53 protein-coding genes (2 of these 53 running past the window's edge) are annotated in these 57,671 nt (G+C 61.0%); 27 read left to right on the top strand and 26 right to left on the bottom strand.

What is annotated here, in order from left to right:
• Window positions 1-1,199, bottom strand: partial view of a DUF4329 domain-containing protein gene (locus KVG85_RS17380; protein ID WP_217864478.1) — the start only. 3,670 nt of this gene lie to the left of the window's left edge; only the first 1,199 of its 4,869 coding nucleotides appear in the window; it begins with the start codon at window positions 1,197-1,199; the stop codon falls past the left edge of the window.
• Window positions 1,200-1,500: 301 nt separating this feature from the next.
• On the opposite strand from KVG85_RS17380, the gene urtA reads away from it, so the two are divergent.
• From urtA to ureC, 11 genes are all read left to right on the top strand, one after another.
• Window positions 1,501-2,766 carry an urea ABC transporter substrate-binding protein gene (gene urtA, locus KVG85_RS17385; RefSeq protein WP_056787644.1) on the top strand — a complete coding sequence of 422 codons (1,266 nt, stop codon included), beginning with the start codon at window positions 1,501-1,503 and terminating at the stop codon, window positions 2,764-2,766.
• A 328-nt stretch (window positions 2,767-3,094) separates the two neighbouring features.
• Entirely contained in the window at window positions 3,095-4,597 is a 1,503-nt protein-coding gene (gene urtB, locus KVG85_RS17390; RefSeq protein WP_217864479.1) for an urea ABC transporter permease subunit UrtB, read from the top strand.
• Window positions 4,597-5,676, top strand: coding sequence for an urea ABC transporter permease subunit UrtC (urtC, locus tag KVG85_RS17395; RefSeq protein ID WP_056787639.1), 1,080 nt, complete (start codon window positions 4,597-4,599; stop codon window positions 5,674-5,676). Before urtB ends, urtC begins: the two co-directional genes overlap by 1 nt.
• Complete coding sequence (gene urtD / locus KVG85_RS17400; protein ID WP_437182188.1) at window positions 5,673-6,542, top strand: urea ABC transporter ATP-binding protein UrtD; 870 nt, start codon at window positions 5,673-5,675, stop codon at window positions 6,540-6,542. The genes urtC and urtD overlap by 4 nt, the downstream gene beginning before the upstream one ends.
• A 114-nt stretch (window positions 6,543-6,656) precedes the next feature.
• The gene (urtE, locus tag KVG85_RS17405; protein WP_056787636.1) at window positions 6,657-7,355 is read left to right on the top strand and encodes an urea ABC transporter ATP-binding subunit UrtE; all 699 of its coding nucleotides are present in this window, start codon (window positions 6,657-6,659) and stop codon (window positions 7,353-7,355) included.
• Between the two features lie 44 nt (window positions 7,356-7,399).
• Window positions 7,400-8,239, top strand: coding sequence for an urease accessory protein UreD (locus KVG85_RS17410; protein WP_217864480.1), 840 nt, complete (start codon window positions 7,400-7,402; stop codon window positions 8,237-8,239).
• 225 nt (window positions 8,240-8,464) lie between these two features.
• The gene (gene ureA, locus KVG85_RS17415; RefSeq protein ID WP_003221215.1) at window positions 8,465-8,767 is read left to right on the top strand and encodes an urease subunit gamma; all 303 of its coding nucleotides are present in this window, start codon (window positions 8,465-8,467) and stop codon (window positions 8,765-8,767) included.
• 9 nt (window positions 8,768-8,776) lie between these two features.
• The gene (locus KVG85_RS17420; protein WP_217864481.1) at window positions 8,777-9,310 is read left to right on the top strand and encodes a GNAT family N-acetyltransferase; all 534 of its coding nucleotides are present in this window, start codon (window positions 8,777-8,779) and stop codon (window positions 9,308-9,310) included.
• Window positions 9,311-9,315: 5 nt separating this feature from the next.
• Entirely contained in the window at window positions 9,316-9,852 is a 537-nt protein-coding gene (locus KVG85_RS17425; RefSeq protein WP_073471741.1) for a GNAT family N-acetyltransferase, read from the top strand.
• Window positions 9,849-10,154 (top strand): urease subunit beta, encoded by a 306-nt coding sequence (locus KVG85_RS17430; protein WP_095180936.1) that lies wholly within the window; start codon window positions 9,849-9,851, stop codon window positions 10,152-10,154. The genes KVG85_RS17425 and KVG85_RS17430 overlap by 4 nt, the downstream gene beginning before the upstream one ends.
• A 139-nt stretch (window positions 10,155-10,293) precedes the next feature.
• Window positions 10,294-11,994, top strand: a complete 1,701-nt coding sequence (gene ureC, locus KVG85_RS17435; RefSeq protein WP_217864482.1) for an urease subunit alpha — start codon at window positions 10,294-10,296, stop codon at window positions 11,992-11,994.
• 60 nt (window positions 11,995-12,054) lie between these two features.
• Here the strand turns inward: ureC and KVG85_RS17440 are convergent, their stop codons facing one another.
• The 4 genes from KVG85_RS17440 to KVG85_RS17455 all read right to left on the bottom strand — a co-directional run bounded on the left by KVG85_RS17440 (window position 12,055) and on the right by KVG85_RS17455 (window position 16,753).
• Complete coding sequence (locus KVG85_RS17440) at window positions 12,055-13,455, bottom strand: SET domain-containing protein (RefSeq protein WP_225926684.1); 1,401 nt, start codon at window positions 13,453-13,455, stop codon at window positions 12,055-12,057.
• Between the two features lie 247 nt (window positions 13,456-13,702).
• Window positions 13,703-15,283 (bottom strand): hypothetical protein, encoded by a 1,581-nt coding sequence (locus KVG85_RS17445; protein WP_225926685.1) that lies wholly within the window; start codon window positions 15,281-15,283, stop codon window positions 13,703-13,705.
• Window positions 15,284-15,479: 196 nt separating this feature from the next.
• On the bottom strand, window positions 15,480-15,785 hold the full coding sequence (locus KVG85_RS17450; RefSeq protein ID WP_016771896.1) for a chaperone modulator CbpM: 306 nt from the start codon (window positions 15,783-15,785) through the stop codon (window positions 15,480-15,482).
• 23 nt (window positions 15,786-15,808) lie between these two features.
• On the bottom strand, window positions 15,809-16,753 hold the full coding sequence (locus KVG85_RS17455) for a DnaJ C-terminal domain-containing protein (protein ID WP_024011397.1): 945 nt from the start codon (window positions 16,751-16,753) through the stop codon (window positions 15,809-15,811).
• 291 nt (window positions 16,754-17,044) lie between these two features.
• Between KVG85_RS17455 and KVG85_RS17460 the strand changes: the two genes are divergently transcribed.
• Entirely contained in the window at window positions 17,045-18,313 is a 1,269-nt protein-coding gene (locus KVG85_RS17460; protein ID WP_217864483.1) for an Hsp70 family protein, read from the top strand.
• 126 nt (window positions 18,314-18,439) lie between these two features.
• Here the strand turns inward: KVG85_RS17460 and KVG85_RS17465 are convergent, their stop codons facing one another.
• The 3 genes from KVG85_RS17465 to KVG85_RS17475 all read right to left on the bottom strand — a co-directional run bounded on the left by KVG85_RS17465 (window position 18,440) and on the right by KVG85_RS17475 (window position 20,945).
• On the bottom strand, window positions 18,440-19,453 hold the full coding sequence (locus KVG85_RS17465; protein ID WP_016771899.1) for an AI-2E family transporter: 1,014 nt from the start codon (window positions 19,451-19,453) through the stop codon (window positions 18,440-18,442).
• A 328-nt stretch (window positions 19,454-19,781) separates the two neighbouring features.
• Window positions 19,782-20,087 carry a PsiF family protein gene (locus KVG85_RS17470; protein WP_217864484.1) on the bottom strand — a complete coding sequence of 102 codons (306 nt, stop codon included), beginning with the start codon at window positions 20,085-20,087 and terminating at the stop codon, window positions 19,782-19,784.
• Window positions 20,088-20,150: 63 nt separating this feature from the next.
• Window positions 20,151-20,945, bottom strand: a complete 795-nt coding sequence (locus tag KVG85_RS17475; protein ID WP_217864485.1) for an AraC family transcriptional regulator — start codon at window positions 20,943-20,945, stop codon at window positions 20,151-20,153.
• A 96-nt stretch (window positions 20,946-21,041) separates the two neighbouring features.
• On the opposite strand from KVG85_RS17475, the gene KVG85_RS17480 reads away from it, so the two are divergent.
• Complete coding sequence (locus KVG85_RS17480) at window positions 21,042-21,929, top strand: DMT family transporter (RefSeq protein ID WP_217864486.1); 888 nt, start codon at window positions 21,042-21,044, stop codon at window positions 21,927-21,929.
• Between the two features lie 88 nt (window positions 21,930-22,017).
• Here the strand turns inward: KVG85_RS17480 and KVG85_RS17485 are convergent, their stop codons facing one another.
• From KVG85_RS17485 to KVG85_RS17495, 3 genes are all read right to left on the bottom strand, one after another.
• On the bottom strand, window positions 22,018-22,896 hold the full coding sequence (locus KVG85_RS17485; RefSeq protein ID WP_217864487.1) for an esterase/lipase family protein: 879 nt from the start codon (window positions 22,894-22,896) through the stop codon (window positions 22,018-22,020).
• A gap of 90 nt (window positions 22,897-22,986) precedes the next feature.
• The gene (locus KVG85_RS17490; RefSeq protein WP_217864488.1) at window positions 22,987-23,292 is read right to left on the bottom strand and encodes a DMT family transporter; all 306 of its coding nucleotides are present in this window, start codon (window positions 23,290-23,292) and stop codon (window positions 22,987-22,989) included.
• Complete coding sequence (locus tag KVG85_RS17495; protein WP_217864489.1) at window positions 23,293-23,931, bottom strand: FMN-dependent NADH-azoreductase; 639 nt, start codon at window positions 23,929-23,931, stop codon at window positions 23,293-23,295.
• Window positions 23,932-24,039: 108 nt separating this feature from the next.
• Between KVG85_RS17495 and KVG85_RS17500 the strand changes: the two genes are divergently transcribed.
• Window positions 24,040-24,990 carry a LysR substrate-binding domain-containing protein gene (locus tag KVG85_RS17500; RefSeq protein WP_217864490.1) on the top strand — a complete coding sequence of 317 codons (951 nt, stop codon included), beginning with the start codon at window positions 24,040-24,042 and terminating at the stop codon, window positions 24,988-24,990.
• Window positions 24,991-25,089: 99 nt separating this feature from the next.
• Complete coding sequence (locus KVG85_RS17505) at window positions 25,090-25,620, top strand: ferritin-like domain-containing protein (RefSeq protein WP_133337132.1); 531 nt, start codon at window positions 25,090-25,092, stop codon at window positions 25,618-25,620.
• A 102-nt stretch (window positions 25,621-25,722) separates the two neighbouring features.
• Here the strand turns inward: KVG85_RS17505 and KVG85_RS17510 are convergent, their stop codons facing one another.
• Window positions 25,723-27,798, bottom strand: coding sequence for an AsmA family protein (locus KVG85_RS17510; protein ID WP_217864491.1), 2,076 nt, complete (start codon window positions 27,796-27,798; stop codon window positions 25,723-25,725).
• 383 nt (window positions 27,799-28,181) lie between these two features.
• On the opposite strand from KVG85_RS17510, the gene KVG85_RS17515 reads away from it, so the two are divergent.
• From KVG85_RS17515 to KVG85_RS17545, 7 genes are all read left to right on the top strand, one after another.
• On the top strand, window positions 28,182-28,688 hold the full coding sequence (locus KVG85_RS17515) for a hypothetical protein (protein WP_217864492.1): 507 nt from the start codon (window positions 28,182-28,184) through the stop codon (window positions 28,686-28,688).
• A gap of 154 nt (window positions 28,689-28,842) precedes the next feature.
• Complete coding sequence (locus KVG85_RS17520) at window positions 28,843-29,475, top strand: TetR family transcriptional regulator (protein ID WP_016771906.1); 633 nt, start codon at window positions 28,843-28,845, stop codon at window positions 29,473-29,475.
• Between the two features lie 300 nt (window positions 29,476-29,775).
• Entirely contained in the window at window positions 29,776-30,276 is a 501-nt protein-coding gene (gene ureE / locus KVG85_RS17525; RefSeq protein ID WP_016771908.1) for an urease accessory protein UreE, read from the top strand.
• Entirely contained in the window at window positions 30,273-30,947 is a 675-nt protein-coding gene (locus KVG85_RS17530; protein ID WP_217864493.1) for an urease accessory protein UreF, read from the top strand. The genes ureE and KVG85_RS17530 overlap by 4 nt, the downstream gene beginning before the upstream one ends.
• 23 nt (window positions 30,948-30,970) lie before the next feature.
• Window positions 30,971-31,585, top strand: coding sequence for an urease accessory protein UreG (gene ureG, locus KVG85_RS17535; RefSeq protein WP_016771910.1), 615 nt, complete (start codon window positions 30,971-30,973; stop codon window positions 31,583-31,585).
• Between the two features lie 27 nt (window positions 31,586-31,612).
• Complete coding sequence (locus tag KVG85_RS17540; protein ID WP_122610376.1) at window positions 31,613-32,185, top strand: HupE/UreJ family protein; 573 nt, start codon at window positions 31,613-31,615, stop codon at window positions 32,183-32,185.
• A gap of 180 nt (window positions 32,186-32,365) precedes the next feature.
• Complete coding sequence (locus KVG85_RS17545) at window positions 32,366-33,499, top strand: AGE family epimerase/isomerase (protein ID WP_217864494.1); 1,134 nt, start codon at window positions 32,366-32,368, stop codon at window positions 33,497-33,499.
• A gap of 81 nt (window positions 33,500-33,580) precedes the next feature.
• Here KVG85_RS17545 and KVG85_RS17550 read toward each other — a convergent pair whose 3' ends face one another.
• The 9 genes from KVG85_RS17550 to amaB form a co-directional block, all read right to left on the bottom strand.
• The gene (locus KVG85_RS17550) at window positions 33,581-34,486 is read right to left on the bottom strand and encodes a cation diffusion facilitator family transporter (protein ID WP_217864495.1); all 906 of its coding nucleotides are present in this window, start codon (window positions 34,484-34,486) and stop codon (window positions 33,581-33,583) included.
• A 177-nt stretch (window positions 34,487-34,663) separates the two neighbouring features.
• On the bottom strand, window positions 34,664-35,428 hold the full coding sequence (locus KVG85_RS17555; protein ID WP_016771914.1) for an SDR family oxidoreductase: 765 nt from the start codon (window positions 35,426-35,428) through the stop codon (window positions 34,664-34,666).
• Between the two features lie 836 nt (window positions 35,429-36,264).
• Entirely contained in the window at window positions 36,265-36,981 is a 717-nt protein-coding gene (locus KVG85_RS17560; RefSeq protein WP_016771915.1) for an ABC transporter ATP-binding protein, read from the bottom strand.
• A complete protein-coding gene (locus tag KVG85_RS17565; RefSeq protein ID WP_016771916.1) occupies window positions 36,978-37,850 on the bottom strand; it encodes an ABC transporter ATP-binding protein in 873 nt (290 codons plus the stop codon). The genes KVG85_RS17560 and KVG85_RS17565 overlap by 4 nt, the downstream gene beginning before the upstream one ends.
• On the bottom strand, window positions 37,847-39,148 hold the full coding sequence (gene livM, locus KVG85_RS17570) for a high-affinity branched-chain amino acid ABC transporter permease LivM (protein ID WP_016771917.1): 1,302 nt from the start codon (window positions 39,146-39,148) through the stop codon (window positions 37,847-37,849). Before livM ends, KVG85_RS17565 begins: the two co-directional genes overlap by 4 nt.
• 3 nt (window positions 39,149-39,151) lie before the next feature.
• On the bottom strand, window positions 39,152-40,066 hold the full coding sequence (locus KVG85_RS17575; RefSeq protein WP_016771918.1) for an ABC transporter permease subunit: 915 nt from the start codon (window positions 40,064-40,066) through the stop codon (window positions 39,152-39,154).
• A gap of 244 nt (window positions 40,067-40,310) precedes the next feature.
• Window positions 40,311-41,444, bottom strand: coding sequence for an ABC transporter substrate-binding protein (locus KVG85_RS17580; protein ID WP_041480713.1), 1,134 nt, complete (start codon window positions 41,442-41,444; stop codon window positions 40,311-40,313).
• A gap of 368 nt (window positions 41,445-41,812) precedes the next feature.
• On the bottom strand, window positions 41,813-43,096 hold the full coding sequence (amaA, locus tag KVG85_RS17585; RefSeq protein ID WP_217864496.1) for an L-pipecolate oxidase: 1,284 nt from the start codon (window positions 43,094-43,096) through the stop codon (window positions 41,813-41,815).
• Window positions 43,097-43,186: 90 nt separating this feature from the next.
• Window positions 43,187-44,677, bottom strand: a complete 1,491-nt coding sequence (gene amaB / locus KVG85_RS17590; protein ID WP_217864497.1) for an L-piperidine-6-carboxylate dehydrogenase — start codon at window positions 44,675-44,677, stop codon at window positions 43,187-43,189.
• Window positions 44,678-44,841: 164 nt separating this feature from the next.
• Here amaB and KVG85_RS17595 point away from each other — a divergent pair, with 164 nt between their 5' ends.
• From KVG85_RS17595 to nadE, 3 genes are all read left to right on the top strand, one after another.
• The gene (locus KVG85_RS17595; protein ID WP_129998172.1) at window positions 44,842-45,741 is read left to right on the top strand and encodes a LysR family transcriptional regulator; all 900 of its coding nucleotides are present in this window, start codon (window positions 44,842-44,844) and stop codon (window positions 45,739-45,741) included.
• Between the two features lie 214 nt (window positions 45,742-45,955).
• Entirely contained in the window at window positions 45,956-47,179 is a 1,224-nt protein-coding gene (pncB, locus tag KVG85_RS17600) for a nicotinate phosphoribosyltransferase (protein ID WP_024011382.1), read from the top strand.
• Between the two features lie 4 nt (window positions 47,180-47,183).
• Window positions 47,184-48,011 (top strand): NAD(+) synthase, encoded by an 828-nt coding sequence (nadE, locus tag KVG85_RS17605; RefSeq protein WP_217864498.1) that lies wholly within the window; start codon window positions 47,184-47,186, stop codon window positions 48,009-48,011.
• Between the two features lie 124 nt (window positions 48,012-48,135).
• Here nadE and azu read toward each other — a convergent pair whose 3' ends face one another.
• Window positions 48,136-48,579, bottom strand: a complete 444-nt coding sequence (gene azu, locus KVG85_RS17610) for an azurin (protein ID WP_024011380.1) — start codon at window positions 48,577-48,579, stop codon at window positions 48,136-48,138.
• 342 nt (window positions 48,580-48,921) lie between these two features.
• On the opposite strand from azu, the gene KVG85_RS17615 reads away from it, so the two are divergent.
• Complete coding sequence (locus KVG85_RS17615) at window positions 48,922-49,509, top strand: cytokinin riboside 5'-monophosphate phosphoribohydrolase (protein WP_217864499.1); 588 nt, start codon at window positions 48,922-48,924, stop codon at window positions 49,507-49,509.
• A gap of 68 nt (window positions 49,510-49,577) precedes the next feature.
• Entirely contained in the window at window positions 49,578-49,766 is a 189-nt protein-coding gene (locus tag KVG85_RS17620) for a hypothetical protein (protein WP_039756918.1), read from the top strand.
• 209 nt (window positions 49,767-49,975) lie between these two features.
• On the opposite strand, the gene KVG85_RS17625 is transcribed toward KVG85_RS17620, so the two are convergent.
• From KVG85_RS17625 to KVG85_RS17640, 4 genes are all read right to left on the bottom strand, one after another.
• On the bottom strand, window positions 49,976-50,866 hold the full coding sequence (locus KVG85_RS17625) for a transglutaminase family protein (protein WP_217864500.1): 891 nt from the start codon (window positions 50,864-50,866) through the stop codon (window positions 49,976-49,978).
• On the bottom strand, window positions 50,866-53,352 hold the full coding sequence (locus KVG85_RS17630; RefSeq protein ID WP_217864501.1) for a circularly permuted type 2 ATP-grasp protein: 2,487 nt from the start codon (window positions 53,350-53,352) through the stop codon (window positions 50,866-50,868). The genes KVG85_RS17625 and KVG85_RS17630 overlap by 1 nt, the downstream gene beginning before the upstream one ends.
• Window positions 53,353-53,440: 88 nt before the next feature.
• Window positions 53,441-56,716 (bottom strand): transglutaminase family protein, encoded by a 3,276-nt coding sequence (locus tag KVG85_RS17635; protein WP_217864502.1) that lies wholly within the window; start codon window positions 56,714-56,716, stop codon window positions 53,441-53,443.
• 456 nt (window positions 56,717-57,172) lie between these two features.
• Window positions 57,173-57,671: the end of a YgiQ family radical SAM protein gene (locus KVG85_RS17640; RefSeq protein WP_073471692.1), read on the bottom strand. Its footprint extends 1,805 nt past the window's final position; only the last 499 of its 2,304 coding nucleotides appear in the window; the start codon falls outside the window, past its right edge — the gene reads right to left on this strand; it ends in the stop codon at window positions 57,173-57,175.

Consider the following 57,671-nt stretch of genomic DNA (forward strand, 5'->3'; position numbering starts at 1 on the left):
TGCACGCCGTTGTCACTCACCGTGCCGTCCGACTGCGTAACGCTCAGTGCCGCTTCGATCGAATCGCCGCTGAAGCGGTACTTCAACATCGCATGATCCTGCGCCCGCATGTACAGCGACAACGCACGCCCTGCTTGCGCCAGATGTTGGCTGCGGGCATTCGCTTCGATAGCGAGGGCGATCTCTCGGGGCGTGAAGAAGTTCTCGTAGAGCCACGGCTGAGCAGACGGAAACTGTGCAGGGTCGGGCCGCGAGGCGAAGTAAAAGCCCTCCAGCAAATACCCCTTGGGCAGCTGCAATTGCCCTTGGGCATCAACCGGAAATATTCGCTCAGGATCCCAAGCGGCAAGGCCGGCCGGGCGCGCATGGGTGGCGACATACTCCTTGCCGGTCAGTTTTTTCAAGATCAGGCCTGTCGTCTGCGCGCCTCTTGATTTCAAGGCGGCCAGCACGGCGCGTTCGGCATTGACGCATACACGGGTCATCAGCGGCAGTTCGGTGACCACACCCGTGGAGAACGACGCGCCGGCCTTCCAGTCTGCAGGTACGCGCCCCACCGAGTAGCCCCAGTCGGCATTCGAAACAATGACTTTGAGCTCACCCACGGTCGCCAGCTTGTTGATCACCGCCATCACGTCATAGGCCCCAGCCGGATGGCCCGACGGCCCGCCGGACTGCTGCCAGAGGAAGTAGTCGCGCTCCTCGGGCGAGCCGCTCGAGACGTATTTGAGCAAGCTGCCATCCGGACCTGAAAGGTAAGCGCTGCGGAAAAAATCCCGCGCCGACACATCGCCAATGAAGTCGCCGCCTGAATAGAAACTCATGAACAGCCGGAGCAGCGTTTCATCCTGACGCCGATTGCCATTGCGGAACTCGGCATGGATCGGCGGATGGCTGTGAACGCTGGCGACGCACCGGTAGCCCAGCGGATGAAGCATGCCGCCAAGGACATCGGTCTGCACAATTGTGCCGAAGTCAAAACCCGTGGCTTGCCCGGCGATGGGTGAAGTGGCGAGCAACTTCCCGTCCGGACGCAGCAGGATCACGCTGCCGTACTCTTTGTCCGGGTTCAATGGAATCCGCGTGTGCACCCAATAGGCGGCGTCTTCTTCAGTCAGAAAAGCCGGGCTCAGTGGGGGCAGCTTGAACGTTGCTGGAGAACTGGCGGTACGACCGGATCGGCCTGAGACATGACTCATAAAAACCTGCGCTGAGAATCGGGATGAGCAACTGAGTGTGGCCCGTCGGTTTTCTCAAGCTGTGGTAGATGTTTATCGCTTTTGTATCCGCATCTGAGTGCCAGCTTGCGCCCCAATCTGGCGCAGCTCGACGCACCATCGCCCAACTGCCGTCCCCTCCTGGTGCACGCATTCAGCGCGCAAGCCCTCTGGCACGACATTTTCTTGCCTGAACGCGACCGGGCACAGCCTTTGCAAAACACACTTTCAGTCGTTCGCATCTGCCAACCAGAAAAAATCGAATGTTCATGGAGATCGCACAATGAAGCGTCGCAGTTTGATCAAGGCTTTCACACTCACGGCATCCATTGCCGCGATGGGCATGACCTGGACTGTCCAGGCCGCCGAGACCATCAAGGTCGGGATTCTGCATTCGTTGTCCGGGACCATGGCGATCTCCGAAACGTCGCTCAAGGACATGGCGCTGATGACCATCGACGAGATCAACGCCAAGGGCGGCGTGAACGGCAAGATGCTCGAGCCGGTGGTGGTCGATCCCGCTTCCAACTGGCCGCTGTTCGCCGAAAAGGGCCGACAGCTGCTGACCCAGGACAAGGTCGCGGTGGTGTTCGGCTGCTGGACCTCCGTTTCGCGTAAATCGGTATTGCCGGTGTTCGAAGAGCTCAACGGCCTGCTGTTCTACCCGGTGCAGTACGAAGGCGAAGAGATGTCGCCGAACGTCTTCTACACCGGCGCCGCGCCGAACCAGCAAGCGATCCCCGCCGTTGAATACCTGATGAGCGAAGAAGGCGGCAGCGCCAAGCGCTACTTCCTGCTCGGCACCGACTACGTCTACCCGCGCACCACCAACAAGATCCTGCGCGCGTTCCTGCATTCCAAAGGCGTGGCCGACAAGGATATCGAAGAGGTCTACACGCCGTTCGGGCACAGCGATTACCAGACCATCGTCGCCAACATCAAAAAATTCTCCGCCGGTGGCAAGACTGCGGTCATTTCCACCGTCAACGGCGACTCCAACGTGCCGTTCTATAAAGAGCTGGCCAACCAGGGCCTGAAAGCCACCGACGTACCGGTGGTGGCGTTCTCGGTCGGCGAAGAAGAACTGCGCGGCATCGACACCAAACCGCTGGTGGGCAACCTCGCGGCGTGGAACTACTTCGAGTCGGTGGAGAATCCTGCGAACAAGAAATTCGTCGCGGACTGGAAAGCCTATGCGAAGAAACACAACCTGCCGGGCGCCGATAAAGCGGTGACCAACGACCCGATGGAAGCCACCTACGTCGGCATCCACATGTGGGCGCAGGCGGTCGAGAAAGCCAAATCCACTGACGTCGACAAGGTCCGCGAAGCGCTGGCCGGGCAGACCTTTGCTGCGCCGTCCGGTTACACGTTGACCATGGACAAGACCAACCATCACCTGCACAAGCCAGTGATGATCGGCGAAATCCAGAGCGACGGGCAGTTCAACGTCGTGTGGCAGACCGAAGGCCCGATCCGCGCACAACCGTGGAGCCCGTTCATTCAGGGCAACGACAAGAAGCCGGATTATGCGGTGAAGAGCAACTGAGGCGAATTCAGTTTTTGAGGCGAGCATGAGACTTCCCCCTCACCCCAGCCCTCTCCCTCAGGGAGAGGGGGAAAGGGAGCAGATCTACATGCTCTTCAAAGCCTGAGTTCGGCTCGAATTCGCAGGTCGCAGTACATCGCCCAAACACCTCGGTCAGTCCCCTCAATTTCAAGAGGGAGAGGGGGAAAGGGAGCCGATCTTCATGCTTTTCAAAGCCTGAGTTCGGCTCGAATTCGCAGGTCGCAGCACATCGTCCAGACACCTCGGTCAGTCCCCTCTCCCTCGGGAGAGGGTTAGGGTGAGGGGGCGGTTGAACAGGACACCACCAATGCCCACTGCCATACACCGCTTGCTTCTCGCCATCGCACTGTTGCTGCCGATGCTCGCTCACGCCGGCGACGCCGAAGACTTCGTCGCGGCCAATCCGATGCAACAGGCCAAACTGCTGGAAGCCTGGGCCGCGCAGCCCGATCCGGCGCGTATCGAATTGCTCAACGCCCTGCAGCAAGGCGAGCTGACGATCGACGGCCAAGCGAAAACCCTGCGCCTGAACAATCGCCTGCGGGGTCTGATCGACACCGCGATGGCCAGCCATCAATTGCTCGCTGCTGACGGCAAAATCCGTCTGAGCGCCGCACAGCAATTGCAGAAAAGCGCGAAACCCGCGCAGCTGAAGTTTCTCGACCAGCAGCTCGCTGGGGAAAAAGACCCAAGCGTCCACGCGGCCCTGAGCCTGGCGCTGGCCAATCTGCAACTGGTCGACAGCGACCCGGCGGTGCGCCTTGCAGCGGTGCGGTTGCTCGGTGAAACCGGCGACCCATTGGCCCGTACACGCCTCGAAGGTTTGCTCGAACCCGGAGTGGAAAGCGATGCCGGCGTGCGCACCGCCGCTGAAACCAGCCTCGCTCAGGTCAAGCGCAAACTGCTGATCGGCGAAGTGCTCGGCCAGGCCTTCAGCGGCATGTCGCTGGGCTCGATTCTGCTGCTCGCCGCCCTCGGTCTGGCGATCACCTTCGGCCTGCTCGGGGTGATCAACATGGCCCACGGCGAGATGCTGATGCTCGGCGCCTACTCGACCTATGTCGTGCAGTTGATGTTCCAGCGCTACGCACCGCAGGCCATCGAGTTTTATCCGTTGATCGCGTTGCCGGTGGCGTTTTTCGTCACCGCCGCCATTGGCATGGCACTGGAGCGCACAGTCATCCGCCACCTTTACGGTCGACCACTGGAAACGCTGCTCGCGACCTGGGGCATCAGCCTGATGCTGATTCAGCTTGTTCGTCTGGTGTTTGGCGCGCAGAACGTTGAAGTGGCCAACCCGGCGTGGCTGTCCGGCGGCATTCAAGTGCTGCCGAACCTGGTGCTGCCGTACAACCGCATCGTCATCATCGCTTTCGCATTGTTCGTGGTGGTGCTGACCTGGCTGCTGCTGAACAAGACCCGCCTCGGCCTCAACGTGCGCGCCGTTACCCAGAACCGCAACATGGCCGCCTGCTGCGGCGTGCCAACCGGGCGCGTGGACATGCTCGCCTTCGGTCTCGGCTCGGGCATCGCCGGATTGGGCGGCGTGGCGCTGAGCCAGATCGGCAACGTCGGTCCCGACCTTGGCCAGAGCTACATCATCGACTCGTTCCTGGTGGTGGTGCTCGGCGGCGTCGGCCAACTGGCCGGCAGCGTGCTCGCGGCGTTTGGCCTGGGCATCGCCAACAAGATTCTCGAACCGCAGATCGGTGCGGTACTCGGCAAGATCCTGATCCTCGCGCTGATCATTCTGTTCATTCAGAAACGTCCGCAAGGCCTCTTCGCACTGAAAGGACGGGTGATCGACTGATGAACCAGCCTCTGTTAGTCACGGCCACACAAAAGGCCGGGCCGAAAGTCACGCTCGCGGTCGGCGGGGTGATCCTCGCGCTGCTGATCGTTCTGCCGCTGCTCTCGTTGTTGTCGCCAGACAATGCCCTGCACGTCTCGGCCTACACGCTGACCCTGGTCGGCAAGATCCTCTGCTACGCCATCGTCGCCCTGGCGCTGGATCTGGTCTGGGGCTATGCCGGCCTACTGTCGCTGGGCCACGGTCTGTTCTTCGCCCTCGGCGGTTACGCGATGGGCATGTACCTGATGCGGCAGGCGGCCGGCGATGGCTTGCCGGCGTTCATGACTTTCCTGTCGTGGAGCGAATTGCCGTGGTACTGGACCGGCACCAGCAGCTTCCTCTGGGCCATGTGTCTGGTGGTGCTGGCGCCGGGGTTGCTGGCGCTGGTGTTCGGCTTCTTCGCCTTCCGTTCGCGGATCAAAGGCGTGTATTTCTCGATCATGACCCAGGCCCTGACCTTCGCCGGCATGCTCCTGTTTTTCCGCAACGAGACCGGTTTCGGTGGCAACAACGGCTTCACCAATTTCCGCACGATCCTCGGCTTCGGCATCACCGAACCGGGCACCCGCGCGGTGCTGTTTCTGGCCACGGTGTTGCTGCTGGTGGCGAGCCTGTTCATCGGCTGGCGCCTGGCGCAAAGCAAGTTCGGTCGGGTGCTGACGGCGTTGCGCGATGCGGAAAATCGTTTGATGTTCTGCGGCTACGACCCGCGCGGTTTCAAGCTGTTCGTCTGGGTGCTGAGTGCGGTGCTGTGCGGCCTGGCCGGAGCGCTTTATGTGCCGCAAGTCGGCATCATCAACCCCAGCGAAATGTCTCCGACCAACTCGATCGAAGCGGCGGTGTGGGTCGCCCTTGGCGGGCGCGGCACGCTGATCGGGCCGCTGCTCGGCGCCGGCGTGGTCAACGGCATGAAGAGCTGGTTCACCGTGGCCTTCCCGGAATACTGGCTGTTCTTCCTCGGCGCGCTGTTCATCGTCGTGACGTTGTACCTGCCCAAGGGCGTGATCGGTCTGCTGAAGAAACGAGGTGAACAATGAGAGTCACAGCGAGTGCTGAATTCATGCTGGAACCTGCGTTCTTTCCCGTGGAACCGAACAAGGACGAAGGCACCAGCCGCGACTCGATCGGCCTCGGCCAGCGCGTCGGCCCGGGCCTCGACACCCGCCACGGCACGATCCTTACCCTGGAAGACATCAGCGTCAGCTTCGACGGCTTTCGTGCGCTGAACAATCTCAACCTGTACATCGGCGTCGGCGAACTGCGCTGCATCATCGGCCCCAACGGCGCGGGCAAAACCACGCTGATGGACGTGATCACCGGCAAGACCCGGCCCAGCCACGGCAAGGCCTGGTTCGGCGAAACCCTGGATCTGACGCAGATGAGCGAAGTGCAGATTGCCCAGTCCGGCATCGGCCGCAAATTCCAGAAGCCGACGGTGTTCGAAGCCTTGAGCGTGTTCGAAAACCTGGAGCTGGCACAGAAGACCGACAAGTCGGTGTGGGCCAGTTTGCGTGCGCGCTTGAGTGGCGAGCAAAAGGATCGCATCAGCGAAGTGCTGGAGACGATTCGCCTGACCACCTCGGTCAATCGCCAGGCCGGGCTGTTGTCCCACGGCCAGAAGCAGTTCCTCGAGATTGGCATGTTGCTGATGCAAGACCCGCAATTGCTCCTGCTCGACGAACCGGTGGCGGGCATGACCGACGCCGAAACCGAGTTCACCGCCGAGCTGTTCAAATCGCTGGCGGGCAAGCATTCGCTGATGGTGGTCGAGCATGACATGGGTTTTGTCGGCGCGATTGCCGACCACGTCACGGTGCTGCACCAAGGCAGCGTGCTGGCCGAGGGCTCGCTTGAGCAGGTGCAGGCCGATGAGCGAGTAATTGAGGTTTATTTGGGACGATGAATCGGCCAGCTGCAAGCTGCAAGCTGCAAGCTGCAAGTAAAAGCCCTGTCATACCGCCCTGCCCTTGCTTTCGGCTTGAAGCTTGAAGCTTGAAGCCCAACTAACGGAGTTCCGATGCTACAAGTCCAACAACTTCATCAGTACTACGGCGGTAGCCACATCCTGCGCGGTCTCTCGTTTGACGTAAAAGTCGGCGAAGTCACCTGCCTGCTCGGCCGGAACGGCGTGGGCAAGACCACCCTGCTCAAATGCCTGATGGGCCTGCTGCCGGCCAAGGAAGGCGCGGTGAATTGGGAAGGCAAACCGATTACCACGTTCAAACCGCATCAGCGCGTGCATGCCGGTATCGCTTATGTGCCGCAGGGCCGTGAGATCTTCGGACGCCTGACGGTAGAAGAAAATCTGCTGATGGGCCTGTCGCGCTTTCCAGGCTCAGAAGCCAAGGAAGTTCCAGGTTTCATCTACGAACTGTTCCCGGTGCTGCTACAAATGAAGCAGCGTCGTGGCGGCGATCTGTCCGGCGGGCAGCAACAGCAACTGGCGATCGGCAGGGCATTGGCCAGCCGCCCGCGCCTGCTGATTCTTGATGAGCCCACGGAAGGCATTCAACCCTCGGTGATCAAGGAGATCGGCGCGGTGATCAAGCAGCTCGCGGCGCGCGGTGACATGGCGATTCTGCTGGTCGAGCAGTTCTACGATTTCGCCGCCGAACTGGCCGATCAATACCTGGTGATGTCGCGGGGCGAGATCGTCCAGCAGGGTCGCGGTGAAAATATGGAGGCCGAGGGTGTACGCGGGCTGGTCACGATCTAACGCGCCGGTCTAATCTGTAGCTTCCTAACGATAATCACAAAACCATGAATTCGATTGTTGCACCTGCCCTGTTTACCCCGAGCTGGCACGCCGAGCTGGAGCTGGCTTACGCGCGTTTCGGCGATTGCACGCGCCCGGTCATGCGCCGCCACCTCGGCCCGCTGCGCGTACAAAAGCATCTGTACGCCGAAGGCCCCGAGGTCTGCCAGCACATCATCGTCCATCCACCGGGCGGAATTGCCGGCGGCGATCGACTGGACATCAGCGCGCGCGTCGAACACAACGCCTGGGCACAGATCACCAGCCCCGGCGCCGCCAAGTGGTATCGCGCGGGCGGGCCGGCTTATCAGCAGCTCGACTTGCAAGTCGCTGCCGGCGCGACCCTGGAATGGCTGCCGCAGGAAACCATCGTCTACAGCGCCGCGCAGGCCGAGCTGAGCACAACGATCGAGCTTGAAGGCGATGCGCGGCTGTTCTACTGGGACGTGGTGGCGCTCGGTCGTCCGGCCAGTGGCGAGCGTTTTGACCTCGGGCATTTTCAGGCGCACCTGGACATCCGCCGCGATGGTCAGTTGCTCTGGCACGAACGGCAGCGCATTGTCGGTGCGGACGGTTTACTCGACTCGCCGATCGGCCTGGATGGGCAACCGGTGTTCGCAACGATGCTGGTGACCGGTGAGATAGACGCCGAGTTGCTGGAGCGCTGCCGCTCGCAGGGGCACGAAGTGCGTGGAGACTTGACCCAGTTGCCAGGGTTGCTGGTGGCGCGGTGTCTGGCCGGTGAAGCGTTACTCGCCCGCGCTTGGCTGATTGATTTATGGCGACTGCTAAGGCCTGCGCTGCTGGGCCGCGAAGCTATCGCGCCAAGAATATGGAGCACCTGAAACCCCGACCCTCACCCCCCGCCCTCTCCCGGAGGGAGAGGGAGCCTGACCGAGTCGTCTGAAATGAATTTATCTGCCTGAACGAATATTGCTGACTGAATTGGCCATTGAAAACAACCAAGATCAGTCCCCTCTCCCTCGGGAGAGGGCTAGGGTGAGGGGCTGCTCCAACTGAGACCCCCGCCGACAAGAACTTCACAATTCTGCCCTGATGGAACCCGAACCATGGACCTGACCCCACGCGAAAAAGACAAGCTGCTGATCTTCACCGCCGGCCTCGTCGCCGAGCGGCGGCTGGCCCGTGGCGTGAAACTCAATTACCCGGAAGCCATGGCCTACATCTCCGCCGCGCTGCTCGAAGGTGCCCGCGACGGCCAGACCGTGGCCGAGCTGATGCATTACGGCACCACCCTGCTCAGCCGCGAACAAGTGATGGAAGGCATCCCGGAAATGATCCCGGAGATCCAGGTCGAGGCGACGTTCCCCGACGGCACCAAACTGGTCACCGTTCACCAGCCGATCGTCTGAGGCCGCGCCATGACTTACAGCATTCGCGATGCGAGCCGGGCCGACCTGCCGGCGATCCGCGACATCTACAACGACGCCGTGCTCAACACCACGGCGATCTGGAACGAACAAGCGGTCGACCTCGGCAATCGCCAGGCATGGTTCGACGCGCGTCAGTTGCAGGCGTACCCGATTCTGGTGATCGTCGACCGTGAAAACGCAGTGCTGGGTTACGCCTCGTTCGGCGACTGGCGGCCGTTCGACGGTTTCCGCCACACCGTCGAGCACTCGGTGTACGTGCGCAGCGATCAACGCGGCAACGGCCTCGGCCCGCAACTGATGACGGCGCTGATCGAACGCGCCCGCACTTGCGGCAAACACGTCATGGTCGCCGCCATCGAAAGCGGCAACGCTGCCTCGATCCGCCTGCACCAGCGCGCCGGTTTCAGCATCACCGGGCAGATGCCGCAAGTGGGCACCAAGTTCGGCCGCTGGCTCGATCTGACCTTCATGCAGTTGAACCTCAATCCCGGCGCACAGCCGCCGGGTGCCCACAAGGAGTGATGTCGATGAACGCCGCCCAGTTGCGCCGCGTCAACGCTGAGAGCTTTGCCCACTATCGCCAGGGCCTGATCGATCTGCTGCTCGACGCCGTCGGTTACGGCGCCAGCGTCGGTTTTATGGCCGACCTCGATGCCGCGCAGGCGCGCGCGTATTTCGATGAGGTGCAGGACAACATCAACAAGGGCAGCACGCTGCTCTGGGTGGTGGTGAAGGACGAGCAGGTGCTGGCCAGCGTGCAACTGGGCCTGTGCCAGAAGGCCAATGGTCTGAACCGCGCCGAAGTGCAGAAACTGCTGGTGCGCGAACACGCGCGTCGGCGCGGTCTCGGTCAGCAACTGATGCAGGCGCTGGAACTCGAAGCGCCCAAGCACAAGCGCGGCATGCTCTATCTCGACACCGAGGCCGGCTCGCCGGCGGAAGATTTCTACAAGGCGCTGGGCTACGTGCGCGCCGGCGAAATCCCTGATTACGCCTGCGATCCCAACGGCACCTATCGCCCGACCGCTCTCTATTACAAAGTCCTGCAAGGAGCCCAGCGATGATTCCTGGCCAATACCAGATCCAGCCCGGCGACATCGAACTCAACGTCGGCCGTCGCACCCTCAGCCTGAAAGTCGCCAACAGCGGCGACCGGCCGATTCAGGTCGGCTCGCATTTCCACTTTTTTGAAACCAACGACGCGCTGACCTTCGATCGCGCCGCCAGTCGCGGCATGCGCCTGAATATTCCAGCGGGCACGGCGGTGCGCTTCGAGCCGGGCCAGAGTCGTGAAGTCGAGCTGGTCGATTACGCCGGGCATCGCCGGGTGTTCGGCTTTGCCGGCCGCATCATGGGTGATCTCTAAACAACACGGTGCCCGCTCTGGCCCCTTCGCGAGCAGGCTCGCTCCCACATGAGAACGCGATCAAATGTGGGAGCGAGCCTGCTCGCGAAAGCGAGTAATGCGAGCGATTTCAGACCCAATTGAATCTCAAGGCATGCCCATGAAAATCTCCAGACAAGCCTACGCCGACATGTTCGGCCCCACCGTCGGCGACAAGGTGCGCCTGGCCGATACCGAGCTGTGGATCGAAGTCGAGAAGGACTTCACCACCTACGGCGAGGAAGTGAAATTCGGTGGCGGCAAAGTCATCCGCGACGGCCAGGGCCAGAGCCAGTTGCTCGCCGCCGAAGTGGTCGACACGCTGATCACCAACGCGCTGATCATCGACCACTGGGGCATCGTCAAGGCCGACGTCGGCCTCAAGGACGGGCGCATCGCCGCGATCGGCAAGGCCGGCAACCCCGACGTGCAGCCCAACGTGACCATCGCCATCGGCGCCGGCACCGAAGTGATTGCCGGCGAAGGCATGATCCTCACCGCTGGTGGCATCGACACCCATATCCACTTCATCTGCCCGCAGCAGATCGAAGAAGCATTGATGAGCGGCGTCACCACCATGATCGGCGGCGGCACCGGTCCCGCCACCGGCACCAACGCCACCACTTGCACCTCCGGCCCGTGGCATCTGGCGCGCATGCTCCAGGCCGCCGATGCCTTTCCGATGAACATCGGCCTGACCGGCAAAGGCAACGCCAGCCTGCCGGAGCCGTTGATCGAACAGGTCAAGGCCGGCGCCATCGGCCTCAAGCTGCACGAAGACTGGGGCACCACCCCGGCGAGCATCGACAACTGCCTCAACGTCGCCGACCAGTACGACGTGCAGGTGGCGATCCACACCGACACCCTCAACGAATCCGGCTTCGTCGAAACCACCCTCGGCGCATTCAAGGGCCGCACCATCCACACCTATCACACCGAAGGTGCCGGTGGCGGCCACGCGCCGGACATCATCAAGGCCTGCGGTTTCCCCAACGTGCTGCCGAGCTCGACCAATCCGACCCGGCCGTTCACCCGCAACACCATCGACGAACACCTCGACATGCTGATGGTCTGCCATCACCTCGACCCGAGCATTGCCGAAGACGTCGCCTTTGCCGAAAGCCGTATCCGCCGCGAAACCATTGCCGCCGAAGACATCCTCCACGACCTCGGCGCGTTCTCGATGATCAGCTCCGACAGTCAGGCCATGGGCCGCGTCGGCGAAGTCATCACGCGCACCTGGCAGACCGCCGACAAGATGAAAAAACAGCGCGGCCCACTGCCGCAGGACGGTGAGGGCAACGACAACTTCCGCGCCAAGCGTTACATCGCCAAGTACACGATCAACCCGGCGATTACCCACGGCATCAGCCATGAAGTCGGCTCGATCGAAGTCGGCAAGTGGGCCGATCTGGTGCTGTGGCGCCCGGCGTTTTTCGGCGTCAAGCCAACGCTCATCCTCAAGGGTGGCGCGATCGCCGCGAGCCTGATGGGCGATGCCAACGCCTCGATCCCGACACCGCAACCGGTGCACTACCGCCCGATGTTCGCCAGCTATGGCGGCTCGCTGCACGCCACCAGCCTGACCTTTATCAGCCAGGCGGCGCAGGAGGCCGGATTGCCAGAAGCCCTGGGATTGAAGAAGCAGATCGCTGTGGTGAAGGGCTGCCGCAACGTGCAGAAAACCGACCTGATCCACAACGACTATTTGCCGAACATCGATGTCGATCCGCAGACCTACCAGGTCAAGGCTGACGGTGTGTTGCTGTGGTGCGAGCCGGCGGAAACGCTGCCGATGGCGCAGCGCTATTTTCTGTTCTGATGAAGGCGTGCGCTGAATACGGACGCGCACGTCCGTATTCATTCGCGATCGCTCAGGCAGTCACGGAAACAACTTCGCGATGTCCGCGTCGCTGTAGTTGTAATTGATGCGTAACTCGGTTCCTGCCGGAATATCTTCGGTAGCGAAAATGGCGTTGAGAATGAAGTCGCGGGTGACCAGTTCCTTGCCTATCGACTGTTGCGCTTCAACATCGAATGGCACGAATTCGACGTTATAACCATCCGTGGCCTGGCGAACCGGCTTGCCCGTTGCGTTGTACCAGAAATGCGTGTTGATCCGGGAGATGATCGTGTCCCCGACCATCGCCAGTTGGACGGGGACCAAATACCCAGGGCCCGGCTGGTAACGCACGCCGACCTTCATGGTGTACGACTGCTGGGCGAGCGGCACAAGATGTCCTGGCATGATGGCACCAGCATAGACGCCGACCACCTCGCCTCGGCTGATGCGCCGGTTGGCGACCACCATGGACTGGCCGACCAGCGCCCGCTCTCCGGGCGCCCGCATGTCCGCCTCGGTGAACAGTCGCCATTGCAGCTTTTCTTCATACAACCGCGCGACATTCTCGTAGGCGCCAAACTTGATGTACGGCTTGATCTGCTCGGAGGTGTATCGGCCGCCGTCTTCGAAACGCACGAGGGTCTGGAGCTTCTTGATGCGAACAGGTGTGCCGGCGATGTCGCGGAATGGATATTTACCGTTATTGGCTCGATCGTAGACCCCGGGCCGATTGTTGAGGAAAGAAAACCGCGTTTCGCTACGCATCGCACTCAATTCGTCAGCAGTGAAGGGTTTGACGGCCATCGACTCGGACGCCAGATGAAAATGTTCATTTGCCGCACCGACATCGTCGGACAGCTCTTCAACGGCAGACTCATATTCTTCATCACTGTGCCGCGCCACCCTGCGGCTTTTACCGGGTACAACGGCGGCGTCCGGCGACGCGCTGGAGTCCTCCAGCGCGTACCAGTGCTTGTTCAATGGATCGTAGGCAAGTAACGGGCCGGAAGGCTGCAGCTCGCTGGACAACCGGGCCCGATGCAGACCGGTCTCGGTATCGACGCCGATCAGCACCGTACCACCGCCCTGCAAGTCCGCGTACTGGCGCCCTTTGAATACGCGAAACCCGTCAAAGTCCGCTTGCGGTAGAGGTGCTGTCGAGGCAATCAGGTAACGCTCCAGCGCGGAGGTTCCAACCGCTGGAAAGGAAGCCGACGTAGACGGCGTCGGGTGGATGTGCACACTGTGCGGCGCTGGCGCAGTTTCCATGTGCTGAGTGCTACCGCCGGGTTCGCTGGTATCGAGCGGGGTCTTGCGAATGAACGGACCGGGGGTCAGGTGCGGCGGCTCGATACCGTGCGTGGCGGAATCCCGGGATGTGCGCCCAGGGGTGGTGATATCGACGGTGCCCGGCTTGGGCGGCTTGGGTCTGACTGGCATTGACAGGCTTCCTTGCAAAAATTGCGCAGCGCTGGCCAGTCTGGCTGGCGCTACGACAGTCGGCATCCATTGCCAACATGTGCCCGGAAAGCTATCAGACCATGCCGACAGTTAACACGGGATGACACACCCGCAAACACTAAACCGGTAGAGCCGGGAATGTCTCCGGGCGTTCGAGGGATTGTCTCTCCGGACGGCCTCAACAACTGCGGTGCGCCGTTGCCCGCCAGACAGATGACGGCCTGTTTCAGCCGAAGAACAAATCCAGATCTCGTGGAGAATAGTTGTAATTGAGCCGCAGCTCTTTGCCGGCAGGGATATCGGCCGAGGCGAAAATAGCGCCGAGTTCCAGATTTCTGAGGATCACTTGCGCGCCAGAACGATCCTCGACCTGCACCCCAAACGGCACGGTCTCAACGTTGTACCCACCGGGTGCCTGGCGTATCGGCCGGCCGTTTTTGTTGAAGATGAAGTTGGTGTTGATTCTGGAGACGATGTTATCACCGACAATGGCGATTTTTACCTCAACGGCCCTGCCTCCTTCTATCGCAATGCCACTGGCTGCTTTTAGGGCGAAAACCTGTTCTTCACGCGAGAGAAAACCATAAGGCACCATATCCCCGCCATAAACGCCAATCACTTCGCCTTTGCTTATTCGACGGTTCGCCACCACCATGGACTGCCCCACAAGTGCCCTTTCCCCGGGCACGAGAATGTCGGCTTCGGTAAAAGTACGCAGTTGCAGTTTCTCTTCATAAAGCCTCGCGACAGCTTCGAACCCACCGGCTTTCAAGTAAGGCACAACCGGTTCCACGGTATAGACGTTGCCGTTGGCCAGAGTTGAAGTACCCTCAATCGACTTGATAAACATCGGCAGGCCGCGCGCGCCACGAATCGGGTATTTGCCATTGTTGGCGCGATTGTATGAACCAAGTTTATTGTTTGCCGCTGAATAAGGCTCGATCAGCCGCATCATGCTCAGTTCTTCACTGCTATAGGGCTGGAAGGGCATGGACTCGGAAGCCATTTCGAAGATCTCGTCGGCAGACGATTTACGCGGCACAAATTCCGGTGCCAGCACGAAGTCTTCATCGGAGTCTTCGGCTTTCATACCGCCCTTGCGGCCCCGACGTTTCCATAACCCAAGCGCGTCCGGAGCGGCGATGATTCCGCTACTGAGTAATGTCGACGGGTTCTTCGGCTCGCGTACCTGCAGCAGGTAATGCCGGCCGTCGCCCGCATCGGGCTGCGGGGCCGTAAAGTATTGTTTACCGTTGAACTTGATTTCCTGCGCCTTGCCTGCGGCTGAACGCAGAGCGATGGAGTCGGACATGTCCAGCGGATACCAGAAATCGTTCGCCGGACCACGGACCAACATTGGCCCGGATGGATTCAGTTCGCTTGCCAGCCTGGCCCTTTGCTGACCTGCCGCAGGGTCGAAGGCGGCCTGCACCGTGCCGACACCATGAACATCGACGTAGCGACGGCCCTTGAAAACCCTGAAACCCTGCGCATCGGCGTTGGGCAATGCGCTTATCTCTGGAACCAGGTAATCATGCAGCGACAGCGCCGGCACGTCAGTTGAAGCGCCGGAAATGCCCGATGCTTCGTGCACATGCACTCTGGGCAGTGCCCCTGCAACATCGACTTCGGGCACGCTCCTGCCAGCAGCGGATGCATCAGCCGCAGTGCTTCGGGTTACAGAGTCCAATGATGGACGCAGCAGTGTTTCAGGCTGAAGAAGGGGTGTATCGGAAGTCGGCCGCGGACGATGTTGAACATCATTTTTTACCTGGCCGCTGACCGGGGGTTTTACTTTCACTGGCATGAATACTCTTCCTTGTAAGTCATAGCCGACATCCGCTTTGCACGGATGGGCCTGGTGACCGGCGTCCATTGCCGGCCATTATGCGGAAAACTATCAGACCGAACTGGCGGTTAACACCAAGTGAAACACCCGCAAACATAACCCGATGGGAGCCTGCTCGCGAAGGGACAAGCTGCGCCGTGAAGACATCTGACGCCTACTCAACCACCAACCGCCCCAACCGCTGGCGCAACATGCGGTTCTCGGCGCGCAACTGCTTCACCTCATCCAGCAGATCCAGCGCCAGCGCGACGCCTTCCCACTCCAGTTCCAGATCACGGCGCAGCTTCGCCGCACGCTTGGCCAAGGCCAATTCGTAATCGGTGAAGCGCCATTCCCGGGGCTGCGCGCCCTGAGGTTCGAGGATGCCGTGCTCGACGATTTCGATCACGTAGACGTCCGACAAGTCGGCCGCCTCACAGAATTCTGCCAGGTCCAGTTGAACGATCAGGGGGCTGCTCATGATGGGCTACTCCGTCGTCGGGTTCAGAAGTTCTCTCGCGGATTGAAGGCGGCTTTCTTCGCCAGTTCCTGCCACAGCGCCTTGACCTCATCGTCGGAGGCTTTCGGCATCACGGCCTTGAGCTGCACGAACAGATAACCGCGTTCGCCGGCCTTGTTCAGCAGGCCATGGCCCTTGGCGCGCATGCGCTGGCCGTTCTGGCTGCCGGCCGGGACCTTGAGGTTGATCTTGCCGGTCAGGGTCGGCACGGCCACTTCAGTGCCCAATGCCAACTCCCATGGAGCCAGCGGCAAGGTGATGATCAGGTTTTCGCCTTCGACATCGAATTTCGGGTGCGGCGCAAACCGAATGGTCAGGTACAGGTCGCCATTGGCCCCGCCACCGATGCCCGGTGCGCCCTGGCCCTTCAGGCGAATCCGCTCGCCGTCGGTGACGCCGGCCGGAATCTTCACGTTCAGGCTTTTGCTGGTGTTGCTGACGTGCTGGCCGTGCGCGTTGTATTGCGGCACCTGAAAGGTGACTTTCTTCGATTCGTTCGACAGGGTCTCTTCGAGGAAGACCGGCAGTTCCATTTCCACGTCTTGCCCTCGGCGTCCGCGTGATTGGCGGCTCTCGGCGCCACCAAAACCGGGGCCGCGATTGCCGAAGATCGAACTGAAGAAGTCCGAGAAGTCGCCCGTGTCGCCACCGCCGCCACCGAAGCCGCCACGGCTCTGCCAGCCCGGCGGGCCCTGGAACGGCTGACCATGCTGACCATAACGGCGCAGTTCGTCGTATTCGGCGCGCTTGTCGGCGCTTTTCAGCGCTTCATAGGCTTCCGAGGCGTCCTTGAACTTGGCCTCGGCGTCTTTTTCCTTGCTGACATCGGGGTGGTATTTGCGCGCCAGCTTGCGATAGGCCGCCTTGATGGCCTTGTCGTCGGCTGTCGGCTCCACGCCGAGTATCTTGTAATAGTCTTTGAAGTCCATGGAAGGATCACCATCCGTTATCGATTTCGCGCCGAGGCCAGCATGCGCCCGATTGGCACGTGCCGGGTTGACCGATCTCAAGTTTGTGACCGGGTGGCGCCGCAGAAGTTTATCGGCAGTGGACGACGGTTCTTGCGACCGCCGGTGTGTCTGCCGGCCCATGCCAGCAAGTTTGGGGCGAAGCGGCGCTTTTCAAGCTGTCTGCCGGCGAAATAGCGGATGACCGGCCTTCGAATCTGCCGCGCACTGGCATACACTGCGCGGCCGTTTTTTCACCGGAAACCGAAAGACATGAAAGACGCCTCTCCAGCCCGCGCCTGCGGCATCGACTTCGGCACGTCCAACTCCACCGTCGGCTGGCTGCGCCCCGGCATGGACACCATGATCGCGCTGGAAGACGACAAGATCACCCTGCCGTCGGTGGTCTTCTTCAACATCGAGGAACGTCGCCCGGTCTACGGTCGCCTGGCCCTGCACGAGTATCTGGAAGGCTACGAAGGCCGGCTGATGCGCTCGTTGAAAAGCCTGCTCGGCTCCAAGCTGATCAAGCACGACACCAGCGTCCTCGGCACAGCAATGCCGTTCAAGGACCTGCTCGGGCTGTTCATCGGCCAGCTCAAGAGCCGCGCCGAAACCGCCGCCGGTCGGGAATTCGAGCAAGTGGTGCTGGGCCGTCCGGTGTTCTTCGTCGATGACGATCCACTGGCTGACCAGGAAGCCGAAGACACCCTGGTCGAGGTGGCGCGCAAGATCGGTTTCAAAGAGGTTTCGTTCCAGTACGAACCGATCGCGGCGGCATTCGACTACGAGTCGACCATCGAGAAAGAAGAGCTCGTGCTGATCGTCGACATCGGCGGTGGTACCTCCGACTTCTCGCTGGTGCGCCTGTCCCCCGATCGTCGTGGTGTCGATAACCGTCACGACGACATCCTCGCCACTGGCGGTGTGCACATCGGCGGGACCGATTTCGATAAACAGCTGAGCCTGCAAGGCCTGATGCCGCTGTTCGGCTATGGCAGCCGGATGAAGAGCGGCGCCTACATGCCGACCAGCCATCACATGAACCTGGCGACCTGGCACACGATCAACTCGGTGTACTCGCAGAAATCCACGCTGGCGCTGGGCAGCATGCGCTACGACATCGAAGACACCGGCGGCATCGATCGCCTGTTCAAACTGATCGAACAGCGCGCCGGCCACTGGCTGGCGATGGAAGTGGAAGAAACCAAGATCCAGCTGACCCACGCCGACAGCCGTCATGTGCCGCTGGACCGCATCGAAGCCGGGCTGAGCGTCGAGCTGAGCCGCGCGTTGTTCGAATCGGCGATCGAGGCCTTGCTGGAGCGCGTGCGCGGCAGCGTTACGCAATTGCTCAATGATGCCGGCGTGGCGGTCGATCAGGTCGACACGGTGTTCTTCACTGGTGGTTCGAGCGGCATCCCGGCCCTGCGCAACAGCGTCTCGGCGATGCTGCCGAACGCGCGGCATGTCGAAGGCAACATCTTTGGCAGCATTGGTAGCGGTTTGGCGATTGAAGCCCGCAAACGCTACGGCGTTTAACGCCAGCTACAAGCTTTAAGCTGCAAGCGACAAGCAAGAGCAAAAGCAAAAACAAAAACAAAAGCCGCTGCAGCTTTTGCCTTTGCTTTTACTTGCCGCTTGAAGCTTGCAACTGAAAGCTGCTTTTCAAACCATTCCTCCGAGCTTCAACTCACTCTTCAGATACGCGTAATAAATCGGCCCCGCCACCACCCCCGGCAAACCGAACGCGGCTTCGAACACCAGCATCGCCAGGAGCAACTCCCAAGACTTGGCACTGATCTGCCCGCCGACGATGCGCGCGTTGAGAAAGTATTCGAGCTTGTGGATCACGATCAGGTAGCCCAGCGCGGCGATTGCCACCCAGATCGACAGCGACAGGCCGACGATGGTGATCAGCGTGTTCGACATCAGGTTGCCGATCACCGGCAGCAGGCCGAGCAGGAAGGTCAGCACGATCAGGGTTTTGGTCAGCGGCAGCTTGATGCCGAACATCGGCAGGATCACCGCGAGGAAGATCCCGGTGAACACGGTATTGAGCAGGGAAATCTTGATCTGCGCGAAGACAATGTTGCGAAACGCCTGCACCAGCAGATGCAAACGGTCGAACAAAGCGGCGGCCAGCGGCTTGCGCTTGGTCACGTCGGGGATGCGCTGCAGGGCGATGATCGCGCCGAGCACCATGCCGATCAGCAGGGTGACGAACATGTGCGCGGCGTCCTTGCCGACCAGTTGCAGGTCGGCCAGATGCTTGCTCGCCCACTCGCCGATCGCCACGCGAAATTCCGCTGCGCTGGCCGGCAGATAAGCGTCGATGAACGGCGGCAACTGCCCGCGCGCGCGATCGACCACGCCCATGAATTTATCGAGCGAGGCGCCGGGGTTTTCCGCTTCATGCAGGAGGAAACTGATGGCGCCGGCGAAGATCAGCGCGAGCGCACTCACCACCAGCGTGCCGAGCAGCGCCACCGCCAACCAGCGCGCACGCCGCCCTTCGATCAGCCGTTGCAATTGCGGGGTGAGCATGTTGACCAGCTCGAACACCAGCAAGCCGGCGAGCAGGCTCGGCAGCAAGCGCAGCGGCAGCACCAGCAGCAAACCGCCAAAAATGATGATGCAACTGACCCAGAACACAACATGACGCTGAGAAAACGTTGGCATACAGCCTCAAAACGAACGGCGTGAAAGGATGGGCAGTCTGCCAGCGATCCGGGGTTAGCACTAGGGATATGCGGGGTTTCGGATTTTCGTGCAACGCGTGCGATTTCCCCCTCACCCTAGCCCTCTCCCAGAGGGAGAGGGGACCGATTGGAGGTTGCTGGAGAAATTTGCCGACCTGAACGTGCAGCGCCGAATCCGCCATCGACTCGGTATTTCAGACCACAGTGCCTGTCAGTATCCATGCGGTCGGTCCCCTCTCCCTCCGGGAGAGGGTTAGGGTGGGCAAATCTCAAGCCGACCGAATCAATCGGACACGCATGGCGCCCGCTTATTTCTTCTTCAGGCACTCACTCATGAACGCCTTGCGCGCATCGCCGGTCAACGCCTTGGTTTTCGCATCGGCATTGCAGGTGGTCATCTTCTGCTGTTGCGGAGTCAGCACCTTGCCGTCGTTGGCCGCCGGTGCCGCTTTCAGGCAGGTGCTCATGAACGCCTTGCGCTCGTCGCCCTTCAAGCTTTTGGCCGTCGCATCGGCATTGCAGGTGGTCATCTTGTTCTGTTGCGCCGTGGCGGCGAAACCCTGGGAACACACAAGCAGCCCGATCATCAACAACGGCACACGCAACATCTTCATGGAGTTTTCTCCTTGTTGCCGCACCGATGGATGCGGCCTCTGTCGCAGTGTAGTCAAAGCTTGTTACACCTTCCTGCCCTCGAGGTGGCTGCGCCGATACTGCTCCGGCGTGCACCCGGCCTGGCGGGCGAACATGGCGATGAATGCCGAGCCGCTGCTGTAGCCGAGGTCGAAAGCGATTTCCTGCACCGAACGCGAGGTTTCCAGCGCCTCGATCGCCGCCAGATAACGCAAGCGCTGACGCCACTCGCCAAAGCTCATTCCTAGTTCCCGAACAAATTGCCGAGCCAGGGTGCGCTCGCTGACATGCACCTGCGCGGCCCAATGCGCCAACGGTTGGTTGTCGCCCGGCGCGGCCTGCAAGGCGTCGAGAATCGTCAGCAAGCCGGGACTGCTCGCATACGGCAGGTAACATTCCTGCACCGGTGCCTGTTGCAGTTGATCGACCAATACCTGGGCCAGACGCTGATCGGCCTCATGCTCGGGAATCTTCACATCGCGGGCAGCGAAGTCCTTGAGAATCGCTTTGAGAATATCGCTGATCGCCAAGGTGCAGGCCCGCGCCGGCAACCGTGTGCAAACACTTGGATCAAGACACACCGCGCGATAGTTGACCGGCTGATAACTATAGAAACTGTGCTCGACCTCGGGCGGCACCCACACCGCATACTGCGGCGGCGACATGAAGCGGCTGCCGTCAACATCCATGTGCAGCACGCCATGAGCCGCGTATTCCAGCGTGCCCCACGGATGGCGATGCGGCGCGGCATATTCGTGGGCGTTGAAATCGGCGTAGCGAAAGTACACCGCTGACGGCAGTTCGCTGAAATCGAGCAGATCGATGTGTTTGCTGTTCATGCTGTCCGGATGCAGAGGCAGGTTGTCCGGTTCGCAGTATAGGCCGGCATCCAGACAGGCGATAATCGCGCTTCATCAACGTTCTGGTTTTGTCCCATGCAATACGCGTTTCCCCTGCTGGCGATTTTCATCTGGGCCGGCAACACCGTGATCAACAAACTGGCGGTCGGCGCGATCTTCCCCGCCGAGATCGGTTTCTATCGCTGGCTGCTCGCCGGCGTGCTGTTCACACCATTCATGCTGAAGAAAGTCATCGCCCATTGGCCGCAGATTCGGCCGAACCTGGGGCGGATTTTCATCCTCGGCGTGCTCGGCATGGCGGTATATCAGAGCCTCGCCTATTTCGCCGCAACACTCACCACCGCGACCAACATGGGCATCATCCTGTCGCTGATGCCATTGATGTCGCTGGCCATGGCGATCATCAGCCTCGGCCAGCGCCTGACCGCTGGTGCCTTGGTCGGCGCGGTGCTGTCGTTCGCTGGCGTGCTGGTGGTGGTGTCATCCGGCAGCCTCGATGCGCTGCTGCAACACGGGGTCAATCTGGGCGATGCGATGATGCTGATCGCCACGCTGGCCTACGCGGTTTACAGCACGCTGCTGAAAAAGTGGCAACTGCGCCTGCCGCCACTGGTGCTGCTGTACTTGCAGGTGCTGGTGGCGATTGTGGTGTTGTTTCCATTGTTCGCTGCTTCGCCAAAGACCGGGCTGAACCTGCAGAACGTGCCGCTGGTACTGTATGCATGCCTGCTGGCCTCGATGGTCGCGCCGCTGGCGTGGATGCAGGCGGTGCAGCGACTGGGGCCGAGCCGGACGACGCTGTTTTTCAATCTGCTGCCATTGATTACCGCGCTGATTGCAGCAGTGGTGTTGAAGGAACAGTTGGCGATGTATCACCTGGTGGGCGGGTTGCTGACCTTGGGTGGGGTGGTTTTGTCGGAGCGCTGGACGACCGTTTTGGGCCGCCGGGCCAGCGTCGCCTGATTGAAAAGATCGCAGGCTTCGGCAGCTCCTACAGGGACCGCATTGCAAGGTAGGAGCTGCCGAAGGCTGCGATCTTTTGATTTTGCTTCTATAACCCTGCAGCCTCCAGCCGCGCCGCATGCTCGACAAACAGCCTTACCGGATCCGCGCCTTTGCCCACCAGTCCCAGCGACTGATTGACGATGTCGAAATGATCCAGCGGATAGTCATCAACGATCACCGTGCCCAGATGCGAGCTGTAACGGCCGACCATGCCGTCGCACTGCCCCGGCTCACGGACGAAGGTCTTGGCAAACAAGCGACAACTGCGGTTGGTGCCGTCAAGAAGATTGCCGCCACGATCGGTCTTGCCCGGTTGCAGCGTCCCTGACCAGGAGTAATAGCGCACACCGTTGACCTCTTCCGGCCCCTGCCCTCCCCAGACTTCCGGCAGCCCTTGTGGATAACGCTGATTGAATAATGCAACGCCCGCAGTCGTCAGCGATTGGTGAGAAGCGTGGATATCCACCGGCAGTTTCGGCCCGTGATAACCCGTGTCGAGCAGTGCCATGATCCAGCCGATCAGGCGCAGCAACGCTTCGAGCAAGCGCCCCTTGGCGCTGTTGGCGGGATAGTGCTTTTCCAGATAATCGGCCAGTTCTGAGCCGTGATTCGGCCCGGCCACCGATGTTACCGAGGCGACCAGATCCGGGCGCTTCGCCGCCGCATACCGCGCGGTCAACGCGCCCTGACTGTGGCCGAACAGGTTGACCTTCTGCGCCCCGCTCTCGTGGAGGATTTCCTCGATCCGCGCCAGCAATTGCTCGCCGCGCACTTCCGTGGAGTTGAGTGGCGAGACCTGCACCGCGACCACCGTCGCACCACCACGGCGCAAAGCCTTGATGATGCCGAACCAATACGGATAAAGCACGAGCCGGACAAAGCCGAGCATGCCCGGCACCAGCACCAGTGGATAACGTGTCGACATGGGTTACATCCTTGTGTGCGGTGAGTGGATGCCAGACGTGCAAGACGCCCGCCAAGCATCCTCCGTGACGATGACAACTGAACGATGAGCCTACTTCAGCCCCGCCACCCCCGCCACAATCAGCCCCACCGAAAGCAGTTTCACCAGCGTCAGGCTCTCGCCAAGCAGCGCGAAACCGAGAAACACCGTGCCCAGTGAGCCGATCGCCGTCCAGACCGGATAGGCGATGCTCACCGGCAAGTCGCGCATGGCCAGGGTCAGAAAGCCGATGCCGCCGACTGCCGCAATAACAGTGATTAACGATGGCCATAAGCGAGTGAAGCCGTCGGCGTACTTCATGCCCATGGCGAAGGTCACTTCGAAGCCAGCGGCGATCAGCAGAAACAGCCAGGCCATCTAGAACTCCCGGGCCAGCTCGAGCAGCCGCTGCTCGGCCTCGGCCACCGACACCGCGAAGGTGCGCTCAGCGGACTCCTCGCCCTCGGCCGCGACCACGCTGACGTCATTGATACCGATAAAGCCCAGCGCGGTGCGCAGCCAAGGATCGGCATGATTGAGCGCCGCCAGCTCACCACCCGGGCCGAAGCCGAAACCGCCGCGACTAGTGACGATCAAGGCTTTCTTGCCCTGCAACAGCGGCGTGTATTGGGCCACGCCATTGTCCAACGTGTGATCGAAGGTCAACCCCAGCCGCACAATCTGATCGACCCAGGCCTTGAGGCCGCTGGGCACGCTGAAGTTGTACATCGGCGTGGAAATCAGCAGCAGATCATGGGCGAACAACTCGTCGACCAATTGATCGCTGAGCGCAAGATCAGCCTGCATCACCAACGGCCGCGCCTCAGGCTGGGGATAAAACGCCGCCGCGACAAACGCCTCGTTGACCGCAGGAACCGGCACCCGCCCAACCTCACGACGGGTCACCTGCCCTTCAGGATGGCGCCCCTGCCAGGCAGCCAAAAAACCCTCTGCCAAACGCCTTGAAGTCGACCGATCCCCACGCGGACTGCCATGCACCACAAGAATCCTGCTCATCTATAAAACCTCCGTCTAAACTCATACCACTTGAGGCTTGCAGCTTGCAGCTCGCCGCTGCTCCTCTTCAAATGAGTAAAAATCAGTCGGGATGAATCCATTTCATCCATGGAGTGTTCAATGTTTGCTTCGCTGCCGCTGACTGCCCTGCGCGCTTTCGAATCCGCTTCGCGCCTGCTGAGCTTCAAGGCTGCAGCCGAAGAACTGGCAGTGACGCCGACGGCGATCTCTCACCAGATCCGATCGCTGGAAGACTGGCTCGGTGTGGCCCTGTTTGAACGGCTGCCGCGCCAGGTGCGCCAGACCGAGGCTGGCGAGCGTCTGTTTCGCAGCGTGCACGGCGCGCTGCTGGAGGTGGCGCAAAGCGTCGACACTTTGCGCCCGCAACGCAACGCCAGCACTCTGACGCTGTCGACCACGGCAGCCTTTGCCGCGCTGTGGCTGGTGCCGCGACTCGGGCGCTTCTATGCGCAGCATCCAACTATCAATGTGCGCCTCGACACTCACTGCGAAGTCATCGATCTGCACCAGGACGCCAGTGTCGATCTGGTCTTGCGCTATAGCCTCGACGATTACCCGAACCTGTATGGGCTGTGCCTGTTCGACGAATCCTTCGGCGTTTACGGCTCGCCCGAGCAAGTGGCGCTGGCGGCGCGACGCACGCCGACCTTGATCAGCGTGCATTGGCACAATTCCAAGCTGTACGCCCATGGCTGGCAGGCGTGGTGCGCAAGGGCGGGTGAGCAATGGCTGGAGCACAATCCGGTCAATCGAGAATACGACGAGGAACATTACGCGCTGCAAGCAGCGATCGCCGGCCAGGGTCTGGTGCTGGCGAGCAACGTTCTGGTTTCGGAAAGCGTCGCCAGCGGCTTGCTGGTGCCCTACCGGGGCGAGGTGCAGGTCGACGGCGCCGGTTACAGCGCGCTGTGCGTGCCCGGGCGGGAACGGCATCCGCCGGTGCGGGCGTTTTTTCGCTGGTTGCAGGACGAAGCGCGGTTGTCCGGACTGACGCCCAGATCGCAGTCTTCAGCAGTGGCTGCACGGAGTCCGGCGTAAATCGCATAAAACTTTTCGCTTCGCTCAAGACTCACACCCTGAGTAGCGACCGCGTCTTCAGAACGTGGCGCCTATCGGATTAGCCTCCAGGAGAATGAAATGAGTGACGTGCATTTGTCTGATGTTCAAACCCTGCGCGAACGCGCGCGGCAACACGTGGAAAACGGCGCGGTCACCGAGGGCTACAACGCCAACCGTGAAGAAATACTGCGTTTGCTCAATGAGTCGCTGGCCACCGAGCTGGTGTGCACCTTGCGTTACAAGCGTCACTACTTCATGGCCAACGGCCTGAAAGCCAATGTCGCCGCCGACGAATTCCTCGAGCATGCCAACCAGGAAGCCGAACATGCCGATCGCCTCGCCGAACGCATCGTGCAACTGGGCGGCGAGCCTGAATTCAACCCTGACCTGCTGAGCAAGCTGTCCCACGCGCAATACGTGGCGGGCAATTCGCTCAAGGAAATGGTTTACGAAGACCTGGTAGCCGAGCGCATCGCCATCGACAGCTACCGCGAAATCATCCAGTACATCGGTGACAAGGATCCGACCACCCGCCGTATCTTCGAAGACATCCTTGCCCAGGAAGAAGAGCACGCCGACGACATGGCGGACATCCTCAACGACCTGTAATCCTTAACAGCAAAAAGATCGCAGCCTTCGGCAGCTCCTACAGGGGGAACGCATTCCAAATGTAGGAGCTGCCGAAGGCTGCGATCTTTTGATCTGCCCTGCTTACTTGGTTGGTTTAACGGTCACCGGTGCCTTGCCCTGCTTCATCTGCTCGAGCAACGGTGCGCACTGATTCGGCTCGCCACCGCTCGGCGCCACCAGCGCCAGCAACCCCGCCGCTGGCGCAGCAATCACACCCAGCGCAACCATGCCCGCCCCGCGCAGCATCAACGGTACCGCTTTGACACCCGCATCCGGCTTGATGAACTTGCCGCGCACATACAGCGGCGAGCGCAGGGAGATCAGACGCCAGCCTTTCGACTCAGGTGTCACGGTCAAATCGAGCTGCTCGGTGGCCATGTTCGCCGTGCCATCGATGTAGATGATCGCGTTCTCGGTATCGAAGACAAACAGCCGCGTGGTCGCCAGGCCGGTCTTGATGTCGAAATCCGCCGCCGCGCAGTTGATCTTCACTTCCTTGTCGCCAAAGATCTTGCCGACCACGTAGTTACCGACGTTGAGCCCGGCCAGTTCCATCAGCTCGCGGCTGATCGCGCCGTCATTGATCAACATCTTCAGATTGCCGTTGGCGCCGCCAAGCAGCTTGGCCACGGAGTTGCCCCGGCCACTGATGTCGGCATCGCCATTGAGCTCACCGAAACTGGTCTTCATCGGCTCGAAGGTCGGGAACAGTTCTTTGAGTTTGAATTTGCGTGCGGTCAACCGCGCCCGGCCTTCCAGCGGCTCGGTGCGGCCATTGAGACGAATCAGCGCATCCAGCGTGCCGCCGGCGACACCAAAGCGCAGCGGTTCCAGGCTGAGCTCGCCGTCGTTGAGTTTCAGATGGGTATAGAGGTCGTTGAACGGCAGCTTCTCGCTGTGAACGATGCGCTTGCCGGTGAACTCGACATCGGCATCCATGGCACGCCAGCGATCAGTCTTGAACTCTTCGACCGGCAGGACTTTATCGGCCGGTTGCTTGCTCGCGCCGCCACGGGCCTTTTGCTCGGTGTTGGAATCGGCGCCGATCAGCGGCGCGAGGTCGGCGAACAGCAATTGATTGGACACCAGTGCGCCGCTGAGTTTTGGCCGTGGCTGGCTGGCAACGTAAGTCAGGTCGCCGTGGATGTCGCTGTCGCCGATCTTGCCGTTGAATTTTTCGTAAGTGAATCTCGCCCCGGCCTCGTCATGCAGCTTGGCGATCAGGTGGCCGTCGGTGGAATACGGTGGGGTGTCCGGCAGGGTCACACCGGTCAGCGGGTAGAGATTGCCGAGACTGTCGCCAGCGAGTTTCAAGCGCAGATCAAGGGCGCCAAGATTCAGCGGATCAGTCAGGGTGCCGGCCAGTTCGATACGGGTGTCGCCGATCTTCGCCTGGGCCTGCAACGGGAACGGCTTGCTCGCGTCCTGCAACGCCAGCAGCCCGCCGATCTTGCCCTGCCCAGTGAGGTTCTGCCCGTGATACTGGCCTTTGACCTTGAGTGCAAAGGCATAGTCTTGCGGTGCGCCCCCCTTGTCCTGAGCAGTTTTCGCCGCTTTATCGCCGACGATTTCGCTGAATGGAATCGGCTTGCCGAGCGGGTCGATCAGCACATCGAGGTTGGTCTTCAGGGTCTGGTCGTCGAGGGTCACGTGGCCCTTGTCGAAACCGATCGCGCCGATATCGACCACCCAGTTCGACGGCTCGGCGTTCGGGTCCTTGGGATCGAATTTGAACGTCCAGTTGGCGCGGCCATCGGCCAGCCGTTGCAGCTCGGCATTCGGCTCGGTCAGGTCGATGCGCGGAATCACCACGCGCTGAGCCAGCAGGGCCAGCGGCGAAATGCGCAGCTCGACGCGTTTCAGGGTGACCATCTGTGGCTGCTTCGACCAGTCAGGGTTACCCAGGCTCAGGTCCTCGGCGACCACGTGCGGCCAAGGCACCCAGGCACGCCAGCCGCCTTCTTCCGGCTCGCGCTGCCAGATCACCGCGAGGTTGCCATTGATGGCAAACGCCCGGTGCAGTTCTTCCGAGACTTTGGCGTTGATCGTGGGTTTGATCCGGTTCCAGTCGAAAAACACGATGATCAGAATCAAGGCTGCCAGCAGCAGCGCGAGGATGGCGAAGGTCCAGCTGAAGATTTTTCCAGTGCGCGTCATGCACAAAGCTCCTGATCACGACCGCACGCCGACATCCCGACGCACAGCTGAAACGGCAGACCGAAGCGGCCCCTATGCAGTCTGTGACTGGCGAAAGGCCCGCAGGTTTAATTGAAAGGCAGTTTAAGCCATAAAAAGCCCGGCAAAACTGACCGATCGGTCGAGCAGTGTTACCGCCACCCGCACTTTTGCGAGGCACGAGTGAGTCGAAAATACCCACGCCAGTGCAAAAACGTCGCCCGCAAAGGCCCGGGCTAGAGCCTTCGCGCCGAACAATCAATTCTGTTGATTATTACCATTGCGTTTATGAACTTTTATATCGACTTATCGAGAGTAGCATTGCCCTCGTACCCACTTTATCGCCCTCCCAAGGAGCCACTATCATGAAACGCCAATTACTGCTCAGCCTTACCCTGTCGATGCTAGCCAGCACTGCTTTCGCCCTGCCCGCTGCCGATCAGGCCACTCCGCAAATCAAATCGAGCCACTCGGTGTTCAGTCAGACCGTAGCTTCCGACGGTTCCGAGCGCACTCCACAAGGTCAGACCCTGGCTGAAAACGGCCGCAACCGCCTCGAAGAAAAAGGCCTGGTTCAAGACGGCTCGGATCGCACCCCACAAGGTCAGGCCCTGGCTGAAAACGGTCGCAATCGCCTTGAAGAGAAAGGCCTGGTTCAGGATGGTTCGGATCGCACACCACAAGGTCAGATCCTCGCCTCCGACGGTTCCGAGCGCACCCCACAAGGTCAGACCCTGGCATCCGACGGTACTGAGCGCACTCCACAGGGCCAGACCCTGGCTGATGACGGCTTCGATAAAACCCCACTGGGTCAAGCCCTCGCTGAAGGCGGTGGTGACCGTGTGATCGAACGCAACAGCAAACTGAGCTGAGCCCATGACGGCCCGGCAAAAAAGCCCAATCAACGGATTGGGCTTTTGACTTTTCAGCTTCTGTGAATCCCTCGCTGCATGACTCCCCGTTCGACGCCGACAAAGCCGATTTGCTAGAGTGCGGCGCTTGTCCTGCCGAAGAACACACCCTGCGATGCTGCCCCGCGCCGAACAGAAACAACAGACCCGCAACGCCCTGATGGACGCTGCCCGCCACCTGATGGAAAGCGGCCGAGGATTCGGCAGCCTGAGCCTGCGCGAAGTGAGCAAGACCGCCGGCATCGTGCCCACCGGTTTCTACCGGCACTTCGCCGATATGGACGAGCTGGGGCTGGTACTGGTCAGCGAAGTCGGCCAGACCTTCCGCGAGACCATCCGCCTGGTGCGTCACAATGAATTCGTCATGGGCGGCATCATCGACGCTTCGGTGCGGATCTTCCTTGATGTGGTCAACGCCAACCGCTCGCAATTCCTGTTTCTCGCCCGCGAACAATACGGCGGCTCGCTGCCGGTGCGCCAGGCGATCGGACGCCTGCGGGAGAACATCAGCGCCGACCTCGCGGCGGACCTCGCGCTGATGCCCAAGCTGCAGCATCTGGATCTGGCCGGCCTCAGCGTGATGGCCGACCTGATCGTCAAATCGGTGTTCGCCACCCTCCCCGACATCATCGACCCGCCCGCCGAAGCCTTGCCGGAGCATCTGACCCCACAGGCGAAGATCACCCAGCAACTGCGCTTCATCTTCATCGGCCTCAAGCACTGGCAAGGGCTGGGCAGTACCGAGTAATCCCTTCTTTATCTGACACAGCGCAAAGCCCCCTGTGGGAGCGAGCCTGCTCGCGAAGGCGCTGGGTCAGCTGAATACATCTGCCTTACACGGCGCATTCGCGAGCAGGCTCGCTCCCACATTGAACATCTGTCATGGCCTCGCTTTGGTGCATGACAAATCCTTCATGCACCAAAACCTTCCAGACTCGCCGCGCCTGTTGAAAGATCAGGCACGCGCCGACAGCTATTTCCTACAGATCGCCCGATTGGCGCGGCGCTTGCTCTAGCCCAATCAACGTTCATTGCTGGAAGCTTTCCGATGCTGGTGATTCATCGCAGAATCGACCCTCAACCCGTCTGGGCCGCCGAGCTGCACCTGACCTTCGAAGCGCGCAGCAAAAGCCGTTTGCGCTGTTTCAGTGCCGAAGGCGAAGACGTCGGGTTGTTTTTGGAGCGCGGTCAGCCACCGCTGTATGACGGCGAATGTCTGCAGGCCGAAGACGGCCGTGTCGTGCGCGTCTGCGCCCGTCCCGAACAACTGCTCCACGTCACGTGCGCCAATGCGTTCGAACTGACGCGCGCGGCCTATCACCTCGGCAACCGCCATGTCGCCCTGCAAGTCGGCGACGGCTGGCTGCGCCTGCTCGACGATTACGTGCTCAAAGCGATGCTCGAACAGCTCGGCGCCCGGGTCGAGGCTATCGAAGCGCCGTTCCAGCCGGAACACGGCGCCTACGGCGGCGGCCATCATCACTCCCGCCACGGCGATGAAGACTTCAACTACGCGCCGAAACTCCATCAGTTCGGCGTGCGCCTGTGAATCCGGCCTGGGCGCTGCTGCGTCTGGCCAGTCCGCAACTGCCGATTGGCGGCTACAGCTATTCCCAAGGTCTGGAAATGGCGGTGGATAACGGCCGGGTCCACAACCCTGACGCCGCCCGCCGCTGGATCAGCGATCAACTGCTGCTCAATCTCGCCCGCTTCGAAGCGCCGCTGCTGTTGGCGCATTGCCAAGCCGCAGCAGATGAAAACTGGGCCGAGCTACGACAACTCTGCGAGAGCCACCGCGCCAGTCGCGAAACCCGCGAGTTGCATATGGAGAGCCGGCAGATGGGTTACTCCTTGCAGCAGTTGTTGAACGGCTTGCCGGAACTCGATGCGCCCGCCCGCGACTTTCTTGACCAGACCACAGAACCGCATCTGGCCCTGTGCTGGGCACTGGCGGCACGCGCCTGGGGCATCACCCCGCAGGACGCTCTTGCCGCGTGGCTGTGGAGCTGGCTGGAAAACCAGCTCGCCGTGCTGATGAAAACCCTGCCGCTGGGCCAGCAAGCCGCCCAGCGCCTGACCAGCGAACTGCTGCCGCTGCTGCAACAGGCGCAGCACGACGCGACCCGCATGAATCCCGAACATATCGGCAGCGCCGCCTTTGGCCTGTCCCTGGCGTGCATGGCCCACGAGCGCCAGTACAGCCGCCTCTTCCGCTCTTAGGGCTGTTTATTTTGGAGAATGAAATGGATACACAACCTCTGCGCGTCGGCATCGGCGGCCCGGTCGGTTCCGGCAAGACCGCGTTGACTCTGGCCCTGTGCCTGGCCCTGCGCGAGCGCTACAACCTCGCCGTGGTCACCAATGACATCTACACCCGCGAAGACGCCGATTTCCTCGTGCGCAACGAAGCCCTCGCGCCGGAGCGGATCATCGGCGTGGAAACCGGCGGCTGCCCGCACACGGCGATCCGCGAAGACGCCTCGATCAACCTCGAAGCGGTCGACCAACTGAACCGTCGTTTTCCCGGGCTGGATCTGATTCTGGTGGAGTCCGGCGGCGATAACCTCTCGGCGACCTTCAGCCCGGAGCTGTCCGACCTGACCATCTACGTGATCGACGTCTCCGCCGGCGACAAGCTGCCGCGCAAGGGCGGCCCGGGGATCTGCAAGTCCGACCTGCTGGTGATCAACAAGATCGACCTCGCGCCACTGGTGGGCGCCTCGCTGGAAATGATGGACAGCGACACCAAACGCATGCGCAACGGCAAGCCGTTCGTGTTCAGCAACCAGAAAACCGGTCAGGGCCTCGAGGAAATCATCGCCTTCATCGAACGTCAGGGCCTGCTGACCGCCGCCTGATCCACTTATCCACAAGGAAGCTTATCCATGACACTCAAACGCATTCTTGGCGCTCTGGCGTTGCTGCTGACACCGGCGCTGGCCTTCGCTCACCCGGGCCATGGCGACAGTGGCCTCATCGCAGGCATCAGCCACCCGATCGGCGGGCTCGACCACTTGCTGGCAATGCTCGCCGTCGGTTTGTGGGCGGCGCAGCAACAAGGCGCGGCGCGCTGGGCGCTGCCGTGCACCTTTGTCGGCACCATGTTGCTCGGAGGTTTGCTCGGTTTTGAAGGGCTTGAGTTGCCGGCGCTGGAGAGCGGGATAGCCGCCTCGGTATTGGCGCTGGGCCTGGCCGTGGCACTGGCGGTACGTCCGCCACTGGTGATGGCGGTCGCCGCGACGGCGCTGTTTGCGCTGTTCCATGGCGTGGCGCATGGGCTGGAGCTGCCGGACATGAGCAGTCCGTGGGCGTATGCGGCCGGGTTTGTCGCGGCGACAGCGGTTTTGCATGCGCTCGGTTATGGCGTGGTGCGAGTTCTTCCGCAGGCAGCGGCGCCGCTGGTGCGGTTGGCGGGTGCGGCTTCGGCGGCGACTGGGGTGTGGTTGTTGGCAGGCTGATTTTTTAGCGCCTGCACTGGCCTCTTCGCGAGCAGGCTCGCTCCCACAGGTTTTGTGTTCGCTGCAAATCCACTATGGTAGTGAGCCTGCTCGCGAAGACGGCCTGACAGACACCGCCTCTCTCAAGCGGTGCTCTCTGCTACCATGTCGCGCAATCGCCCCAGCCCGTGACGCCCGCCCATGCCCCACGCTTCCCGCTCCACCGCCCTGCCCGAATTGACCGCCCTGTTTGGCCAAGTGCAGCAGCACTTCCTCGACGTGATCGTGCCGCTGTGGCAAGGCCCGGGCTGGAATGCCGACATGGCGTTGCCCTATGAGGCGCTGGACGCCGCGCATCAACCGTTGCCAGCGCAACGCTATCGGGCGATGGCCTGCGCACGGCAGCTGTATCTGTTCTCCAGCCTGATCGGGGTTGTGGATAACGCTGAAGTCCGCGCGGCGGCGTTGTTCCGTTCGCTGCAACGGCATTTCCATGATGCCGAGCATGGCGGCTGGTTCTACAGCATCGACGCACAGGGCAAGCCGCTGGACCAGCGCAAGGATCTCTACACCCACGCCTTCATCCTGTTCGCCTGCGCGCATTACTGGGACAAGTCCCGGGATTCGCTGGCCGAATCGACACTCAACGCCGCGCTGGAAATCATCGGCCGCCGATTCGCCACCGGCGACGGTTTGTACGAAGCCTGCCTTGAGCGGGACTGGCTCACCCTGCAAACCGGCCCACTGCAAAATCCACTGATGCACTTGGCCGAAGCCTTCCTCGCCACTTTGGCGGTGCGCGAAGATCCGCAAACGCAGAAGGCCCTGCTCGAGTTATGCACAGCCATGCACAAGCAGTTCGTCGACCCGCAATACGGCGTGTTGATGGAGAAGCCACTGGGTGCTGTGGATAACTGGTACGAGCCGGGGCACCAGTTCGAATGGTATTTCCTGCTCGAATCGTCGGCGCTGTTGCGCGATTCGAAACTGCACCGGGCGCTGGATCGGGCATTTGCCTTCACCGAGCAGTACGGCGTGCTGGAGTCCTGCGGCGCGGTGCGGGCGATGCTCGATCTGGATGGCAATGGACGGCCGAGGGATTCGACCCAGCGGATCTGGGCTCAGGCCGAATACCTGCGCGCGCTGACCTTGCGGGCGGACAGCGAAGCAGTGGTGCTGCGCCAGTTGCAGGCGTTGCAGCAGCGGTTTCTGCATGCCGGCGGCTGGCATGAATGTCGGGATGAGAATGGTGAAGTCAGCCGCAAGGACATGCCTTCGACCACGCCTTATCATTTGGCGACTTGTTATAGCGGACTGGCTGAATATCTTCGCTGACCGAACAATTGCTTTCGCGAGCAGGCTCGCTCCCACAGTTTGAAATGCATTCCCCTGCTCGCGAATGCCGTTACGCGGTCATCAGGCAATCCACTTCTTGTCCCCGGTGAAGCTGATCGTCAGCCACCTCGCCGCATCCGGCTCGCCCAGCTGCGCCGATATCTGCTCACGTAGCGCGTCCAGCTGCGCGACATTGCGCAGCGGATACTCCGCCGGCAACACCACATGAATTTCGATGAACCGCGCCCGGCCGTGCTTTTGCACGTAGGACACGTAATCCTCGAAACCATGCTCGACCTTCGCCACCTCCATGACCTGCCTGACCTGCTCATCCAGAGTGTCCGGGGCAATACCCAGCACATCACGCAACGCCGGGCCGAGGATCTTCAACGCCGGGGGCAGCATGGTCAGCGCCAGTACGATGAGGATCAGCGGGTCGACATACACCGCCCACTCGCCATAGCCCTGGGACTTGAGCAGCAGCGCGGCGAGGAAACTGATCAACAACCCCACCGAGAGCATCGCGTCGACCAGCCAACTGATGTTGTCGAACTGGATGAGGCTGGATTTGAGCGTGCGATTACGCCGGCGCACGTAATAGAAGTAGGCGAACTCGACGACGGTAAACACCGCCGCATAGACGATAACCAAACCCAACTCGATATCACGGCCACCATTGATGATGCCGAACACGCCGTTGAGAAACGCGTAGATGGCGATCAACAGCAGGAAGCTGCCCTCGATCAGCAGCACCATCGGCTCCAGATGCCAGAAGCCGAACTGGAAACGCTGATTGCTTTGCTTGGCAATCAGCCGGGCGGTGATCAGCATCAGGATTTTGATGAACGTCGCGATCAGCGAAAAAAAGCCATCGAACAGGATGGATTGCGAACCTGAAACAAAACCGGTGACGATCCCGGCAATCGACACCGCCAGCATCAGCAGCGTCGATTGTTTGAGCAGTGCCTGCTCACCTCGGTTACTCACTTGAACTCCTCATGAAACCTTGCACACCGCCGAATGCAGTGGGCTGGTTGAGTGCGGAGTTTAGCTTATCGTCCTGTTTTGCCTGTGCCGGCCTTTTCGCGAGCAGGCTCGCTCCCACAGTTTGAAATGCATTCTCCTGTGGGAGCGAGCCTGCTCGCGAATGGCCTCAGCGCGGTATCAAGCCTTGTTACGCTCGATGGCAAACCCGGCCCAGGTCTGGCTCACCGGCATCAGCTCCAGGCTGTTGATGTTGATATGCGCCGGGGTGTTCATGACCCAGAAGATCGTCTCGGCGATGTCCTGCGGCTGGATCGGCTCGGCGCCAGCGTAAGTGGCGTTGTAGCGTTCCTGGTCACCGGCAAAACGTACCAGCGAGAACTCGCTTTCGCACAGGCCGGGCTCAATGTTGCTGACCCGCACGCCAGTGCCTTGCAAGTCGCAACGCAGGTTCAGCGAGAACTGTTTGACGAAGGCTTTGCTCGCGCCATACACATGGCTGCCCGGGTACGGGTAGTTGCCGGCGATGGAACCGAGGTTGACGATACCGGCGCCACGGCCGTGGGCGATCAGCCGAGGCAGCAGCAGGCGGGTGGCGTACATCAGGCCTTTGACGTTGGTGTCGACCATGGTGTCCCAGTCATCCAGGTCACACTTGGGCGCCGGGTCGACGCCGAGCGCCAGGCCGGCGTTGTTGATCAGGCCACGAAGTTTGGCGAACGACGGCGGCAGGTTGGCAATCGCCTCCTCCATCGCCTTGCGATCGCGCACATCGAGAACCAGACCGTGCACTTCGGTCTGCTTCGACAGTTCAGCGCACAGGGCATTGAGGCGTTCTTCACGACGGCCGGTCAGGACCAGCTTCCAGCCCGCCTCGGCAAAACGCCGGGCACAGGCTTCACCAAACCCGGACGTCGCGCCGGTGATAAACAGGGTGTCGGACATCGTGTTCTCCTTGCTTCGGCCGCCACGGCAGCCCTTGGAATAGAAAATCAGCAGGCAGCATGCCCGCCCTCGCGGATACGGGCAACACCTGCCAGCTGTACAAAAATCAACCAGACCTGCCAAGGCCATAGCCAGCGTGGCCTGTAGCCATGTGCACGCATGTTATCCACAGTCTGCTCCACAGTTTCCGGGGGCAAGTGCAAACGCGCAAAGCCGCGCCACACAAGGCTTTGCGGGCGAAATGGAAAGTTTTTTGCTTGACCGTGAGGCGGGGGATGTGCGGGACAGGGCATTTTGCACGACGGACGGTGCAACCGGGTGATTGCGCGAGGCCAGCAATTACGGCGCTCCGCGAGGTCTTTCCAGAGTTTAGTCACAGACTTATCCACAGGCTTTTACACACAACAGTACCCGACCTGGATGCGCTATAAAAAGGTTGACAATGGCGCCTCACGCCTGCTTGAAACTGACTGATCAAAAAACAATCACAAGCCTGGAGACCACGTATTACAAGGCCTGCAACCATATACACCCACGTTATTCACAGCCAGTTCCACAGTAACCGGGGACAAGTCAAAACTGTGGAAAAACAGCCATTTGCAGCGTCTATATGTCGCGCTTTGGCAGCTTGGGGAATTTGTTTTCCACAATTTTGCGAATTACATAATTTACCTGTGGGAGCGAGCCTGCTCGCGAATGCGGTGTATCAGTCAACTCATTCTCTGGATGTTCCATTCGCGAGCAGGCTCGCTCCCACAGGGGACTGCGGTGGATTCCAAAAAATGAAAAAGCCCCGGGACTCTCGCCGCCGGGGCTGTGCATGACAGCGGAAAAAATCAGTGCCCGCCCAGATAGGCGTTGCGCACTTCCTCATTCACCAACAGCTCTTTACCCGTACCGGTCAGACGGATTTCGCCGTTGACCATCACATAAGCCCGGTCCGACAGCTTCAACGCATGGTTGGCGTTCTGCTCGACGAGGAAAATCGTCATCCCGGTTTTCGCCAGCTCGCGTAGCGTGGCGAAAATCTGCTTCACCACGATCGGTGCCAGACCCAGGCTCGGCTCATCGAGCAGCAACAGCTTCGGCCGGCTCATCAGCGCACGGGCGATGGCGAGCATCTGCTGTTCGCCGCCAGACATGGTCATCGCCCGCTGATTGCGTCGCTCTTCAAGCCGTGGAAACAGCTCGAACATGCGCTGCATGTCCTCTTTGGCGTACTTGTCGCCAATCGGGATGGTGCCCATCAGCAGGTTTTCCTCGACGGTCATGTCCGGGAACACCCGGCGCCCTTCCGGCGACTGCGCAATGCCGTTGGAGGCGATGTAGTGCGAGGACTTCTGCGTGATATCGACGCCCTGATAGAGAATCTGCCCGCCCGCCGCTCGTGGCTGGCCGAAGATCGACATCAGCAGGGTCGACTTGCCGGCACCGTTGGAGCCGATCAGGCTGACGGTTTCGCCTTCGTTGATCTGCAGGGATACGCCTTTGAGCGCCTGGATCGGGCCGTAGAACACGTCCAGATTACGCAGTTCGAGGATCGGTTGACTCATACCAGCTCCTCTTCGTCGGCGCCCAGATAGGCCGCGATCACTTTCGGATCGTTGCGGATCGCTTCCGGCCCGCCTTCGGCGATGACGATGCCGTGGTCGAGAACCACGATGTGATCGGAAATGCTCATGACCATGCCCATGTCGTGTTCGATCAGCACCACGGTCAGATCGTGCTCGTCGCGCAGCAGCCGGATCATCGCGCTGAGCGCTTCGGTTTCCTGAGGGTTGAGGCCGGCGGCCGGTTCGTCGAGGCAGATGATTTGCGGGCGGGTGCACATGGCCCGAGCGATCTCCAGACGGCGTTGTTGGCCGTACGAGAGTTCACCGGCGAGACGGTTGGCGCAGTCGACCAGATCGACCACTTCGAGCCAGTAGAACGCGACATCCAGCGCATCGCTCTCGGCCTTGCGATAGCCCTTGGTATTGAGGATGCCGGCGAGCATGTTGCGGTTGACCCACATGTGCTGCGCCACCAGCAGGTTTTCCAGCACCGACATTTCCTTGAACAGGCGAATGTTCTGGAACGTACGGGCAAGACCTGCACGGTTCACCAGGTGAGTACCGCCGAACATCTTGTAGTACATGCGGCTGAGGAAGGATTTCGGCGAAACGAAATCGGTCGGTTTGAACGACTCGCCCAGCAACTGGATGACGTTGGTCTGCTGGCCGCGCACATTGAGTTCGATCTTGCCGCCCGTGGCCTTGTAGAAACCGGTCAGGCAGTTGAACACCGTGGTCTTGCCGGCGCCGTTGGGGCCGATCAGGGCAAAGATCGAATTGCGTTTGACCTTCAGGCTGACATCGCTCAAAGCCTTGATGCCACCGAAATGCATCATCAGTTTTTCAACAGAGAGTACGACTTCACTCATGGCGCAGTCCTCTCGTAGTGAATGGCACCTTTGCGTGGTTTGACCCCGGTGCGGCTGATGCGGATCAGCCCGCGTGGTCGCCAGATCATCATCAACACCATCAGGATGCCGAACAGCAGCACGCGGTATTCAGCGAAGCCACGCAGCAGTTCCGGAGCGACGGTGAGCACAAACGCGGCGATGACTACGCCAATGGTCGAGCCCATGCCGCCGAGCACGACGATGGCGAGGATCAGCGCCGACTCGAAGAAGGTGAACGAGGTCGGGTTGACGAAGCCTTGATAAGTGGCGAAGAACACCCCGGCCAGACCCGCCGTCGACGCACCGATGGTGAACGCCGAGAGTTTGACCAGTACGTGGTTCAGGCCCATCGAACGGCAGGCGATTTCATCTTCACGCAGGGCTTCCCAGGCGCGACCGACCGGCATCTTCACCAGCCGATGCTTGACGTACAGCACCGCCAGCACCACCAGGAACAGCACTGCGTAGATGAAGTAATACTTCACGTCGGGGTTGTAGGTCAGGCCGAAGAACTCATGGAACGGTACTCCGCCATCCTTCGCCCGCTTGCCGAACTCCAGGCCGAAGAACGTCGGCAGTGGCGCCGGCATGCCGTTCGGGCCGCCGGTCAGGGACAGCCAGTTGTTCAGCACCAGACGAATGATTTCGCCGAAGCCCAGGGTCACGATCGCCAGATAGTCACCGTGCAAACGCAACACCGGGAAACCGAGAATGCAGCCAGCCAGGCCTGCAGTGATCGCCGCCAGCGGCAGCACGGTCCAGAAACCCAGACCCAGATATTGATAACCCAATGCCAGACCGTAGGCACCGATGGCGTAGAACGCCACGTAACCAAGATCGAGCAGCCCGGCCAGACCGACCACAATGTTCAGCCCCAGCCCCAGCAGCACGTAGATCAAACCGAGGATGACCACGCCCAGCAGATAGGAGTTGGAGACAAACGGCACGATGATCGCCAGCACGATAATCAGCGGGATGATCCAGCGCAGCCGTGATTTGTAATCCGCCGGCAGCACGTGCACACCGGAACCGCTGCTCTCGAATCCGTCGAGGATCTTCAAGCCTTTGGGTGTTTGCAGGAACAGGCTGAGGGCAAAGCGACCGGCCATGACGATGGCAATGATCCACGCCACGCGGGTCGCTTCGAGGTTGAAGCTGTAGCCGTCGAGGACCACGCCGACAATCGGCCCGAACACGATCAGCGCAATCAGGCCGGCAAGAATCGCTTCGACCAGGCTTTTTTTGATATCGATGGATTTTTCAGTGGTTGCAGACATCGCTTACACCTTCGACACAAGAGGACGGCCCAACAGGCCCTGCGGCCGGAAGACCAGTACGAGGACGAGCAGCGAGAAACTGAACACGTCTTTGTAGTCGGAGTTGACCAGACCGGAGAACAGCGACTCGGAGATGCCGAGGATGATCCCGCCGAGCATCGCGCCGGGCAGTGAACCGATGCCGCCCAGAACCGCTGCGGTGAACGCCTTGATGCCGATGATGAAGCCGGCATAGAAGTCGAACGTGCCGTAGTTCATGGTGATCAGCACACCGGCCAGTGCCGCCATGGCTGCACCGATGATGAACACATAGGAAATCACCCGGTCGGTGTTGATCCCCAGGATCGAGGCCATCTTGCGGTCTTGCTGGGTCGCACGGCACATGCGGCCGAGCTTGGTGTATTTGATGACGTAGGTCAGCAGCCCCATGCCGACGAATGCGGCGATCAGGATGAAGACTTTGGTGTAGGTCAGTTGTACGAAGCCGGTGCCGACTTCAACACGCCAGGCACCGGTCAGCAGCGTAGGCACGCCCTGTTGTTTGGCGCCCTGAGCGATCTGTGCGTAGTTCTGCAAAATCAGCGAAATACCGATAGCGCTGATCAGCGGCGCCAGGCGGGTCGAGTTACGCAGGGGTTTGTAGGCAACACGCTCGATGACCCAGCCATACACCGCCGTGACGACGATGGTGAAGATCAGCGTGCCGAGCATCAGCAGCGGGAAGGATTCGATACCGAAGTAAGCCAGCAGAGCCAGACTGATTGCCGCCAGGTAAGCGGAAATCATGTAAACCTCGCCGTGGGCGAAGTTGATCATGCCGATGATGCCGTAGACCATTGTGTAGCCGATGGCGATCAGGCCATAGACCGACCCGAGGGTCAGGCCATTGACCAGTTGCTGCAGGAAAATACCATCCATAACGCAATCTCACGCAGTGAGAACCTGCGCGCCCATGACGCGCGGTTCTTCTAGGAAAAATACAGATGTACGTCGGAGCAATGTCGGAGCGTGATCAGCCCGATCGCCACTGATCCCTCTGTGGGAGCGAGCCTGCTCGCGAAAGCGGTTGAACATTCAACGCAGAGGTTGTTTGTCAGTGCGTCTTCGCGAGCAGGCTCGCTCCCACAGGGGATCGGTAGTGATCAGATGATCGCTTCAGCCCTTACTTCTGCTTTTCCAGCTGGTGGTATTTGCCGTCCTTGTCCCACTGGTAAACCACGTAGTCGGAGACTTTCAGGTCGCCTTTGGCGTCCCAGGTCTTCTCGCCCATCACGGTTTTCACCGGGTTGGCTTTCAGCCACTTGGCAGCGGCTTCGCCGTCGTTTTTCTTCGCGCCATTGAACGCTGCCGCCAGGGTCTGAACCGAGGCGTAGGCGTACAGGGTGTAGCCTTCAGGCTCAGTGCCGGCCTTGCGGAACGCGTCCACTACGGTCTTGCTTTCCGGCAACAGGCGCGGGTCGGCGCCGAAAGTCATCAGCACGCCATCGGTGAATTGCGGGCCGCCAGCGGTGGTCACCAGTTCGTCGGTCACGATGCCGTCGTCGGACATGAACTTGACGTCTTTCAGACCTTGTTCACGCAGCTGGCGAACCAGTGGACCGGCTTCCGGGTGCAGGCCGCCGAAGTAGACGACATCGGCACCGGCGCCACGGATCTTGGTGACGATGGTGCTGAAGTCTTTCTCGCCACGGGTCAGGCCTTCGTACAGCACAGGCTTGACGCCGCGTTTTTCCAACTGAGCCTTGGTGGCGTCCGCCAGGCCTTGGCCGTAGGTGTCCTTGTCGTGCAGCACGACGACTTTCTTGCCCTTGAGCATGTCGACGATGTAGTCGCCGGCAACGATGCCTTGCTGGTCGTCACGTCCGCACATACGGAACATGGCGCTGAGGCCACGCTCGGTAACTTGCGGGTTGGTCGAGCCCGGGGTGATCGCGATGATCCCGGCTTCGTCGTAGATTTCCGACGCTGGAATGGTCGACGAGGAGCAGAAGTGCCCGACCACGCCGGCGACTTTCTGATTGGTGAGGTCCTTGGCGACCGTCACCGCCTGCTTCGGTTCGCAGGCGTCATCGCCTTTGACCAGGACGATTTTTTCCCCATTGACGCCGCCCGCCGCGTTGACCGCATCGGCCGCCGCCTGTGCACCCTTCATGTACTGCTCGCCGAATGCCGCGTTGGCACCGGTCATCGGACCCGCTACACCGATCTTGATATCAGCTTGAGCAAACGCAGAAACACCCAGCGCAGTAGCGACTGCGAGGGCCAGAAAGCCTTTCTTGTAAAACGTCTGGGACATGAGGTGGTGCTCCAAGGTTTTTTTTAGTTGGCACTGCGACTTCACTTCACTCAAAGCTCAGAGCAAGGCCCGTGCCATCGGTTTTTTATTCTTCAAAAAGTCGCTGCGTTGTTGTTATTTCGACTGTTTCGGTCCCATTTTCATTGGGCGTGCAACCGTCTAAACCGCGGAAGGTGAAACCATTTGTTTTTTCAGGCGCAACCCGCACGCGCCATCATTGCAACCGCAGCGGCAAACGACGTGCAACCAGCCTGTAACAGCCCGCGTCACCGAACTGCACACTGCTGGTGCGGGACTGCTACAACCCGCACCATTACAGGCTAGTCGCTGGATGCAAAAGCGCCGCTTGCGGCAACAAATTTCAACACTCAAATGACGATGCGCAGGCACTGGCCCGCGTGATACAGGGAAAACCCGGCCTCGTACAGGCAACTGCGCAAGCCCACTCCGGCCAGGGGCTGCATCGGTGCGAAGGGAATCGGCAGTGCCTGCGGATTGCCATTGCACAGGTAATCGGCGAAGGCTTTGCCGACCACCGTGCCGGTGGTGACGCCTCGACCGTTATAACCGGTGACGGCCACCAGCCCCGGCGCCGGTTCGAACAGGCGCATCAGATGATCAGGAGTGAACGCAATGCGCCCGGTCCAGGTGCATTCCCACTCGACCGGCTTCAGATTGGGGAAGTAATGCTGCTGCACCCGATCAGCCCAGGCTTTGAGAAACCAGGTCGGTTTCTGGTTGCCATTGCCGAGGCTGCCGAGCAACAGGCGCCCGTCCTTGTCGCGACGGATGCTGCTCAATACCTGACGGGTGTCCCACGAGCCCTGCCCGCCGGGAAGAATTTCCTGCGCGGCGTCTTCGCTGAGCGGCACCGAGGCGACCTGGTAGTAATAACCGGGAAAGAAATTGCGCTTGAGTTCGGTCCAGTCGCCTTCGGTGTAGGCGTTGGAGGCGATCACCACTTGTTCGGCGAGTACCGAACCCTGGGCGGTCTGTACCGACCACTTCGGCCCGACGCGCTCGAGGCGAGTCACCGGCGAATGATCGAACATTTGCCCGCCGAGCCCGCGCACCGCATTGGCCAGGCCGGTGACATAGGCCATCGGATTGAGTGTGCCGGCGCGGCGATCAAGCAACGCGGCGGCGATTTTCTGCGTGCCGGTGGCTTGCTCGCAGGCCTTGCCGGTCAGCAGTTCGACCGGCGCGCCACGACGTTTCCACTGCTGCTCGCGACTGCGCAGATCCGCCTCGCCCTTGGCGTTATGCGCCATGTGCAAAGTGCCTTCGCGGCGCAATTGGCAATCGATGGCGTATTTATCCACAAGGCTGAACACCAGCGCCGGCGCCGCACCGAGCATGCGGTTGAGCTGACTGCCGACCGCCTCGCCGAACCCGGCTTCGATCTCGTCCGGAGGAATCCACATGCCGGCGTTGACCAGCCCGACGTTGCGTCCGGAGCCACCATGCCCTGCACGATGCGCTTCCAGCACGCAGACGCTTTTGCCTTTTTCCAACAGATGCAGCGCCGCCGACAACCCGGTGAACCCGGCGCCGATCACGCAGACATCGACCTTGACCTCGCCCCTGAGCGCGGCGTTATCCGGGCGTTGTGGCGTGAGCGTTTCCCACAGACATTCTTCGCGTAACGGCATTGCCAAGCTCCTGTCGGAGCAGCCGCAAGCCACAAGCTACAAGCTGCAAGCCGGTCTGCTTGACGCTTGTAGCTTGAAGCTTGTAGCTGCTTAATCGAATGTAATGCCCTGCGCCAACGGCAATTCCAGCGAGTAGTTGACGGTGTTGGTCTGCCGGCGCATGTACGCGCGCCAGGCATCGGAGCCGGACTCACGGCCGCCGCCGGTTTCTTTCTCGCCACCAAATGCACCGCCGATTTCCGCGCCGCTCGGGCCGATGTTGACGTTGGCGATGCCGCAGTCGCTGCCGACCGCCGACATGAAGCGCTCGGCCTCGCGCACATCGGTGGTGAAGATGCACGATGACAAGCCTTGCGGCACGGCGTTGTTCAGGCGCAGCGCTTCCTCGAAATCGCTGTAGCCGACCACGTAGAGAATCGGCGCGAAGGTTTCGCTGCAGACCACGTCGCTCTGCTCGGGCATTTCCACGATGGCCGGCGACACGTAGTAGGCGTTGGGGAATTGCTCTTCCAGTTGACGCTTGCCACCGAACACCCGGCCGCCTTCGCTCAGTGCCTGTTCCAGCGCATCCTGCATGTTTTCGAAGCTGTGCTTGTCGATCAGCGGGCCGACCAGATTGCCTTGCAGTGGGTGGCCGATGCGTACTTTCGAATAGGCAGCCTTGAGGCGGGTGACGATTTCTTCCTTGACCGACTCATGGGCAATCAGACGGCGCAGGGTGGTGCAGCGTTGCCCGGCGGTGCCGACGGCGCTGAACAGAATCGCGCGCACCGCCATGTCCAGATCGGCGCTCGGGCCAAGGATCATCGCGTTGTTGCCACCCAGTTCAAGAATGCTGCGGGCGAAACGCGCGGCGACTTTCGGCGCCACTTCGCGGCCCATGCGCGTGCTGCCGGTGGCGCTGATCAGCGCGACACGCGGATCATCGACCAGCGCTTCGCCGGCATCGCGGCCGCCGATCACAACCTGGCACAGGCTCGCCGGGGCATCGCTGAAATTCTTCACTACGCGATCAAACAGCGCCTGACAGGCCAGCGCGGTCAGCGGGGTTTTCTCTGATGGCTTCCACACCACCGGGTTGCCGCAGACCAGCGCCAGGGTGGTGTTCCACGCCCACACTGCGACCGGGAAGTTGAACGCGCTGATGACGCCGACCACGCCAAGCGGATGCCAGGTTTCGCGCATGTGGTGGCCCGGGCGCTCGGAGGCGATGGTCAGACCGTACAGCTGGCGCGACAGGCCAACGGCGAAGTCGCAGATGTCGATCATCTCCTGCACTTCACCCAAACCTTCCTGCGTGATTTTGCCAGCCTCCCACGACACCAGCTCGCCGAGGTCGGCCTTGTACTCGCGCAACACTTCGCCGAACTGGCGCACCAGCTCACCGCGACGCGGCGCCGGCACCCTGCGCCAGTGCTCGAATGCATGATCTGCGCGACTGATGTGCTGCTCGACTTCGGCAGCGCCTTCCCAGTTCACCGAGGCAATTTCGCTGCCGTCGATGGGTGAATGCACCGGCACTTTGCCGTTCTGGTACAGGGCCGGGTTGACTCCCAGACGATCAAGCAATGCGGCTACCATCGGTCTCTCCTCAAGCAAAAACAGAATGTGTGCGGCCATCTTTCGCATGGCCGGGCAGGCCTTTAGTTGTAGCCTCACTGCGGCGATGCAACAAACGACCTTTACGCCAGATATCATTCCGTTTATTCATGCTGCCTGGCGAAAGACAAGAAAAAGGACTGGCCATGCTGAACAAACGCCACTTGCCCTCGATCACCGCGCTGCAATGCTTCGAGGCCGTGACCCGGCACCTGAGTTTTACCCGCGCCGCTGAAGAGCTGAACCTGACCCAGAGTGCGGTGAGCAAACAGGTCGCACAGCTTGAAGAGCTGTTGCAGCACTTGCTGTTCCGCCGCGTGCGTCGGCGTTTGCAGATGACACCGGCCGGGGATTTGTATCTGGTCGAAGTCAGAAAAATCCTCAGCCAAGTGGAGATGTCGACGCATTACCTGCGTTCCTACGGCGGCGAAACCGAAGTATTGCGTGTCTCCACTCCGTCAACCTTCGGCGCCCGTTGGCTGGTGCCGCGCCTGAAAGGCTGGCGCCTGCGCCATCCGTCGATTCATCTGGACCTGTGCAACGAGCAGGAAGCCGATGATCTGTTACAGGGGCGCAGCGATCTGGCCTTCTATTTCGGCCAGGCTTCGCGGCCGGGCACCGAATGCCTGAAATTGTTCGGCGAAGAACTGGTACCGGTGTGCGCCCCGGGCAGCCTGCCGGACGCGCCATTCACTGACCCGACGCAACTCACCGACCTGGTGCTGCTGCAAAATGCCTCGCGACCGCAGGCCTGGCACGACTGGTTCGACAGTCAGGGCTACCACACCGAACACAGCTACCACGGGCCGCGTTTCGAAACCTTTTACATGTGCATCCGCGCCGCCCAGGTCGGTTGTGGCGTGGCGCTGCTGCCGCGGTTTCTGGTGGAAGAGGAATTGGCCGAAGGCAAACTGGTCATACCCTGGCAGCATGCGATGCCCAGCAGCGATGCCTATTACCTGGCCTACCCGGAGCACGCGGCGGAAGTGCCGAAGGTGCGGGATTTTGTGAAATGGATGCTGGAGCAGATCGATAGTCCGGTGTGAGGTCAACCGGGATCCCTGTGGGAGCGAGCCTGCTCGCGAAAGCGTCGGGTCAGCCACATCATCTTTAACTGACACACCGCATTCGCGAGCAGGCTCGCTCCCACAGTGGATCTGCGGCGCTCTGAAAAAATGCTGGCAATCCCCACCGCCGATATGCGCCACTAGCGCCATCGATATAGACCGCGCCAGGCGCGGCGCAACTGGAGACCCGTTTATGAGCGAGAGTGTGTTTGCCGATCGCATCGTGCAGAACCTGCTCGACACCGACTTCTACAAGCTGACGATGATGCAGGCGGTGCTGCACAACTACCCCAACGTCGAAGTCGAATGGGAGTTCCGTTGCCGCAATGCCGAGGATCTGCGCCCGTATCTGGCCGAAATCCGCCATCAGATCGAGCGTCTGGCCGAGCTGAGCCTGAGTGCCGATCAGTTGAGTTTTCTCGAGCGCATCAGCTTTCTGAAACCGGATTTTCTGCGCTTCCTTGGCCTGTTCCGCTTCAACCTGCGTTACCTGCATACCGGCATTGAGAACGGCGAGTTGTTCATCCGCCTGCGTGGGCCGTGGCTGCATGTCATCCTTTACGAAGTGCCGCTGCTGGCGATCGTCAGCGAAGTGCGCAATCGCTATCGCTACCGGGAGACGTCGCTGGAGCAGGCACGCGAACAGCTGTATCGCAAGTTCGACTGGCTGACCGCCAATGCCTCGGCCGATGAGCTGTCGCAATTGCAGGTTGCCGATTTCGGCACGCGCCGGCGCTTTTCCTTTGGGGTCCAGGCCGAAGTGGTCAACGTCCTCAAGCATGACTTCCCCGGGCGTTTCGTCGGTACCAGCAACGTACATCTGTCCCGCGAGCTGGACATGAAACCGCTGGGCACCATGGCCCACGAGTGGATCATGGCCCATCAGCAACTCGGCCCGCGCCTGATCGACAGCCAGATCGCCGCGCTCGACTGCTGGGTTCGCGAGTACCGTGGCCTGCTCGGCATTGCCCTCACCGACTGCATCACTACCGATGCGTTTCTTGGCGATTTCGATCTGTTCTTCGCCAAGCTCTTCGACGGTCTGCGCCATGACTCCGGGGACCCGGTGGCGTGGGGCGAAAAGTGCATCGCGCACTACCACAAGCTCGGCATCGACCCGATGAGCAAGACCCTTGTGTTCTCCGACAGTCTGACCCTGCCGAAATCGTTGGAGATTTTCCGCGCGCTGCACGGTCGCATCAATGTGAGCTTCGGCATCGGTACCAACCTCACCTGCGATATCCCGGGTGTCGAACCGATGAGCATCGTGCTTAAAATGACCGCCTGCAACGGCCAGCCGGTGGCGAAGATCTCCGACGAGCCTGGCAAGACCCACTGCAAAGATCCGAATTTCGTCGCCTATTTGCGACATGTTTTTCAGGTTCCTGCCGAATCCAGTCTATCTAGCAAGGAGTGAATTCATGCAAGCCGTACAGCGTGAGATTGCTGAGCAGCTCAAGGTGCAACCACCGTTCGCCGACGACCAGGCCCTGCAGGCCGAAGTCGCCCGGCGCCTGACGTTCATCCAGGATTGTCTGGTCAATTCCGGGCTCAAGACTCTGGTGCTGGGCATCAGCGGCGGCGTCGACTCACTGACCGCCGGCCTCCTGGCCCAGCGCGCGATACGTGAACTGCGCGAAAAAACCGGCGACGACCGCTACAAATTCATCGCCGTGCGCCTGCCCTACGAAACCCAGTTCGACGAGCACGACGCCAAGGCCTCGCTCGACTGCATCGCCCCTGACGAAATCCACACCGTGAACATCGGCCCGGCGGTCAAGGCGCTGGCAGCTCAGGTGTCGGCGTTCGAAGGCAAACCGGCGGCGTCGGTCGACTTCGTGCTGGGCAATACCAAGGCGCGCATGCGCATGGTGGCGCAGTACACGATTGCCGGGGCGGCGGGCGGTCTGGTGATTGGCACCGACCACGCGGCGGAAGCGGTGATGGGTTTCTTCACCAAGTTCGGCGATGGCGCCTGCGACCTCGCCCCGCTCAGCGGCCTGGTGAAAAATCAAGTGCGTGCGATTGCCCGCACTTTTGGCGCGCCGGAAACGTTGGTCGAGAAAGTGCCGACGGCAGACCTGGAAGACTTGTCACCGGGCAAACCGGACGAAGCGGCGCACGGCGTGACCTATGCCGAGATCGATGCGTTTCTGCACGGTGAAACGGTGCGGGACGAGGCGGCGAAGATCATTGTCGATACGTACAACAAGACTCATCACAAGCGGGTCATGCCGTTTGCGCCTTGATTTTTCAAAGGCATGAAAAAGCCCGCTGAGGATTGATCCTCCGCGGGCTTTTTCTTTGGCCATCAGTCTTTCGGTGAAGCGGATGGCCTCTTCGCGAGCAGGCTCGCTCCCACATTGGCCCTGATTACTTGACGACGATGGTGCCTTTCATCATCGAGATGTGGCCAGGGAACGAGCAGAAGAAGCCGTAGCCACCGTCAGCCACCTTGGCCACATCGAAGGTCACCGAGTCGGTTTCCTTGGCGCCGATGATCTTGGTGTGGGCGATGATACGGGCGTCGCCGTCCTTCAGGTAATTCTTGTCGATACCGGCCGCCAGGCCGTCGGTAGCGATCGGCTGCATGTCAGCTTCTTTGCTGATCACCAGGTTATGGCCCATGACGGTCTTCGGCAGGCTGCCGGAGTGGGTCAGTTCGACGGTGAAGGTTTTGCAGCTCTTGTCGATCACGATTTCCTTGGTGTTAAAGGACATCTGATCGGTGGAATCAACGGTGGTTTTGCACTCGGCAGCCATCAATTGGCTGCTGGCCAGCGCCAGCAGGGATACCGCAACAACTTTGGAAAACATGGTGAATCTCCAAGGCAGGGTTAACAAAAACACTAGTGGTGGAAAGACTGCCTGAAATCATCGCAAGTTCATATGACTTGAGTCAAAAATTGTATACAACTTTCAGGCTATGACACTCATCGACACAATCTAACGGCCATTTCGTTGGGCCAGGCCTATGATCGGCCCACCTACTGAAACGGAGTGCCAGTCATGTTCTTTAACGGCCTGTTGTGCAGCTTGCTCGCCGCCTACGCTTGTGGCGCCAGCGGTACTTTCGAATCACCCGAACGCGAAGTCTAGTCCTTGGAGCGCAGCGTGCCAGCCGTTACCCTGTGCGACTGATCGACTCAGGAGTAATGCATGTCGCTGACATCCGTTTGTGTGTTTTGCGGTGCCAACGCCGGTACCGTGCCGGCTTACACCGAAGCTGCCGTGGCCCTCGGCCGGGCATTGGCCGAGCGTAATCTGACGCTGGTCTACGGCGGTGGTGCCGTCGGTTTGATGGGCATTGTCGCTGATGCCGCGCTCGCCGCTGGCGGCGAAGTGATCGGCATCATTCCGCAAAGCCTGATGGACAAGGAGATCGGCCACAAGAGCCTGACGCGCCTGGAAGTGGTCGACGGCATGCATGCGCGCAAGGCGCGGATGGCTGAGCTGAGCGATGCGTTCATCGCCCTGCCCGGCGGCCTCGGCACGCTGGAAGAGCTGTTCGAAGTCTGGACCTGGGGCCAGCTCGGCTACCACGGCAAGCCTTTGGGGCTGCTGGAAGTGAACGGTTTCTACAGCAAGCTCACGGCTTTTCTCGATCATATCGTCGGCGAAGGCTTCGTTCGCGCGCCACACCGTGACATGCTGCAAGTGAGCGAATCGCCAGATTCCCTGCTCGACGCCCTCGATCAGTGGCAGCCGACCGTCACGCCCAAGTGGGTCGACCAAAAACCCGGTTAACCCCCGGACACCGATACAGGGCAGAATACGCGCCGCTCAACCTCACCTTCGACCCCAGAGGATCGCCCATGGCCAAACCCAATTACTCCTTCGCCAAACGTCAACGAGACCTGGCAAAGGAACAGAAGAAAGAGGAAAAGCTTCAGCGCAAGAAGCAAACCGCTGAAGAAGCGGCACTGAACCCTGACGGTGAAGTGGCGACCGATGATGATGTTGATGCATCCGATGCACCGAAAGATCAGGCGCCCGACGCCTGAGCCCCACCGGGTTTGATGATCGAATCAGACCCTGCGGATTTGTGACGGGGCTGGCAGTTCTGCTGCCGGCCCTCACAGCCCTGCTTTCCCTGAAACACCAAAATCCCCTGTGGGAGCGAGCCTGCTCGCGAATGCGGTATATCTGTTACAAATCTATTGGCTGACCTGACGCTTTCGCGAGCAGGCTCGCTCCCACATCTGAAAACTCATCAATTCTGAGGCATCACCGTAACCCGCACTTCCGGGTCATGATTACCGCCACCGAGAATCACCCCCCGCAACGGCGACACATCGGAGAAATCCCTTCCCCACGCCAGCGTGATGTGTTCCAGCGCCGGCCGCACATTGTTGGTCGGATCGAAATCCACCCAGCCCGATACCGGACAGAACACCGATACCCACGCATGCAAGGCGTCGGCGCCGATCAGGCGTGGCTGCCCCGGCGGCGGCTGGGTGAGCAGGTAGCCGCTGACATAACGCGCCGCCAGACCGCGCGAGCGCACACAGGCCAGCATCAGATGAGCGAAGTCCTGACACACGCCGCGTCGACGCTCCAGCACTTCCACCAGCGGCGTCGCCACTTGGGTGGCTTCGGCATCGAAGGTGAATTCACTGAATATCTTCTGCATCAGCGCCTGCACCCCGAGCAGCAACGGTCGCCCTGGCGGAAAACAGCTTTGCGAGAACTCGACGAAGCTGCGCTTCAAATGCACATAAGGAGACTGGAACCGGTAGCGACAGGCTTCGAGCAAGTCGGCGGACAGCGGCTGACTGCTGTAAGTCAGCGCATCGCGGGTCTGCTCCCACGCTGGCGACTGGTTGAAATCCAACGCCGGTCGCGCCAGCACCTCGACCGTCAGCCGGGCGTTGACCTGCAATTCATCATGGGGCCGCTCAAACGCCAGCCGTGTCAGCGGATTTCCGAATACATCCAGCTCATCACGGCGCATGGTCGGCTCGGGACTGATCAACAGTTGCTGCTCGGTGCAGCGCTGCCAGCTGCATTCGCGCGGCCACAGGTGCGCCAGTTGCTGCGCGAGGGAGACCGGGCTGTCGTAGTGATAACAGGTGTCGTGAAAGATCTGATATTGAGCGCTCATCACACGGACACCGTACGCTGACTAACATCATCGACATGGGCGAAATGGCGCAGGGCCAGACGATCCGATACCTGGCCGCTGGCTTCGGCGATTTCCTGCAACAGATCGGCCAGACCATCCAGCGCGGCACGTACGCTGGATTTGCCGAACAAAGGATTTTCCAGACAACCGAGATCAAACCGCGACAGGCGCTCGACCAGTTGCGGCAGCGCGGTTTCCCGAGGCGCGGCGAAATCGTCGTTCAGGCGTTTCAGCGTGCGGGTCACCAGTTTCAGCTGAAACAGCACCGCGTGGGGGTTCTGCTCATCCAGCAGCAGCAAATCCAGCACCGGAATCAGTTGCGCCACCGCCAGATAGCGCGAGCGATAGGTGATGCTGCTGTTACCCAACTCCAGCAACCACTCCAGCCCGGCCTGATCGAAAGCACCCGCACCGCGCAGAAATGCGGCGAGGCTGCTGCTGAGAAATTGCAGGCGTTCGATGCGCCGGCCAATCATCAGAAAGCGCCAGCCTTCGTCGCGGGTCATGTCATCCAGGGCAAACCCCGACAGCGCTGCCAGCGACATCACCAGACGGTTGAGGAAGTCCAGCAGTTCGCCGAAGTCCGGTTCATCGACTTCCAGCTCCAGCGCCTCGCGCTGCAATTCGACCAGCGCCTGCCAGTTTTCCCGGGACAGCTTTCCGCGCACTTGCGACGCAGCCCACTGCAAGCGTTGCAGGTTGGAACGCAGGCTGAACGACCAGTCCTCGCCCAGCAACGCAGCGAGCAGGCGCTGCGGCAGTTCGCCCTCATCCGGCAACAGCGCCAGCCGCTCGCCGAGATCGACCGCTGCTTGCAGCGCCTGCGGATCATCGCCATCGACGTAACGCGTGAGCATGATGCGCAGCAGCCGCGCGCTGTCGTCACAGCGCTCGCAGTAGCGGCCGAACCAGAACAGATTTTCCACCACCCGCGACGGCAGATATGGATCGCGGCGGACCAGATCGTGCACGCCGACATTGCGCTGCGCCTTCCACTGCTCGCCACTTGGCGCACGATCGCTGAGCACCCAGGTGTCCTTGCTCGCCCCGCCGCGCTGCATCGACACCACCTCGGCATCGGCGTCGGCCGCCACTCGGGTCAGACCACCCGGCAACACGCGGTAGCCGTCGTGGCTGGCCACCGCATACATGCGCATGCCGATCGCGCGGGGTTGCAGATGACCGTCCTCGGCTTGCCAGACCGGCGCCTGCGACAGTTGCGCAAGCTCTTGCGCGACGTAGGCATAAGGCCGTGCCTGCATACGCTGCGCCAGCTCGAGGCGCTGACTTTCATTCAAGTCACGGCCGAAAACAGGCGCGAAACTCTGCGACGGGAACGCCGGTTTGATCAACAGCTCCGGGAGTTTTTCCAGTGCCTGCGCCAGCACCGGCGCTTCACCGCACCACCAGGTGGCGATCGAAGGCAGGATCAGTTCTTCGCCGAACAGGTATTGATTGATCTTCGGCAAAAACCCCAGCAGCCCCGGCGATTCCAGCACGCCGCTGCCCAGCGCATTGGCCACCAGCACCCGCCCCTGCCGCACCGCCTCAAGCAGACCGGGGACGCCAAGCGCCGAGTCGGTCCGCAGTTCCAGCGGGTCGCAGAAATCATCGTCGAGGCGGCGCATGATCGCGTGCACCCGGCGCAGGCCGCTGAGGGTTTTCAGGTACACCGTGGCATTGCGCACCGTCAGATCGCCGCCCTCGACCAGCGGATAACCGAGCTGGCGCGCCAGATACAGATGTTCGAAATAACTTTCATTGAACCGCCCCGGCGTCAGCAGCACCACCAGCGGTGCGTCATCGCCCTGCGGTGCCTGACGGGCCAAAGTTTCCTGCAAGGTGCGGAAGAAACCGGCCAGATGCTGGACCTTAAGATCGCGGTACAAATCGGGAAAGGCGCGGGAGACGATGGTGCGGTTTTCCAGCGCATAGCCGGCCCCGGACGGCGCCTGCGTGCGATCGGCAGTGACCCACCAGCGACCATCCGGTGTGCGCGCCAGATCCACGGCATACAAATGCAGAAAGGCTGACTCGGGCGGGGCAATGCCCTGACAGGGCCAGAGAAAATTGTTGTGCCCGAACACCAGCTCTGCCGGCAGCAGGCCTTCACTGATCAACCGTTGCGGACCGTACAGATCCGCCAGCACTGCGTTGAGCAAGCGCGCACGCTGAGCGATGCCGGCGGACAATTGCTGCCATTCAGCAGCCGCGATCACATGGGGCAGCAGATCCAGCTCCCACGGCCGATCAGCGCCCTTGGGATCGGCATAGACGTTATAGGTGACGCCGTTTTCCTGAATCTGCCGCGCCAGCAAGGCCTGACGCTGCACCAGTTGCGCCGGGCTGCTGCGCTGCAACTGATCGAACAGCCGCTGCCAATGCGCACGCACTGCGCCGCTGCCGTCGAGCAGTTCGTGATAGGTGCCCGCAGTCAGCGGGTAGCGGTCTAACAGGTCAGGCATGGAAAGCTCGGCAGACAGCAGGGAACGGTCAGACTAACGCAGGCACATGACACGCGGATATACGAAAAATCCGCGTGTTGCGTAGGCTCTAGTAACGGCGCAGGTCGATGGTCATCGGTAGCTCGTCATTGATTTCTACCTTGGGTACGGGAAGTTTCCCCGGCGTGTGTCCGAGGCGGAAAAACCGCGCCATGCGCCGGCTCTCCGCTTCATTGGCATTGACCGGCAAGGTCTCGTAATTGCGCCCACCGGGATGGGCGACGTGGTACTGGCAACCACCCAGCGAACGCCCCATCCAGGTATCGAGCAGGTCGAACACCAACGGCGCGTGCACCGGTATGGTCGGATGCAGACAGTTCGCTGGTTGCCAGGCTCGAAAGCGCACCCCGGCGACAAACTCACCCACCCGCCCGGTCGGGTGCAACGGCACCGCGACGCCATTGCAAGTCAGCAGATAGCGCTGTGGCGGCAAGCCGTTGAGCTTGACCTGCAAGCGCTCCAGCGATGAATCGACGTAACGCACCGTGCCGCCCGCCGAGCCCTCCTCGCCCAGCACGTGCCAGGGTTCGAGCGCCTGACGCAGCTCCAGCTCGATGCCATTGACGGCGTAGTCACCGACCTTGGGAAAACGAAACTCCAGATGCGCCGCGAACCACTCCGCACGCAACGGATAGCCGGCGTTGTTGAGTTCGACGATAACGTCGGCGAAATCCTGCTCGATAAAGTGCGGCAGCAGAAAGCGGTCGTGCAGCTCGGTGCCCCAGCGCGCCAGTTTCGCCGGCGCATAAGGCTCGCGCCAGAACCGCGCGACCAGTGCCCGCAGCAACAACTGCTGAGCCAGACTCATGCGCGCATGGGGCGGCATTTCAAAAGCGCGCAGTTCCAGCAAGCCGAGACGCCCGGTGGCGCCGTCCGGTGAATACAGTTTGTCGATGCAGAATTCGGCGCGATGGGTATTGCCGGTGACGTCGATCAGCAGATTGCGCAACAGTCGATCGACCAGCCACGGCGCACATTCCTCGCCCGGTTCCGGCATCTGCGCGAAAGCGATTTCCAGTTCGTACAAGGCGTCATTACGCGCCTCGTCGACCCGTGGCGCTTGGGACGTCGGGCCGATGAAGAGGCCGGAAAACAGGTACGACAGCGAAGGATGGTTGTGCCAGTAACTGATCAGGCTGCGCAGCAGATCCGGCCGCCGCAGAAACGGTGAGTCCGCCGGTGTCGCGCCGCCAAGGACGAAATGGTTGCCGCCGCCGGTGCCGGTGTGGCGCCCGTCGATCATGAACTTCTCGGTGGTCAGCCGGGTCTGTCGTGCCTGTTCATAGAGAAACTCAGTGCGCTCGACCAACTCGTCCCAAGTCGCCGATGGCTGCACGTTGACCTCGATCACGCCCGGGTCCGGAGTGACACGGAAATTGCTCAGGCGCGGATCACTCGGCGGTTCATAGCCTTCCAGCAGTACCGGGCAATGCAGTTCTTCGGCGGTGGCCTCAATGGCCGAGACCAGTTCCAGATAATCCTCGACCCGCTCCAGCGGCGGCATGAACAGACACAGCCGCCCTTCGCGGGCCTCGGCGCAGAATGCGGTGCGGGTCAGCCAGTCAGCGGACTCATCGATTTTCGGCACCCGCTCATCCAGGACAGCCGGTTCACCGTGAACACCGAGCTGCGCCAGATCCGGCAGTTCAGCGAAGTCCTGATTCGGATCGTTGGGATGGATGAACGGATATTCCGCCGCTTTCACCCACGGCTGCGAGGCCAGCGGCAAGCGGTAACCCAGCGGCGAATCCCCCGGCACCAAGCGACAGTCCTCATCACGCAGATACCAACGCCCGCTCTGCCATTGATCGCCCTTGGCCGTGCGCGCCAGTGGCAGCACCTGGCCGATCACCTTGTTCAGGCCCTGACTGAAGACCTTGCGCAACCGCGCGCGCTCCAGCGGTTCCTCCAGACGCGAATCTTCGGCGCTGACGTTGCCGGGCAACGCGCCCTCACGCCAGAGGTAATAGAGATGATCCTCGTAAGCCGGGAAGACGAAGCGTGCAGGCAACTTCAGGCGCTCGGCGACGCTGGCGAGAAAGCGTCCGGCCAGTTCGCCGTCGGCGCCATAGTCCTGCTGCTCGTCGGCGATCAACGCGTCGTTGTGCCAGATCGGCTGACCGTCGCGGCGCCAGTAACAATTGAGCGACCAGCGCGGCAACTGCTCGCCGGGATACCACTTGCCCTGACCGAAATGCACCAGCCCCTGCGGCGCGTATTGCTTGCGCATGCGTTGGAACAGTTCGGCGGACAGCCGACGCTTGTCCGGCCCCAGCGCGGCAGTGTTCCATTCGGCGCCGTCCGGGTCGTCAATGGAGACGAAGGTCGGTTCGCCGCCCATGGTCAGGCGCACATCGCCTTCGAGCAGATCGGCATCGATCTGCCGCCCCAGCGCCTGGATCGCCCGCCACTGTTCATCGGTGTAGGGCTTGGTGACACGTGGCGCTTCCCAGATTCGCTCGACCGACATTTCGTGGCTGAACTGTGTCTCGCAAGGTTCGACCAGACCACTGATCGGCGCCGCCGAGGACGGATCGGGACTGCACGCCAACGGAATATGCCCTTCCCCGGCGAACAACCCGGACGTCGCATCAAGGCCAATCCAGCCGGCCCCCGGCAGATACACCTCGCACCAGGCGTGCAGGTCGGTGAAGTCGACTTCGGTGCCGGACGGGCCGTCGAGGCTTTTCAAATCGGCGGTCAGTTGAATCAGGTAGCCGGAAACAAACCGCGCCGCCAGACCGAGATTGCGCAACAGCTGCACCAGCAACCATGCCGAATCACGGCAGGAACCGGAGGCGTGTTGCAGTGTGTGCTCCGGAGTCTGCACGCCGGGCTCCATGCGGATCAGGTAGCCGATGTCTTCGCTGAGGCGCTGATTGAGCGCCACCAGAAAATCCACCGCCGGCAGTGGCGTGCGGTCGATGCTGTCCAGGTAAGCCTTGAACGTTGGCGTCAGCGGCAGGGTTTCGAGGTACGGCGCCAACTCCTTGCGCTCGTCGGCGGCGTAGCTGAACGGGATTCGCTCGGCGTACGGTTCGAGGAAGAAATCGAACGGATTGAACACCGCCATTTCCGCTACCAGATCGACTTCGATGCGCAGCTCTGCGGTTTTTTCCGGAAACACCAGACGTGCCAGGTAATTACCCTGGGGGTCCTGCTGCCAGTTGATGAAATGCTGCTCGGGCGAGACTTTCAGCGCATAGGAAAGAATTCGCGTGCGGCTGTGGGGCGCCGGGCGCAGGCGGACGATCTGCGGGCCGAGTTCGACAGCGCGGTCGTAGCGATAATGCGTGACGTGATGCAATGCGACATGGATCGACACGGCGTGCCTCCTGCGAGCCTTGGGCGTATGGGAAAGCGCGCAAGACTTATGCCATGCACAGGCTTGCGCGCTTTCGCGAAATGCTCAAGGCAGTACAGCACCAAAACCGGGCGATGCGAGGAAATGCTTGGACTCAGTTGCACGCAAATGTTGCGGACGCTGATTCTTGCCGTGTTTGATCGGACGCTTTCGCGAGCAGGCTCGCTCCCACATGTGCAATGCGTTCCCCTGTAGGAGCGAGCCTGCTCGCGAAGAGGCCAGCGGCAACAACTTGATCGTTCCCACGCTCTGCGTGGGAATGCAGCCCGTGACGCTACGCGTCACAACCATGTTCGACAATACTGCGAGTAACGGCTGGAACGCAGAGCGTCCCGAGAGGCATTCCCACGCGGAGCGTGGGAACGATCAGCAAAACGCCAACCCGAAGGTTGGCGTTCTGTTCAGCTCAAGCAGTGTCTAGCGCGGCACGACCGGCTTGCGTGTCGGCTTCGGCCCTTTGCCTTTGGCCGCATCCTTGCGCTCCTTGGCCGCCTGCTGGTTGCGGGCGAATGCCGCAGCCTTGGCCTGTTCACGCTTGTCCCACGGATTACCGCCATCACTGGCACGCGGCGGCAGACCGCTGTGCTGGGTGAGAATCTTGGTGGTCTTCTCTTTGGCGACCTTGTGGCTGCCGGCCGGCGTCGAGTTCTTGCGACGGGCGCTCTGGTAGCTGTCGGTGGCCGGCTGATGCGCCGGAATCAGTTGATCCTTGCCGGGCCCGATCAGATCGGCGCGGCCCATGCGGATCAGCGCTTCACGCAGCATCGGCCAGCCTTTCGGGTCGTGATAACGCAAGAATGCCTTGTGCAGACGACGCTGATCTTCGCTCTTGACGATGGTCACGCCGTCGCTCTTGTACGTCACCTTGCGCAGCGGGTTCTTGCCCGAGTGGTACATCGCGGTGGCGGTGGCCATC

Source organism: Pseudomonas triticicola (assembly GCF_019145375.1).
GTDB lineage: Bacteria > Pseudomonadota > Gammaproteobacteria > Pseudomonadales > Pseudomonadaceae > Aquipseudomonas > Aquipseudomonas triticicola.

Bases quoted from the DNA above. Each gene is read 5' to 3' on its own strand.
- urtA (WP_056787644.1), top strand. From the start codon at position 1,501: ATGAAGCGTCGCAGTTTGATCAAGGCTTTCACACTCACGGCATCCATT.
- urtB (WP_217864479.1), top strand. From the start codon at position 3,095: ATGCCCACTGCCATACACCGCTTGCTTCTCGCCATCGCACTGTTGCTG.
- urtC (WP_056787639.1), top strand. From the start codon at position 4,597: ATGAACCAGCCTCTGTTAGTCACGGCCACACAAAAGGCCGGGCCGAAA.
- urtD (WP_437182188.1), top strand. From the start codon at position 5,673: ATGAGAGTCACAGCGAGTGCTGAATTCATGCTGGAACCTGCGTTCTTT.
- urtE (WP_056787636.1), top strand. From the start codon at position 6,657: ATGCTACAAGTCCAACAACTTCATCAGTACTACGGCGGTAGCCACATC.
- KVG85_RS17410 (WP_217864480.1), top strand. From the start codon at position 7,400: ATGAATTCGATTGTTGCACCTGCCCTGTTTACCCCGAGCTGGCACGCC.
- ureA (WP_003221215.1), top strand. From the start codon at position 8,465: ATGGACCTGACCCCACGCGAAAAAGACAAGCTGCTGATCTTCACCGCC.
- KVG85_RS17420 (WP_217864481.1), top strand. From the start codon at position 8,777: ATGACTTACAGCATTCGCGATGCGAGCCGGGCCGACCTGCCGGCGATC.
- KVG85_RS17425 (WP_073471741.1), top strand. From the start codon at position 9,316: ATGAACGCCGCCCAGTTGCGCCGCGTCAACGCTGAGAGCTTTGCCCAC.
- KVG85_RS17430 (WP_095180936.1), top strand. From the start codon at position 9,849: ATGATTCCTGGCCAATACCAGATCCAGCCCGGCGACATCGAACTCAAC.
- ureC (WP_217864482.1), top strand. From the start codon at position 10,294: ATGAAAATCTCCAGACAAGCCTACGCCGACATGTTCGGCCCCACCGTC.
- KVG85_RS17440 (WP_225926684.1), bottom strand. From the start codon at position 13,455: ATGCCAGTCAGACCCAAGCCGCCCAAGCCGGGCACCGTCGATATCACC.
- KVG85_RS17445 (WP_225926685.1), bottom strand. From the start codon at position 15,283: ATGCCAGTGAAAGTAAAACCCCCGGTCAGCGGCCAGGTAAAAAATGAT.
- KVG85_RS17450 (WP_016771896.1), bottom strand. From the start codon at position 15,785: ATGAGCAGCCCCCTGATCGTTCAACTGGACCTGGCAGAATTCTGTGAG.
- KVG85_RS17455 (WP_024011397.1), bottom strand. From the start codon at position 16,753: ATGGACTTCAAAGACTATTACAAGATACTCGGCGTGGAGCCGACAGCC.
- KVG85_RS17460 (WP_217864483.1), top strand. From the start codon at position 17,045: ATGAAAGACGCCTCTCCAGCCCGCGCCTGCGGCATCGACTTCGGCACG.
- KVG85_RS17465 (WP_016771899.1), bottom strand. From the start codon at position 19,453: ATGCCAACGTTTTCTCAGCGTCATGTTGTGTTCTGGGTCAGTTGCATC.
- KVG85_RS17470 (WP_217864484.1), bottom strand. From the start codon at position 20,087: ATGAAGATGTTGCGTGTGCCGTTGTTGATGATCGGGCTGCTTGTGTGT.
- KVG85_RS17475 (WP_217864485.1), bottom strand. From the start codon at position 20,945: ATGAACAGCAAACACATCGATCTGCTCGATTTCAGCGAACTGCCGTCA.
- KVG85_RS17480 (WP_217864486.1), top strand. From the start codon at position 21,042: ATGCAATACGCGTTTCCCCTGCTGGCGATTTTCATCTGGGCCGGCAAC.
- KVG85_RS17485 (WP_217864487.1), bottom strand. From the start codon at position 22,896: ATGTCGACACGTTATCCACTGGTGCTGGTGCCGGGCATGCTCGGCTTT.
- KVG85_RS17490 (WP_217864488.1), bottom strand. From the start codon at position 23,292: ATGGCCTGGCTGTTTCTGCTGATCGCCGCTGGCTTCGAAGTGACCTTC.
- KVG85_RS17495 (WP_217864489.1), bottom strand. From the start codon at position 23,931: ATGAGCAGGATTCTTGTGGTGCATGGCAGTCCGCGTGGGGATCGGTCG.
- KVG85_RS17500 (WP_217864490.1), top strand. From the start codon at position 24,040: ATGGAGTGTTCAATGTTTGCTTCGCTGCCGCTGACTGCCCTGCGCGCT.
- KVG85_RS17505 (WP_133337132.1), top strand. From the start codon at position 25,090: ATGAGTGACGTGCATTTGTCTGATGTTCAAACCCTGCGCGAACGCGCG.
- KVG85_RS17510 (WP_217864491.1), bottom strand. From the start codon at position 27,798: ATGACGCGCACTGGAAAAATCTTCAGCTGGACCTTCGCCATCCTCGCG.
- KVG85_RS17515 (WP_217864492.1), top strand. From the start codon at position 28,182: ATGAAACGCCAATTACTGCTCAGCCTTACCCTGTCGATGCTAGCCAGC.
- KVG85_RS17520 (WP_016771906.1), top strand. From the start codon at position 28,843: ATGCTGCCCCGCGCCGAACAGAAACAACAGACCCGCAACGCCCTGATG.
- ureE (WP_016771908.1), top strand. From the start codon at position 29,776: ATGCTGGTGATTCATCGCAGAATCGACCCTCAACCCGTCTGGGCCGCC.
- ureG (WP_016771910.1), top strand. From the start codon at position 30,971: ATGGATACACAACCTCTGCGCGTCGGCATCGGCGGCCCGGTCGGTTCC.
- KVG85_RS17540 (WP_122610376.1), top strand. From the start codon at position 31,613: ATGACACTCAAACGCATTCTTGGCGCTCTGGCGTTGCTGCTGACACCG.
- KVG85_RS17545 (WP_217864494.1), top strand. From the start codon at position 32,366: ATGCCCCACGCTTCCCGCTCCACCGCCCTGCCCGAATTGACCGCCCTG.
- KVG85_RS17555 (WP_016771914.1), bottom strand. From the start codon at position 35,428: ATGTCCGACACCCTGTTTATCACCGGCGCGACGTCCGGGTTTGGTGAA.
- KVG85_RS17560 (WP_016771915.1), bottom strand. From the start codon at position 36,981: ATGAGTCAACCGATCCTCGAACTGCGTAATCTGGACGTGTTCTACGGC.
- KVG85_RS17565 (WP_016771916.1), bottom strand. From the start codon at position 37,850: ATGAGTGAAGTCGTACTCTCTGTTGAAAAACTGATGATGCATTTCGGT.
- livM (WP_016771917.1), bottom strand. From the start codon at position 39,148: ATGTCTGCAACCACTGAAAAATCCATCGATATCAAAAAAAGCCTGGTC.
- KVG85_RS17575 (WP_016771918.1), bottom strand. From the start codon at position 40,066: ATGGATGGTATTTTCCTGCAGCAACTGGTCAATGGCCTGACCCTCGGG.
- KVG85_RS17580 (WP_041480713.1), bottom strand. From the start codon at position 41,444: ATGTCCCAGACGTTTTACAAGAAAGGCTTTCTGGCCCTCGCAGTCGCT.
- amaA (WP_217864496.1), bottom strand. From the start codon at position 43,096: ATGCCGTTACGCGAAGAATGTCTGTGGGAAACGCTCACGCCACAACGC.
- amaB (WP_217864497.1), bottom strand. From the start codon at position 44,677: ATGGTAGCCGCATTGCTTGATCGTCTGGGAGTCAACCCGGCCCTGTAC.
- KVG85_RS17595 (WP_129998172.1), top strand. From the start codon at position 44,842: ATGCTGAACAAACGCCACTTGCCCTCGATCACCGCGCTGCAATGCTTC.
- pncB (WP_024011382.1), top strand. From the start codon at position 45,956: ATGAGCGAGAGTGTGTTTGCCGATCGCATCGTGCAGAACCTGCTCGAC.
- nadE (WP_217864498.1), top strand. From the start codon at position 47,184: ATGCAAGCCGTACAGCGTGAGATTGCTGAGCAGCTCAAGGTGCAACCA.
- azu (WP_024011380.1), bottom strand. From the start codon at position 48,579: ATGTTTTCCAAAGTTGTTGCGGTATCCCTGCTGGCGCTGGCCAGCAGC.
- KVG85_RS17615 (WP_217864499.1), top strand. From the start codon at position 48,922: ATGTCGCTGACATCCGTTTGTGTGTTTTGCGGTGCCAACGCCGGTACC.
- KVG85_RS17620 (WP_039756918.1), top strand. From the start codon at position 49,578: ATGGCCAAACCCAATTACTCCTTCGCCAAACGTCAACGAGACCTGGCA.
- KVG85_RS17625 (WP_217864500.1), bottom strand. From the start codon at position 50,866: ATGAGCGCTCAATATCAGATCTTTCACGACACCTGTTATCACTACGAC.
- KVG85_RS17630 (WP_217864501.1), bottom strand. From the start codon at position 53,352: ATGCCTGACCTGTTAGACCGCTACCCGCTGACTGCGGGCACCTATCAC.